The 57,671-nt window shown below is 37.5% G+C and carries 45 protein-coding genes (2 of these 45 cut by a window edge); 36 read left to right on the top strand and 9 right to left on the bottom strand.

The genetic code is table 11. The features are described from left to right. A protein-coding gene (locus WC623_RS00435; RefSeq protein WP_372847575.1) for a UbiA-like polyprenyltransferase crosses the window boundary here: on the bottom strand, positions 1 to 195 show its 5' portion. The gene continues 672 nt to the left of window position 1, outside the view; only the first 195 of its 867 coding nucleotides appear in the window; the start codon lies at positions 193 to 195; its stop codon lies off the left edge, out of view. A gap of 12 nt (positions 196 to 207) precedes the next feature. Then, positions 208 to 837, bottom strand: a complete 630-nt coding sequence (yihA, locus tag WC623_RS00430) for a ribosome biogenesis GTP-binding protein YihA/YsxC (protein ID WP_372847574.1) — start codon at positions 835 to 837, stop codon at positions 208 to 210. Positions 838 to 889: 52 nt separating this feature from the next. On the opposite strand from yihA, the gene ubiE reads away from it, so the two are divergent. From ubiE to WC623_RS00360, 14 genes are all read left to right on the top strand, one after another. Further along, on the top strand, positions 890 to 1,621 hold the full coding sequence (ubiE, locus tag WC623_RS00425; protein ID WP_372847573.1) for a bifunctional demethylmenaquinone methyltransferase/2-methoxy-6-polyprenyl-1,4-benzoquinol methylase UbiE: 732 nt from the start codon (positions 890 to 892) through the stop codon (positions 1,619 to 1,621). A 35-nt stretch (positions 1,622 to 1,656) separates the two neighbouring features. Then, complete coding sequence (locus tag WC623_RS00420; protein WP_372847572.1) at positions 1,657 to 2,394, top strand: outer membrane beta-barrel protein; 738 nt, start codon at positions 1,657 to 1,659, stop codon at positions 2,392 to 2,394. A 108-nt stretch (positions 2,395 to 2,502) separates the two neighbouring features. Further along, positions 2,503 to 3,258, top strand: a complete 756-nt coding sequence (locus WC623_RS00415; RefSeq protein ID WP_372847571.1) for an SDR family NAD(P)-dependent oxidoreductase — start codon at positions 2,503 to 2,505, stop codon at positions 3,256 to 3,258. A 10-nt stretch (positions 3,259 to 3,268) separates the two neighbouring features. Further along, a complete protein-coding gene (locus WC623_RS00410) occupies positions 3,269 to 3,715 on the top strand; it encodes a GatB/YqeY domain-containing protein (protein WP_372847570.1) in 447 nt (148 codons plus the stop codon). A gap of 118 nt (positions 3,716 to 3,833) precedes the next feature. Beyond that, positions 3,834 to 4,598: an alpha/beta fold hydrolase gene (locus WC623_RS00405; RefSeq protein WP_372847569.1), complete on the top strand. Its 765-nt coding sequence runs from the start codon at positions 3,834 to 3,836 to the stop codon at positions 4,596 to 4,598. Positions 4,599 to 4,600: 2 nt separating this feature from the next. After that, positions 4,601 to 5,263 (top strand): CBS domain-containing protein, encoded by a 663-nt coding sequence (locus tag WC623_RS00400; protein ID WP_372847568.1) that lies wholly within the window; start codon positions 4,601 to 4,603, stop codon positions 5,261 to 5,263. Between the two features lie 35 nt (positions 5,264 to 5,298). Beyond that, positions 5,299 to 6,180, top strand: a complete 882-nt coding sequence (locus tag WC623_RS00395; protein ID WP_372847567.1) for an NAD kinase — start codon at positions 5,299 to 5,301, stop codon at positions 6,178 to 6,180. Between the two features lies 1 nt (position 6,181). Beyond that, positions 6,182 to 6,994, top strand: a complete 813-nt coding sequence (locus WC623_RS00390) for a DUF6089 family protein (RefSeq protein WP_372847566.1) — start codon at positions 6,182 to 6,184, stop codon at positions 6,992 to 6,994. 18 nt (positions 6,995 to 7,012) lie between these two features. Next, the gene (locus tag WC623_RS00385) at positions 7,013 to 7,753 is read left to right on the top strand and encodes an isoprenyl transferase (RefSeq protein WP_372847565.1); all 741 of its coding nucleotides are present in this window, start codon (positions 7,013 to 7,015) and stop codon (positions 7,751 to 7,753) included. A 63-nt stretch (positions 7,754 to 7,816) separates the two neighbouring features. Further along, positions 7,817 to 10,384, top strand: a complete 2,568-nt coding sequence (locus tag WC623_RS00380) for an outer membrane protein assembly factor (protein ID WP_372847564.1) — start codon at positions 7,817 to 7,819, stop codon at positions 10,382 to 10,384. 25 nt (positions 10,385 to 10,409) lie between these two features. Next, the gene (locus tag WC623_RS00375; RefSeq protein ID WP_372847563.1) at positions 10,410 to 10,940 is read left to right on the top strand and encodes an OmpH family outer membrane protein; all 531 of its coding nucleotides are present in this window, start codon (positions 10,410 to 10,412) and stop codon (positions 10,938 to 10,940) included. 43 nt (positions 10,941 to 10,983) lie between these two features. Next, complete coding sequence (locus WC623_RS00370) at positions 10,984 to 11,541, top strand: OmpH family outer membrane protein (protein WP_372847562.1); 558 nt, start codon at positions 10,984 to 10,986, stop codon at positions 11,539 to 11,541. A gap of 60 nt (positions 11,542 to 11,601) precedes the next feature. Then, a complete protein-coding gene (gene murI / locus WC623_RS00365) occupies positions 11,602 to 12,432 on the top strand; it encodes a glutamate racemase (RefSeq protein WP_372847561.1) in 831 nt (276 codons plus the stop codon). Between the two features lie 249 nt (positions 12,433 to 12,681). Then, positions 12,682 to 14,586, top strand: a complete 1,905-nt coding sequence (locus WC623_RS00360; protein ID WP_372847560.1) for a class II glutamine amidotransferase — start codon at positions 12,682 to 12,684, stop codon at positions 14,584 to 14,586. Positions 14,587 to 14,804: 218 nt separating this feature from the next. On the opposite strand, the gene WC623_RS00355 is transcribed toward WC623_RS00360, so the two are convergent. After that, a complete protein-coding gene (locus WC623_RS00355) occupies positions 14,805 to 15,431 on the bottom strand; it encodes a LysE family translocator (protein WP_372847559.1) in 627 nt (208 codons plus the stop codon). Between the two features lie 168 nt (positions 15,432 to 15,599). Between WC623_RS00355 and WC623_RS00350 the strand changes: the two genes are divergently transcribed. From WC623_RS00350 to WC623_RS00335, 4 genes are read left to right on the top strand one after another with little or no spacing between them, the layout of a single operon-like run. Beyond that, positions 15,600 to 16,022, top strand: coding sequence for a cytidine/deoxycytidylate deaminase family protein (locus WC623_RS00350; protein ID WP_372847558.1), 423 nt, complete (start codon positions 15,600 to 15,602; stop codon positions 16,020 to 16,022). A gap of 8 nt (positions 16,023 to 16,030) precedes the next feature. Then, the gene (gene guaA / locus WC623_RS00345) at positions 16,031 to 17,560 is read left to right on the top strand and encodes a glutamine-hydrolyzing GMP synthase (protein ID WP_372847557.1); all 1,530 of its coding nucleotides are present in this window, start codon (positions 16,031 to 16,033) and stop codon (positions 17,558 to 17,560) included. Further along, positions 17,517 to 18,743: an ABC transporter substrate-binding protein gene (locus WC623_RS00340; protein WP_372847556.1), complete on the top strand. Its 1,227-nt coding sequence runs from the start codon at positions 17,517 to 17,519 to the stop codon at positions 18,741 to 18,743. Before guaA ends, WC623_RS00340 begins: the two co-directional genes overlap by 44 nt. Beyond that, the gene (locus WC623_RS00335; protein WP_372847555.1) at positions 18,740 to 19,906 is read left to right on the top strand and encodes an RsmB/NOP family class I SAM-dependent RNA methyltransferase; all 1,167 of its coding nucleotides are present in this window, start codon (positions 18,740 to 18,742) and stop codon (positions 19,904 to 19,906) included. Before WC623_RS00340 ends, WC623_RS00335 begins: the two co-directional genes overlap by 4 nt. A gap of 49 nt (positions 19,907 to 19,955) precedes the next feature. Here the strand turns inward: WC623_RS00335 and WC623_RS00330 are convergent, their stop codons facing one another. Continuing rightward, positions 19,956 to 20,525 (bottom strand): MarC family protein, encoded by a 570-nt coding sequence (locus tag WC623_RS00330; RefSeq protein WP_372847554.1) that lies wholly within the window; start codon positions 20,523 to 20,525, stop codon positions 19,956 to 19,958. A 261-nt stretch (positions 20,526 to 20,786) separates the two neighbouring features. Here WC623_RS00330 and WC623_RS00325 point away from each other — a divergent pair, with 261 nt between their 5' ends. The 5 genes from WC623_RS00325 (at position 20,787) to WC623_RS00305 (ending at position 27,724) form a co-directional block, all read left to right on the top strand. Next, a complete protein-coding gene (locus tag WC623_RS00325; RefSeq protein ID WP_372847553.1) occupies positions 20,787 to 21,002 on the top strand; it encodes a hypothetical protein in 216 nt (71 codons plus the stop codon). Between the two features lie 157 nt (positions 21,003 to 21,159). Further along, the gene (locus WC623_RS00320; protein ID WP_372847552.1) at positions 21,160 to 21,696 is read left to right on the top strand and encodes an RNA polymerase sigma-70 factor; all 537 of its coding nucleotides are present in this window, start codon (positions 21,160 to 21,162) and stop codon (positions 21,694 to 21,696) included. 66 nt (positions 21,697 to 21,762) lie between these two features. Next, complete coding sequence (locus WC623_RS00315; RefSeq protein WP_372847551.1) at positions 21,763 to 22,836, top strand: FecR family protein; 1,074 nt, start codon at positions 21,763 to 21,765, stop codon at positions 22,834 to 22,836. 32 nt (positions 22,837 to 22,868) lie between these two features. Then, entirely contained in the window at positions 22,869 to 26,183 is a 3,315-nt protein-coding gene (locus tag WC623_RS00310) for a SusC/RagA family TonB-linked outer membrane protein (protein WP_372847550.1), read from the top strand. A 23-nt stretch (positions 26,184 to 26,206) separates the two neighbouring features. Next, positions 26,207 to 27,724, top strand: a complete 1,518-nt coding sequence (locus WC623_RS00305; RefSeq protein WP_372847549.1) for a SusD/RagB family nutrient-binding outer membrane lipoprotein — start codon at positions 26,207 to 26,209, stop codon at positions 27,722 to 27,724. Between the two features lie 93 nt (positions 27,725 to 27,817). Here the strand turns inward: WC623_RS00305 and WC623_RS00300 are convergent, their stop codons facing one another. Next, positions 27,818 to 29,524, bottom strand: coding sequence for an amino acid permease (locus WC623_RS00300; protein WP_372847548.1), 1,707 nt, complete (start codon positions 29,522 to 29,524; stop codon positions 27,818 to 27,820). A 125-nt stretch (positions 29,525 to 29,649) separates the two neighbouring features. Continuing rightward, positions 29,650 to 31,884, bottom strand: coding sequence for a sodium-translocating pyrophosphatase (locus WC623_RS00295; protein WP_372847547.1), 2,235 nt, complete (start codon positions 31,882 to 31,884; stop codon positions 29,650 to 29,652). A gap of 533 nt (positions 31,885 to 32,417) precedes the next feature. Here WC623_RS00295 and WC623_RS00290 point away from each other — a divergent pair. Next, positions 32,418 to 33,884, top strand: a complete 1,467-nt coding sequence (locus tag WC623_RS00290; protein WP_372847546.1) for an APC family permease — start codon at positions 32,418 to 32,420, stop codon at positions 33,882 to 33,884. An 11-nt stretch (positions 33,885 to 33,895) separates the two neighbouring features. Here WC623_RS00290 and WC623_RS00285 read toward each other — a convergent pair whose 3' ends face one another. Then, on the bottom strand, positions 33,896 to 35,809 hold the full coding sequence (locus WC623_RS00285; protein ID WP_372847545.1) for an ATP-dependent RecD-like DNA helicase: 1,914 nt from the start codon (positions 35,807 to 35,809) through the stop codon (positions 33,896 to 33,898). A gap of 166 nt (positions 35,810 to 35,975) precedes the next feature. Between WC623_RS00285 and WC623_RS00280 the strand changes: the two genes are divergently transcribed. The 3 genes from WC623_RS00280 to WC623_RS00270 all read left to right on the top strand — a co-directional run bounded on the left by WC623_RS00280 (position 35,976) and on the right by WC623_RS00270 (position 37,771). Beyond that, positions 35,976 to 36,287: a hypothetical protein gene (locus tag WC623_RS00280; RefSeq protein ID WP_349784641.1), complete on the top strand. Its 312-nt coding sequence runs from the start codon at positions 35,976 to 35,978 to the stop codon at positions 36,285 to 36,287. A 151-nt stretch (positions 36,288 to 36,438) separates the two neighbouring features. Continuing rightward, positions 36,439 to 36,963, top strand: a complete 525-nt coding sequence (locus tag WC623_RS00275) for an OmpA family protein (RefSeq protein WP_372847544.1) — start codon at positions 36,439 to 36,441, stop codon at positions 36,961 to 36,963. A 262-nt stretch (positions 36,964 to 37,225) separates the two neighbouring features. Beyond that, positions 37,226 to 37,771, top strand: coding sequence for a hypothetical protein (locus tag WC623_RS00270; RefSeq protein ID WP_372847543.1), 546 nt, complete (start codon positions 37,226 to 37,228; stop codon positions 37,769 to 37,771). Positions 37,772 to 37,776: 5 nt separating this feature from the next. Here the strand turns inward: WC623_RS00270 and WC623_RS00265 are convergent, their stop codons facing one another. Beyond that, on the bottom strand, positions 37,777 to 38,367 hold the full coding sequence (locus WC623_RS00265) for an RNA polymerase sigma factor (RefSeq protein ID WP_372847542.1): 591 nt from the start codon (positions 38,365 to 38,367) through the stop codon (positions 37,777 to 37,779). 114 nt (positions 38,368 to 38,481) lie between these two features. Here WC623_RS00265 and WC623_RS00260 point away from each other — a divergent pair, with 114 nt between their 5' ends. The 5 genes from WC623_RS00260 (at position 38,482) to WC623_RS00240 (ending at position 47,827) form a co-directional block, all read left to right on the top strand. Further along, positions 38,482 to 39,687, top strand: coding sequence for a FecR family protein (locus WC623_RS00260; protein WP_372847541.1), 1,206 nt, complete (start codon positions 38,482 to 38,484; stop codon positions 39,685 to 39,687). 208 nt (positions 39,688 to 39,895) lie between these two features. Next, a complete protein-coding gene (locus tag WC623_RS00255; RefSeq protein ID WP_372847540.1) occupies positions 39,896 to 43,426 on the top strand; it encodes a SusC/RagA family TonB-linked outer membrane protein in 3,531 nt (1,176 codons plus the stop codon). Positions 43,427 to 43,438: 12 nt separating this feature from the next. Continuing rightward, complete coding sequence (locus WC623_RS00250) at positions 43,439 to 44,920, top strand: RagB/SusD family nutrient uptake outer membrane protein (protein ID WP_372847539.1); 1,482 nt, start codon at positions 43,439 to 43,441, stop codon at positions 44,918 to 44,920. Positions 44,921 to 44,929: 9 nt separating this feature from the next. Then, complete coding sequence (locus WC623_RS00245) at positions 44,930 to 46,450, top strand: redoxin family protein (protein ID WP_372847538.1); 1,521 nt, start codon at positions 44,930 to 44,932, stop codon at positions 46,448 to 46,450. A gap of 33 nt (positions 46,451 to 46,483) precedes the next feature. After that, a complete protein-coding gene (locus WC623_RS00240; protein ID WP_372847537.1) occupies positions 46,484 to 47,827 on the top strand; it encodes a TlpA family protein disulfide reductase in 1,344 nt (447 codons plus the stop codon). A gap of 76 nt (positions 47,828 to 47,903) precedes the next feature. Here WC623_RS00240 and WC623_RS00235 read toward each other — a convergent pair whose 3' ends face one another. After that, on the bottom strand, positions 47,904 to 50,792 hold the full coding sequence (locus WC623_RS00235; protein WP_372847536.1) for a triple tyrosine motif-containing protein: 2,889 nt from the start codon (positions 50,790 to 50,792) through the stop codon (positions 47,904 to 47,906). Positions 50,793 to 51,058: 266 nt separating this feature from the next. Here WC623_RS00235 and WC623_RS00230 point away from each other — a divergent pair, with 266 nt between their 5' ends. The 4 genes from WC623_RS00230 to WC623_RS00215 all read left to right on the top strand — a co-directional run. Beyond that, the gene (locus WC623_RS00230) at positions 51,059 to 54,061 is read left to right on the top strand and encodes a SusC/RagA family TonB-linked outer membrane protein (RefSeq protein ID WP_372847535.1); all 3,003 of its coding nucleotides are present in this window, start codon (positions 51,059 to 51,061) and stop codon (positions 54,059 to 54,061) included. A gap of 22 nt (positions 54,062 to 54,083) precedes the next feature. Continuing rightward, positions 54,084 to 55,739 (top strand): RagB/SusD family nutrient uptake outer membrane protein, encoded by a 1,656-nt coding sequence (locus tag WC623_RS00225; protein ID WP_372847534.1) that lies wholly within the window; start codon positions 54,084 to 54,086, stop codon positions 55,737 to 55,739. 154 nt (positions 55,740 to 55,893) lie between these two features. Then, positions 55,894 to 56,670, top strand: coding sequence for a family 16 glycosylhydrolase (locus WC623_RS00220; RefSeq protein WP_372847533.1), 777 nt, complete (start codon positions 55,894 to 55,896; stop codon positions 56,668 to 56,670). A 64-nt stretch (positions 56,671 to 56,734) separates the two neighbouring features. Further along, positions 56,735 to 57,671, top strand: the 5' portion of a protein-coding gene (locus WC623_RS00215; protein ID WP_349784732.1) for a TIGR01212 family radical SAM protein. Its footprint extends 14 nt past the window's final position; only the first 937 of its 951 coding nucleotides appear in the window; it begins with the start codon at positions 56,735 to 56,737; its stop codon lies beyond the right edge, outside the window.

The following is a 57,671-nucleotide window of genomic DNA, read 5'->3' as shown; positions in this document are numbered from 1 at the left end:
TATATCTCTATCCAGGTACCTGTTAAAAGCCATAGCTGCATTACGGGCAAAGACCATACATAACAGCACAAGTACTAATTTCAGCCAGTTAAAGGGATTGTCAGTAGTTGTTACACCCAGAAAAAAACCAATCATAGCAAATGGTAATGCAAAGATTGAATGTGCAAACAGTACCAACGAAAAATACTTCTTCATGTAAAATTTTAATTAAAAACCTGGAGATGATGATAAGTCAGGCATAACGAAATCCTTGTTTACCTCTTCAATAAACTCGAGTACTTTATCTTTACCCTGACCTTTTTCTGCTGAGGTTACAAAATAAGGAGGGATTTCTTCGAACCATCCTGAAAGCTCTTTTTTGAAAAGTGCCACATTTTTATCTGTCTTAACAGCAGATTGTTTATCGGCTTTCGTAAAAATCAATGCGAAAGGGACTTGAATTTCTCCCATCCAGCAGCAAAACTCAAGATCAATCTTTTGTGGTTCTAACCTGCTATCGATCAATACAAATACACACTGCAGACTTTCACGTTTGGTGATGTAATTACGGATAAATTTCTCCCAGCTTTCTCTGCTGGTTTTGGAAACTTTGGCATAGCCATATCCAGGTAAATCTACAATATACCATTTCTCATTAATCAAAAAGTGATTAATAAGTTGGGTTTTACCTGGTCTTTGCGATGTTTTAGCAAGTCCATGCTGGTTTACCAGCATATTGATCAATGAGGATTTTCCTACATTTGAACGTCCGATAAAAGCATATTCGGGCATGTTTGCGGTAGGTAGTGCCGAAACCTTTGTATTACTACAAATAAATGTTGCTGATTTTATAATCATTTGACAAAGGTAGAAAATTAGTTTTCAACAATACTTATCTTTGCGGCTTACTATGAACGAAAACATTACACCCTACCAATCTCAAAATGCTACCAAGAAAGAACAGGTGGCTACAATGTTCAATAATATATCTGGAACTTATGATTTTTTAAATCATTTTCTTTCTTTAGGTATTGATGTTTTATGGAGGAAAAAGGCAATTAAGGAACTTAAATCCATTAAACCCAGGGTTATGTTGGATGTAGCGACAGGTACTGGTGATTTTGCTTTTGAAGCCATTAATATATTAGAACCCGAAAAAATTATCGGGGTAGATATTTCCGAAGGGATGCTTGATGTAGCAAGAAAAAAAATCACTGATCGTAATTTGCAGCATATTTTTTCTGTTCAGATGGGTGACTCTGAAGGATTGCAGTTCTCTGATGATCATTTTGATGCCATAATTGTAGCTTTTGGGGTAAGAAATTATCAGAATCTTGAAAAGGGACTGGCGGATATGTACCGTGTATTAAAACCTGAAGGTAAAATTGTTATTCTAGAATTTTCCAAGCCAAGGGCATTCCCGGTTAAACAAGGATATAATTTTTATTCAAACAAGGTGCTTCCTTTTTTTGGAAGAATGTTCTCTAAAGATAAAAGTGCTTATACTTATTTGCCTGAATCTGTTGCCGCTTTTCCTGATGGGGATGATTTTATTAAGCTGATGGATAAGGTAGGTTTTAAAAAGAGTAAAGACATTCGACTTACCTTTGGTATATGTGCAATTTACACGGGAATAAAATAAGCTGATTAACTAAAAAGAAGGCTTAATTGAAATAAATGCTGAGCAAAAAAAACTTTTATCTGCTATTTGTAGGTCTAATGGCTATGCAAACTGCCAATGCCCAGAATTGGGGTGGGGGGGTAGATGATGATAATCTGCATTTTGGTTTTACTTTTCAATATGTCTCTTCAGAATTTAAGTTTTTAAAAAAGAGGGACTGGCAGGAGCCTTTTCAATCCGTTGATGAAGGTATACCTTTTACAGGTACACGACTGAGGTCCCTTTCTTCCAAACCCTCTCCGGGCTTTGGAATTGGGTTTGTAGTGAACAAACGTTTAGGAGAGAATGCTGACTTAAGACTTACACCAACACTTGTTTTTAATGACCGTTTGGCTTATTATGAATTTGAGGGGGAGGAAGCCATTATTGAAAAGAAAGTGCAGTCGACAATGGTTGAATTTCCCTTAGGTATCAAATTAAAATCTGACAGGAGGAATAATTTTAGAGCTTACATTATCGGGGGTGCAAAATATTCAATAGACATTGGATCGAAAAAGAGAACCAATGATGCTTCTTTTGGCGCTATGGAGAAATTTCTAAAGAACAAAAAGAACTTCCTGTCTTATGAAGCCGGATTCGGCTTCGATCTTTATTTTGAGTACTTTAAAATGTCTCCCGAACTAAAACTGTCCTACGCCCTGAACGATATCTTGAAGAATGACGCTAGTCCCTATTCAAAGCCTATTGATAAGTTAATGTTACGTCATGTTACCTTCAGTTTATTTTTTGAGTAAGGTGTTGGTGTTAAAAAACAATAGATTCTGGTGAAAAAATTATAGATTTGCTTGTCAGAGATGCCTCGAAGAGGTAAGCGAGGATGACAATGCAAAAATATATACCACATGAAAACGGTACTAATTACAGGAGCAACTTCGGGCATAGGAGCGGCATGTGCACATTTGTTTGCAGCACAGGGATATAATCTAATACTTGTAGCACGAAGAGAAGAATTACTAAAGGAAAATGCTAGACACCTGGCTGATAAGTATGCCGTTGAGGTAAAAAGTATTGTTGCTGATGTAAGAGATTTCGAAAACCTTTCATACGCTTTAGAAACCCTGCCGGCACAATGGAAGAAAGTTAATGTACTGATCAATAATGCCGGACTAAGTCAGGGACTAGACCCTATTCATAAGGGCGAAATTGGTGATTGGGATACCATGATTGATACCAATATTAAAGGATTGCTTTATTCTACTAAAATTGTATCAAACTGGATGGTTGCAGAGCAGACAGGGCATATCATCAATATAGGTTCTATAGCCGGGAAGGAAATTTATCCTAATGGAAATGTATATTGTGCTACCAAACATGCCGTTGATGCTTTGAGTAGAAGTATGCGGATAGATCTACTTACTTATGGCATTAAAGTAACGGCAATACATCCTGGAATGGTTGAAACGGAGTTTTCTAAAGTTCGTTTTAAAGGAGATGAAAGTAGAGCCAAAAAGGTTTATGATGGTGTAGAGCCATTAATAGCAGATGACATTGCAGAGGCGATTTGGTTTGTAGTGAGCAGACCTGCACATGTAAACATTAATGATATGCTGATTATGCCTACTGCACAGGCAACAGGTACGATAATAGATAGAAAATAAATAGAAAACAATGATATCAAATACAATAGATCAAGAAATAAAACAGGCAATGCTGGCTAAAGATCAGGCAAGGTTAAGAGGTTTGAGGGCTATTAAAGCCGCATTGTTATTGGCAAAAACAGAAAAAGGATCTGCTGAAGAAATTACAGAAGAGACTGAGCTGAAATTGTTGCAAAAATTAATAAAGCAAAGAAAAGAATCTGCGGATATTTATAAGCAGCAGGGGAGAGAAGATCTTAGTGTAATCGAAGACGAAGAAATTGCAGTAATCAGCACTTTCCTTCCTAAACAGCTTGATGCAGCAGAAATTGAAGCCATTATTGTAAAATTGATCCAGGATTCAGGTGCTTCATCTGTAAAGGATATGGGTAAAGTAATGGGAATGGCTAATAAAGAGCTGGCAGGTAAGGCAGATGGCAAATTAATTGCTGAATTTGTTAAGAAACACTTGGCATAAAATATGCTAACATAAATTGCAGGAATTCAGTTATTTCATTAAATTAATATATTAAATTACATTAAATTAATTTTACTCTACTAACTTAGTAGCAATAATTATTACACAAAATACATATATGACATACGAAGTAATAGACGAAGGCGGGTTTAAATATATAGAAGCCGGAAAAGGTGAAACCCTGGTATTACTTCATGGATTAATGGGTGAATTGAGCAATTGGGAGCCTGTAATCGATTATTTTAAAGACAGGTATCATATACTTGTACCAATTTTACCAATTTATGAATTGCCTATCCTCACACTTGGGGTAAGGAGTTTATCTAAATACGTTAACAAATTTTTAAAACATAAAAAGCTAAATCAGGCAGTTTTAGTAGGAAACTCACTGGGAGGGCATGTTGGATTGGTATTTACATTGGCACACCAGGAAATGGTGAAAGCTCTTGTACTTACAGGTAGTTCTGGATTATACGAAAATGCTTTTGGGGGATCTTTCCCGAAAAGAGAAAGCTATGACTATATCCGTGAAAAAGTAGAGTTTACTTTTTATGATCCTGCAACTGCTACCAAATCACTGGTAGATGAAGTTTATAAAACAGTAAATGAACGATCAAGAGTAATCAGGATACTGGCTCTGGCAAAGTCGGCAATCAGACATAATATGTCTAAAGATCTTTCCAGAATTACCATTCCTGTATCTTTAATCTGGGGACAACAGGATAAAGTTACACCACCAGAGGTTGCTGAAGAGTTTCATGAACTGTTACCAAATTCAGAGTTAAACTGGGTTGATAAATGCGGACATGCACCGATGATGGAGCGTCCGGAGATTTTTAATGATTATCTGGATAGATTTTTAAATAGAATTTTACTTAAATAATAATGCTGGCAACTGAACTCATATCTAATTCAATCCCTCCATTAAGGACATCAGACACCGTTCAGAAGTCGATGGAAAGGATGACTGAGTTCAAAATTTCTCATTTACCCATTGTGAATGAGAGTCAGTTTCTTGGCCTGCTTGCAGAAGATGAATTAATAGAGGTTAAGGAAGTGGATACACCTATTGGAGATCTGTCATTGGCTCTTTTAAATCCATTTGTATACGAAGATGCACACATTTATGATGTGATCAGATTATTTACCCTGCTAAATTTGTCTGTTGTACCAGTGCTCGATTATAAGAAAAATTATATCGGATTAATTTCCATAAACACTATATTAAGCTACACAGCGGATATTTTTGCAGTGAAAGAACCGGGAGGAATTATTGTCCTTGAAATCAGTAACAGAAATAATTCTCTCGCCCATATGGCGCAAATCGTTGAAGCCGATAATGCCCAAATCCTCTCTTCCTATGTACAGTCATTTCCAGATTCAACAAAACTGGAAGTAACACTGAAAATTAATAAAACAGAACTTTCAGGTATTATCTCTTCTTTTGAACGATATAATTACCAGGTGCAAGCTGTATTTAATAGTACTAAGACAGATGACGGAACTGAAGATAGATTCAATTCTTTTATGAACTATCTGAATATCTAAATAAATAATTATCTACTGATAAAACTAAACATTAAATGAGGATTGCAATTTACGGTAGGGAATTCAATAATAGTGTATTGCCTTATGTTCAGGAAGTTTTTAATGTCCTTGATCAATATAAAACCCCCATACTTGTTTATCAAAAATATCTGGATTTTATAAAAGATAAAATTAAACTTCCAGCACATATAACGGTTTTTACCCAACATGCAGAACTGATTGATCAGACAGATGTGCTGATTAGTTTGGGTGGTGATGGAACTTTGTTAGATACCTTGTCTTTGGTTAGGGATTCAGGAATTCCTGTGATCGGAATTAACTTCGGCAGGTTAGGCTTCCTGGCAAGTATCAATAAAAATGAAATCACAAAGGCAATTGAAGCCTTAAAGAATAAAGAATATTCACTTGATAAACGGACTCTTTTAAGTTTAGAATCTACTTACGGACTGTTTGGAGAAGAGAATTTTGCATTGAATGACATCACAATTCACCGGAGAGACAATTCGGCCATGATGATTATTCACGCTTATATGAATGAAGAGTTTGTCAATTCTTATTGGGCTGATGGTTTGATTATTGCGACTCCAACAGGCTCCACAGCATACTCCTTAAGTTGTGGGGGACCAATTATCTATCCCAGTTCTCAGAACTTTGTCATTACGCCAATTGCACCTCATAATTTAAATGTCAGACCTTTAATTGTGCCTGATGATGTATCTTTGACATTTGAAGTAGAGGCCAGAAGTGCTAAGTTCCTGGTGTCTTGCGATTCAAGAACTGAAACGGTAGACCGATCGGTAAAGGTTACACTTAACAAAGCTAAATTTCACGTGAATTTGATCAGGTTAAACAATGAAGGGTACCTGACAACGTTAAGGAATAAACTACTTTGGGGTATAGATACCCGTAATTATTAACATGCAATATATACGGCATTTCCTTTGGTTAATCACTTTTATGTCTGGAGTTTCAACGGTTTGCGCACAAACTTTTGAGCTCGGAATAGGAGGAGGTGGTGCAGGTTATATTGGCGATCTTAATCAGGATAAGCTTTTAAAAATAAGTGGTTTGTCATTAGGAGGTTATGCAAAGTTAAATATTGATCCATATTGGGCAGTAGGGTTTCATTATACCTACGGGAAGATAAAAGCGAATGATGCTGAATCAGATAACAGCCAGTTCAGAGATCGGAATCTCAATTTTAAAACTCCTTTAAATGAACTGAGTTTACAGGTTGATTTTAATTTTCTGAATTATTTTGCCGGAGGAGGTACCAAGAGGTTTACACCATATATTTTTACAGGAATAGGAGCTGTTTTTTTTAATCCGAAAGGAGTTTATAAAGATGGATCAAACAATGATGTTGAGTATAACCTGAGGTTTTACAATACAGAAGGCCAGGAGCAGGCATACAGAAATTTTGCCTTGACCGTCCCTTATGGAGTTGGGGTTAAGCTGAGGTTAAAAGAGAAATGGGGGCTGTTTTCGCAGATTGGTTATCGGACAGTCTATACGGATTATCTTGACGATGTGAGTGGTAAATATCAAGATCCAATTGTCTGGGATGGTAAGTCTTATCCAGAAATCCGAGAATTTCTTTCAGATCCAACTGATCCCAAAATAGGTGCCCCAGGCATACAAAGAGGCGATTTTAGAAAAAGAGATACATATATGTTTGTAGGTATTGGCATATCTTATACCTTTGTGTCCCAAAAATGTTATACATTTTAAGCATATTTGCGGAAATAAATGGGATTTAAAGAACAAATAGATACTACACGCTTGCCAGAGCATATTGCGATCATCATGGATGGGAATGGCAGATGGGCTAAAAATCAAGGTAAATTCAGGGTGTTTGGCCACGAAAGTGGAGTCTTATCCGTAAAAGATATAGTTGAAGGTTGTGTAGATATAGGTATCAGATATCTTACAGTTTATACTTTTTCAACAGAAAACTGGAACAGGCCTGTTGATGAGGTAAATGCCTTAATGGAATTATTAATTTCAACCATCAATCAGGAAACTGAAACCCTTACTAAAAATAATATCCGGCTTAATGCCATTGGAGATATAGCATCCCTGCCTCAGAAATGTATTGACGATCTGAAAAGTGCTATGGACAAAACTGCAAATAATACCCGTTGTACTTTGACACTGGCTTTAAGCTATAGTGCAAAATGGGAAATTACTCAAGCCGCAAAAAGGCTGGCACAACAGGTAAAAGATCAGAAAATGAGTATTGAAGATATTAATGAAGAGCATTTTGCGGCTCAGTTGAACACGGTAAATATGCCCGATCCGGAATTGATGATCAGAACAAGCGGTGAACATAGAATCAGTAATTTTCTGTTGTGGCAAATGGCCTATACAGAACTTTATTTTACAGAAACCCTTTGGCCAGACTTTAGGAGGGAGGATCTTTTTGAAGCTATCGTAGACTATCAGAAACGCGAACGCCGCTTCGGTAAAATTAGTGAGCAGCTTAACTAATTTTACTTTTAACACTTTTTAACATGTGTTTATAATAACTTAGCATCGATTTTTAGATTGTAAATGAAAAGAATATACCAACTTATATTATTGTTGTTGATTGGGTTACCGTCAATGGCACAAATTACGCGTCCTCAGGTAAACCCTGCAACTCCTACTTTAAAAGTTAAAGGGTTAGATCTCGATTATTTCAATCCTAGAGAGTATGTTATTGGAGGTACTACTTTAACAGGTACAAAGTATCTGGATAAAGAAGTAATTATCACCCTTTCAAAATTGATTCCGGGTGAGCGTGTAGTGCTTCCTGGTGAAGCTACAGCTAATGCAATTAAAAATCTTTGGGCGCAGGGCCTGTTTGACGATATTCAGTTGGATATTGTTAAGCTTGTAGAAGATACCGTATATTTTGATATTGAAGTTGTTGAACGCCCTCGTTTGGGTTCTTTTGAGTTTACAGGAGTTAGTAAGTCGCAGAAGACAGACATCCTTGAAAAATTAAGCGAAAAACCAGGTAAGGCAATCATTAATGATAATTTATATAGCAGTACCACTGCAACCGTTAAAAAGTTCTTATTGGGAAAAGGATATTTCTTTACCAATGTTGAGTATAAAACAAAACCAGATCCAAGTCAGGAGAATAGCGTAATCCTGGAGGTTATTGTCGACAAAGGTCGCAAGGTTAAAGTTCATGAGATTGTTTTCACTGGAAATAAGGACTTTTCATCGAAAAAATTGCGCAAGTTTTTAAAGAAAACTAAACAACAGGCATTTTATAAAGTATTTGGTTCCGGAAAATTCAATAAGGAAAAATATGATGAGGACAAAATAAAGCTGATTGCCAAGATGCACGATAAAGGTTACCGTGATGCGGTAATTTTGAAAGACAGCATTTACCAGTATAGCGACAAAGCTGTTGGAATCAAAATAGACTTATTTGAAGGGCCTAAATATTATTTTGGTAACATCACCTGGGCCGGTAATGCCAAATACACCACAGAGTATTTACAAAGAGCTTTGGGTATTGAAAAAGGAGAAGTATTCAGTGAAGAGAAACTGGAAAAGAAATTAAGAGGTAGTGCGAATGGTGATGACGTTTCTAGTATTTACCTGAATGATGGTTATTTGACTTTTAACGTTGATCCGGTTCAAACCAGGATTTATGGTGATACCGTTGAAATGGAAATGAGAATCTATGAAGGTCCTCAGTATACCAATAATCGTATTACAGTTGTTGGTAACACCATTACAAATGACCGCGTTGTTTTACGTGATATCCGTACTAAGCCAGGAGAGAAATTCTCAAAAGACCTTTTGATTCGTAGTGTGCGTGAGATCGGACAATTGGGTAACTTTGATGAGTCTAAAACAAACCCTATTCCTAAGCCTAATCCGGCAGATGGTACAGTAGATATTGAATATCATGTTGAGGAAAAACCTTCAGACCAGATTGAACTTTCAGGTGGTTTTGGTGGTGGTAACATCATCGGTACATTGGGTTTAACATTTAACAACTTCTCATTAAGAAATCTGTTTAATTTAAGTGCTTACAAACCTTTACCAAAAGGAGACGGACAGAAATTAAGTTTACGTGGACAAACAAATGGTAAGTTCTATCAGTCATATAGTTTCTCTTTCTCTGAGCCATGGTTAGGTGGTAAAAAACCAATCAGCTTTGGAATCAGTGCCTTTACTTCATTGCAGTCTAACGGCGGAAGAAGTTATTACGGTACAATTGAGGAATCAAGCAGTCAATATTCTAAAATTCGTTTAAATGGTGTTACTGTTAGTTTAGGTAGAAGATTGAACTTCCCTGATAACTACTTCCAGTTGGTACACGCTGTTAACGCACAACAGTATATCCTGAATAACTACGGTGGTTTCTTATTTAGCACTGGTACTTCATATAACTTTAACTTAACCCAGGAACTGAGCAGGGATTCAAGAGATTCCCCAATCTTCCCTACAGGTGGTTCATTCTTTAAATTTACAATTCAGGCAACACCTCCATATTCCTTGTTGAACAATGTGAATTATGAGACTGCCTCAGATAAGGAACGTTATAAATTTACTGAGTACCACAAATGGAAATTTGAATCACAATGGTTCCAAAGATTAGCTGGTAAGTTTGTCGTAAAAGCACAGGCGCAGTTTGGTTTCTTAGGATCATATAACAGTGCAGTTGGACAGTCGGCATTTGAGAGATTTAAGTTAGGTGGTGATGGTATGCAAGGCTTTGACTTCCTTCAGGGATCAGAATTGATCGCTATGCGTGGATATGCCAATAACTCTGTAATTCCAGTAGGTGCAAACCCTAATATCGCTCAGCAATCAGGTAGTCCAATCTTTACAAAATATGTAATGGAGGTAAGATATCCGGTAATTGCAAGTCAGCAGGCAACAGCGTTTTTAGTAGCCTTTGCTGAAGGTGGTAATACATGGGATAAGTTTTCGGACTTTAATCCGTTTAATGTTAGGCGTTCGGCAGGTTTTGGAGCGAAGATATTTTTACCGATATTTGGATTGTTAGGCATCGATTGGGGTTATGGATTTGATAAAATCCCTGGTTCACCGGATGCAAATAAAGGACAGTTCCACTTCAGTATTGCTCAACAGCTTGGAGGATTTAACTAACTCTATTAATTTAAAAGATTCAGATATGAAAAAGTATATTATAATTTGCATCTTGCTATTCGTAAGCATTGGTGCATCTGCTCAGAAGTTTGCTTATGTAGATACAGAGTATATCTTGAAACATTTGCCAGACTATAAGTCGTCATTAAACCAGTTAAATGTTTTGTCGCAACAATGGCAAAAACAGGTCGACAATAATTTTGTTGAGATTGATAAAATGTACAAAGCTTATCAGGCAGATCAGGTTTTGCTGACAGATGAGATGCGCAAAAGAAGAGAGAACGAGATTATAGAAAAGGAAAAACAAGCGAAAGAATTTCAGCGCAAGGTTTTTGGCCCTGAAGGGGACTTATTCCAAGCGAGGACAAAATTGCTGAATCCAATTCAGGAGAGTGTAACCAAAGCGGTAGCCGAAATTGCAAAAGCTAAAATGCTTGATTTCATTTTCGACAAAAGTAGTGAGGCTACAATGATGATTTATGCCAGTACTGGTTACGATGTGAGTAACGATGTAATTAAAAAGTTGGGATATAAGCCTGATTCAGCAATAAAATAAATATATTAAACATAAATTAGAAACAATTATTAATACAAATAGAATGAGAAAGTTAATTAGCGCATTTTTTTTAGCAGCAGGATTATTGTTTACTGCTAACATTGCAAATGCACAACAAAAACTCGCACACTTAAACTCTGCAGTAATCATTGAGGCGATGCCAGAGGTTAAAACAGCACGTGGAACATTAGAGACTATTCAGAAAGCTAAACAAGGCGAGATTGAAAAAATGATCACTGAGTACCAAAGCAAACTTAAAGCAGCTCAAGACAAAGAAAAAACAATGAGTGAGGCTAATAAAGAAGTAGTGGGTAAAGAATTACAAACTATGGGTGCTGAACTTCAGGATCTTGAAAAACGTATTACTGACGCAAGAACTAAAGCACAACAAGAATTAGAAGCTAAAAATGCTGAATTGTTTAACCCTATTCAAGTTAAAGCTGATAATGCAATTAAAGCTGTTTCTAAAGAAAAAGGTTTTGCTTATGTATTTGATACTGCAAACCAGGCTTTGATTTATTGGGATGGTGGTGAAGACATCACAAATGCTGTGAAAACTAAATTAGGTATCTCTACTACAACAGCTGCACCTAAGAAATAATAATAAATATAATTAAATTGCGGGACTGAGTCATAAAACTCAGTCCCGTTTTTTTTTACAATGAACATTCAACAATCAATAGGGGTATTCGATTCTGGCTATGGCGGATTAACCGTTTTCAAGTCTATTGCCAGGAAACTGCCTGAATACAATTATATTTATTTCGGTGATAATGCACGCACACCATACGGGGATCACTCTTTTGAAACGATTTATCAATATACACTTGAATGTGTAGAATGGTTATTTGCACAAGGTTGTCCATTGGTGATACTTGCCTGCAATACTGCGTCAGCAAAAGCACTACGTTCAATACAGCAAAATATATTGCCATTCAAATACCCTGATCATAGAGTCTTAGGTGTAATAAGGCCAACAGCAGAAATTGTGGGAGATTTTACAAATACCAAAAGTATAGGTGTAATGGGGACTCGTGGTACCGTTAATTCGGAATCTTATCTCATGGAAATCAATAAGTTTTTTCCAGATATAAAAGTAGCACAGCAAAGCTGTCCGATGTGGGTTCCGCTGATCGAAAACGATGAACACCGAAATTCTGGTGCTGACTATTTTGTAAAGAAATATGTAGATCAGCTGCTGGCTAAGGATGAGCATATTGATTGCATTGTGCTTGCTTGTACACATTACCCATTATTAGTCCCTAAGATAAAAGAAGTGCTGCCAAAGCATATCAGTTTATTGGCGCAGGATGATATTGTAGCAGATAGCCTGGCTTTGTATTTACAGCATCATCCGGAAATAGAAAGCAAAATCTCTAAACAAGGACAGCAGCATTTTTTTACTTCAGGAGATCCGAAAGCATTTGACGCGAGTGCATCTATCTTTTTTGGAAAGCAAATTGTTTCTGAACATGCATCGTTCTTAAAATAAAAGTTTCTGATGATGATCCTTTAATACCCCTTTGGGGGCTGTCGTGTAAAAATTACATAATGTTGACTTGCTAAAAGATTAAAAAGGAAAAGCTTTTTAATTATCTATAACCTATTAAATATGGCCGTAACAGGCTGTATAGCTGGTTTTTGATTTTTATCCTATTAATCTTATCAAGATTTTCTTTCCATTTCTTTCTAGGTTCTGATAATTATTAACGGTAAATTTGCGGCTCAAATAGCAACACGAATGAGTGACTCAATCAAACATGAATGCGGAATTGCCTTTATCCGCCTTTTAAAACCGCTCTCATACTACCAGGAAAAATACGGTACATCTCTTTACGGACTCAACAAGCTTTATCTTTTGATGGAGAAACAGCACAACCGGGGACAAGACGGAGCTGGGATTGCCACAATTAAACTGGATGTTAAACCAGGTCACCGTTACATCAGCAGGTACAGGTCTATGGCTCAAAATGCTGTGGCTGATATTTTTGGATATGTGCAGAGTAAATTTGTAGATATTCAAGAAGAAACTCCTGAATTGATGCAAGATGCGGAGTGGTTGAAACAAAATGTAAGTTTTATAGGTGAGGTTTTACTAGGCCACTTAAGGTATGGTACACACGGTAAAAACAGTATTGAAAATTGCCACCCTTTCTTACGTCAGAATAACTGGATGACAAGAAACCTTGTGCTTGCTGGTAACTTCAACATGACCAACGTTGATGAGTTATTGGAGCAATTGTACGAGCTTGGGCAGCATCCAAAAGAAAAAGCCGATACTGTAACAGTTCTGGAAAAGATAGGTCACTTCCTGGATGATGAAAATCAGGAGTTATTTGATACATATAAAAAAGAAGGTCTGGATAATGTTGAAATCACACATAAGATTTCTGAACACCTGGACATTGCTAAAATACTGCGTCGTTCGGCTAAAAACTGGGATGGTGGATATGCCATATCAGGGATAGTAGGTAACGGTGATGCCTTTGTACTTCGTGACCCTTCAGGTATACGTCCGGCATATTACTATGCTGATGATGAAATCGTCGTTGCAGCATCAGAAAGACCAGCTATACAAACAGCCTTTAACATACAGTTTAAGAATGTTAAAGAAATTGAACCTGGACATGCGTTAATCGTGAAAAAAGATGGAACAGTTACTCAGGAAATATTCAGAGAGCCTGAAGAAAAAAGAGCCTGTTCATTCGAACGCATTTACTTCTCAAGAGGAAGTGATGCTGAAATATATAAAGAGAGAAAGCATTTAGGAGCTTTGCTTTGTGATCAGATACTGAACGCAGTAAATAGCGACCTGAAAAATACAGTATTCTCTTTCATCCCTAATACTGCGGAGGTATCATTTTACGGAATGGTAGATGGTTTACATAGCTATATCAGAAAAGTACAGAAAGATGCCTTACTTCACCGTAAAGAGGTACTAGATGATACTGCTCTTGATGAGTTGCTTTCTATGCGTCCACGCGTTGAAAAGCTTGCTATTAAAGACGTGAAACTACGTACTTTCATTACTCAGGATGCTGATCGTGGTGATATGGTAGCTCACGTTTATGATACAACTTATGGCGTTATTAAGAACCATGTTGATACTTTAGTTGCTGTAGACGATTCAATTGTAAGAGGTACAACCTTAAAACAAAGTATCATTAAAATTATCGACAGGCTGCACCCTAAGAAAATCATTATTGTTTCTTCTGCACCTCAGATTCGCTATCCGGATTGCTATGGTATTGACATGTCAAGAATGGGACAATTTGTCGCCTTTGAAGCTGCGATACAATTGCTGAAAGAAAGAGGAATGGAAAACGTTATCGATGAAGTTTATGAGAAATGTAAAGCTTCTTTATTGTTGCCGAAGGGAGAAATTGTAAATCACGTTAAAGATATCTACAGACCATTTAAACAGGAAGAGATCTCAGCTCAGATTGCTAAGATCATTACTCCGGCAGGAACTGTGGCTGAAGTAGAAGTGATTTATCAAACTTTAGATAACCTTCATGTTGCTTGCCCTAATCACAGCGGCGACTGGTATTTCTCCGGTAACTATCCAACTCCAGGTGGTAATAAGGTAGTAAACAAAGCCTTTGTAAACTGGAAAGAAGGAAACAATCAGAGAGCGTATATTTAGCAGTTAGATATAAAAACAAATACAGCTGTTTTAAATAAATCCCCTGTCTCTATCAAATGAAACAGGGGATTTTTATTTACATGAATTCCGCTTGTGCGCATCATGCTATATGAATCATGCTTGAAGCAAAATCTACCTTCTATGAGGAGGCCTGAGGCGCTTTTGCTTTTTCAGCAAAAGATGCCAGACTCCGAATAGAATGGTTAATTTTGCCCCCTCTACTGATAATACTTAATAACCACATCAATTAACAATCTGATCGCAAATAACAATATCACTGCTCCTGCAATCCTGTTCAGGTTCCTTATAGTCTTCTCCCTGATTTTATGCCTTAATTTGGCTGCATAATAAGTCTTAAAGCCATCAACAGTAAGTTGAGTGGCCATGGCCATAACAAAGAAGACAATCTTTTCCTGCATATTATAATGCAATTGAACAGATATGATTCCACCAACCATGACCCAAAACATCAAAGTTGTAGGTGATAGCAGGCACATTAGAAAACCCTTAAGCACATAACCTCTTTTTTTTACCTTTGCGATTTCGGCAATATCATAATTAACCTTAACCTTATGGAGTAAATAGTATAAGCCTATACCAAATAAAAACAGTCCTCCAATAATTCCCACATATTCAAAATACTCAGTTTTATAACTTACATACTGGGTACTGAATATCGTTAAGGTAATAAAAATGATGTCACTTAAAATAACGCCTATAGCCAATGAAAAACCGGCTTTGAATCCTTTTTCAATGCTTGTTTTGATCATTGAAAAGAATACCGGCCCTGTCAAAAACGAAAATAAAACCCCTGCACCAATCCCTTGTAATATAGCTTCAAACATTCACCTAACGTTATATTTTGTGCTAATATGCAATTTTAAACATAAATTAGCTTCATAAAATTCCATCCTTTTATTATAAATATAGAAATACAACGCTTGTGATATTTTAAAAGTATCATGAGTTTATTGAAGAACATGACAGTAAAACCGAGTTTTAACAATATTTTTATGAATTTAGCTGGCGACCTGGCATTTCGTTCGCATTGCGTACGTGCACAAGTCGGAGCTGTGTTAACAAAAGACACCCGTATTATCTCCATTGGATATAATGGGCCACCCGCAGGAACGCATAATTGTGATGAAGAATGGGGAGATGCAGGCTGTGCCAGAGACTCAAAGGGAAGTTGCTCATTGGCACTTCATGCAGAAGAAAATGCAATATTATATGGAATGAAGAATGGAGCACAAATAGCAGGTGCAACATTGTATACTACATTATCGCCATGTATTGCCTGTGCCCGCTTAATTTTGTCGTCCGGTATAAAGACCGTTTACTACAGAGATTCCTATGCAGCTTATAAAGGATTGCCAAGTGATGAAGGCGTCGATTTTTTAACGAGATTTGGCGTGGAAGTCATTAAGTATTCTTAACTTTGGCCATGCTAGAAAAAATCATAATTCTCGATTTTGGATCCCAATATACACAGTTAATTGCACGTCGCGTACGCGAGTTAAACGTTTATTGCGAAATTCATCCTTTCAATAACATTCCTGAGATTACCTCAGACGTAAAAGGTATCATCTTATCAGGTAGTCCATACTCGGTACGCCAGGAAGATGCACCACAAATAGATTTAAAACAATTCCATGGTAACTACCCGGTATTAGCGGTATGTTATGGTGCACAATATTTTGCGCAACACATGGGCGGAGAAGTTCAGGCTTCATCGACCCGTGAATATGGACGTGCAAACCTTAACTTTGTAGCTCAGGGAAATAAGCTTTTCAATAGCATAGCATTAGATTCGCAGGTTTGGATGTCACATGGTGATACCATTACAAGCATCCCTGAGAATTTTGAGTTGATTGCGAGTACAGACAATGTAAGAGTAGCGGCTTTCCAGATCAAGGGTTCAGATACTTATGCAATTCAGTTTCACCCTGAAGTAACACATAGTATAGATGGTAAACAATTATTGGAGAACTTCCTGGTAGACATCTGCGGATGTAATCAGGAGTGGACGCCTTATGCATTTGTTGAAACCACAATTGCTGAATTGAAAGAAACATTGGGTGATGACAAGGTTGTTCTTGCACTTTCAGGTGGAGTAGATTCAAGTGTTGCTGCAATCTTATTACACAAAGCAATTGGTAAAAACCTGCACTGTATTTTTGTAGACAATGGTTTGTTGCGTAAAGATGAGTTTGAGGCTGTATTGGAACAATATAAACACCTGGGTTTAAATATTAAAGGTGTAGATGCTAAAGAACGTTTCTTAAGTCAGCTTGCCGGAGTATCAGATCCTGAATTAAAGCGTAAAGCAATAGGAAGAGTGTTCATCGAAGTATTTGATGATGAAGCTCACCAGGTACAAGATGTGAAATGGTTAGCACAGGGTACAATTTATCCTGATATCATTGAGTCTGTTTCAGTAAAAGGACCATCTGCAACAATTAAATCTCACCATAATGTAGGTGGTTTGCCAGATTTCATGAAGCTAAAAGTTGTTGAACCACTTAAAACATTGTTTAAAGACGAGGTTAGAAGAGTTGGTACGTCACTAGGATTAGAGCATTTTATCATCGGACGTCATCCTTTCCCCGGACCAGGTTTAGCGATCAGGATTCTTGGTGAAGTAACTGCAGAGAAAGTAGCTATCCTTCAGGAAGCTGATGCCATTTATATTAATAATCTAAAAGAAGCTGGTTTATACGATAAAGTATGGCAGGCCGGTGCAATATTCCTTCCTGTTCAGTCAGTAGGTGTAATGGGTGATGAACGTACTTACGAGAATGCCATAGCCTTACGTGCTGTTGAATCTGTTGATGGTATGACGGCAGATTGGTGCCACTTACCATATAACGTACTCGCTAAAATTTCTAATGAAATAATTAACAAAGTAAAAGGAATTAACCGCGTTGTATATGATATTAGTTCAAAACCACCAGCCACAATTGAGTGGGAATAAATATTGGATCATTATAATTTCGGCTTTATTGTTTTCAGCTTGTTCTCCAAAAATAAGACCTGAAACAAAGAAGCCGGAAACACCAAAACAAGTCGAGAAAAAAGATAAGCCTGCTGAGAAATTCAAGCAGGCTAATATTTCCTTACTTGTCCCTTTCAGGCTAAATGAAATTAACCTGAAAACTGCGACAAAATCTGAAGTTGAAAAGGCTGCCATGGCAATTGATTTTTATCAGGGCTTTAAGCTTGGGGTAGATTCAGCAGCAGCAAATGGCCAGAATTTTAAGCTTAAGGTTTACGATACGCAGGACAATAATAAACAAATTGCAGATCTGATCAGTAATGATAGGATAGCAGGCAGCAACCTGATTGTAGGCCCTGTATTTCCTGATGGGATTAAGTATATTGCTAATTACTCCATATCCAGAGGTATTCCAGTGGTAAATCCATTGGCTGCATCCCAGCCATCTGATTTTGCAAATCCTAACCTTATTTCGATTGTCAACAACATTAATCTGCATGCCGAAAAGGTTGGTAGTTATATCACTAAAACTTTTAATCCTGCCAATACAATCATTGTACTCATCAATCCGAAAGGATTAAGTGATGAAGTGTTTGGTAAGCCTTTAAGAGCTTATTTTGCCAATTCTAAAAAAGCTTTTACTTTTCAGGAATATGCTTCGGTATTTACCATGGAGACTAAAATCGTAAAAGGTAAGCAATATGTGATTTTGCTTAGTTCATCTGATAAAAAGTTTGTTGTACCTACATTGGATAAACTGATGAAGTTAAAAAGGACAGGCTTGAATGTGTCGTTATTCGGGCATCCTGATTGGGTTAAACAAGATTACAATACCGATCAGTTACAGGCTTTAAATACCATGATTTCTGCTTCTTATAAGATAGATTACACCAGACCTGAAGTAGTAACTTTTATAAAAAAATACAGAGCTTTATTTACCTTCGAACCCGGAGAGTTTGCTTTCAAAGGATTTGATATTGGGTATTATTTCGGAAAATTACTATCTTCTTATGGGGAAGATTATATCAAATATCTGACTAAAGAAAACTATAAAGGACTACATAACTCTTTTCATTTTAAATACGATCATGAGTTTGGATACATCAATACCAGTCTGATGTTGTTACGATATAAGAATTTTGCTCTAAACATTGTTGAATGAAAGTAGAACACCAGATCAGAGCATTTGATCAGATCTTTAATAGTTATGATGGCATGTCGCCATTGCATCGCTTTTTATTTGCTTATTTTAAGCGTAATAAGCAGATGGGATCCTCAGACCGTCGCTGGGCATCACGCTATATCTATAGCTTTTTTAGATTGGGAAAAGCACTGATAGCTGAAGAAAGAACCTTAAGACTTGCTATTGCTGATTTCCTTTGTAATCAAAGTTCAAGCCTGGTTATCGAAGCTTATTTACCTGCTTTAAAGGATAATCTTAATCTTCAGGTTCAGGAAAAGATCAAATTAATTCAGGGTGCTTATCCAGAATTTAAACTTTCTGATGTGTTTAGTTTTCATGAAGCACTTTCGGAAAGTATTGTAAAACAGGAATTTTTTGAATCTTTCTTTACTCAGCCTGATTTATTTATCAGGACTGCTAAGGGGCAGCAAGATTATATAGCGACTAAATTGGACAGTGAAGGGATTGTTGCGGAAAAAATCGGCACACATACCATTGCAGTTCCAAACGGGACTAAATTGGATAAAGTCTTGACGGATGACAGCTTATACGAGGTGCAGGATCTTTCTTCTCAGCAAACAGGTACTTTCTTCCTGCCTCAGCCATGGGATCAATGGTGGGACTGCTGTGCTGCCTCAGGTGGGAAATCTCTGTTGTTACATGATATTGAGCCTAAAGTAGAATTGCTGGTTAGTGATGTAAGGGAAAATAGTTTAAATAATCTGGATGAACGTTTCAGGGCTGCAGGGTTAAAAAAATACCAGAAAAAGGTGCTGGACTTGCTTCAGAATAATGATCAGATACTGCATCATTATGAGTTTGATGGCATTATCCTGGATGCTCCATGCTCAGGATCCGGAACCTGGGGAAGAACTCCTGAAATGTTATATTACTTTGAGGAACATAGAATAGGTTATTTTTCAAAATTACAAAAAGCAATTGCCACTAACATTGTAAAGTATCTTAAAGCTGATAAGCCATTGATTTATATTACCTGCTCGGTATTTAAGGAAGAAAATGAGGATGTAATTGATTATTTGCTTAAGAACTTTCCTTTAAAACTCGAAAAGATGGAGCTTATTAAAGGATATAATCATAAAGCAGATACGATGTTTGTCGCGCGCCTGATAAAAACAGCGTAAGGGCTTAATCGTGTATAATTTGTATTAATTTATAATTCGTAACCTAAGGTTATAAACCAGTATTGTTTCTGAATAATTTAATGGCAATTGCCAGCAAAATGATTCCGAAAGCTTTACGTAGTACATTCAGTCCTGATTTGCCAAAAAGCTTCTCTAAACGTTCGGTATTCTTTAGAACGAAATAGACAAACATCATATTGACCAGAATGCCTATAATGATGTTTTGTGTGGCATACTCGGTCTTTAATGACAATAAGGTTGTCATAGTACCTGCGCCTGCAATAAGCGGAAATGCAAGGGGAACAATGGATACCGTCTCAGGTGCGTCTCCTTCTTTAAATATAGTTAAGCCAAGTATCATCTCCATAGCAATGAAAAAGATAACCATGGAGCCTGCAATCGCAAATGAGGCTACGTCTAAACCGATGACTTTTAGTAAAGTCTCGCCGGCAAAGAGAAAAATAATCATCAATACTGTTGCTACTATGGTTGCTTTTTCTGATTGGATATGTCCGGCCTTTTTTCTAAGCTCGATCACAATAGGGATGGCGCCTAAGATATCAATGATAGCAAAAAGAATCATTGAAGTAGAGAGGATTTGACTGAGGTTAAATTCCATGGCGTAGATTTATTTTACAAATGTAAGCGAAAAAATAACCATTCTCCTCTTGGACTGGAATCTTTGCCTGAAAAAGGCAAAGTTCCTATGTCCTTTCATAGCAGGTAATTTTTTCTTTAAGCATGATGCAGAGCTGGGTGGACAGTTTTATTTTACCGACTATTTTTCTCGTTTTACCGAGGGTTTTAGTGCCTCGGCCAGTTATGGGTTTTTGCGGGGCTATATAAGGTGCATATTTGAGGTGTAATTGAAAACATAGTTATGAATACGGTCATCTTTAAAACATCAGTACAGAGTAGAATTGAAATGATTGCGGTAAAACCCGTTTTGAATCTTCTATTTGGTAAAAAGAACTGGTTGTTTTCTTATGAAGATAAGTTGTTAAAGGTGATGACGACGGTGCCTTGTACGGATATGATAAAAGCAATCTTGAAAGAGAATGGTTTAGTGGGAGAGGAATTGAGATTGGCGTATTAATTATCGCAATACAAGTCGTTAAAAAGCAATGAACTGGAGGGTATACCTGATGGTTTGTTGCTTTTTTTGTTGATTTTGGATATAAATTAAAAACAAATTTCTTTATTGAAAGAATAAGTTGCATTTTAAGGTTTGTACATGTATTTATTTCAATTTAATGAACGAACTCCTTTCTATCAAGAATGGCAGCGTAAAATCCTTTGAAGAGGCCTACCACTTGTGGAGTGAAAAGATCTATACGTTCATATTCCGGCAATGTGGATCTGAAGAAATAGCAGACGAGGTTGTACAACAGGTCTTTGTTCGTTTGTGGGAAAAAAGAATGAACCTTTCATTGGATTATCCATTAAATGTTCAGCTTTTCAGGATGTCCAGAACCATATTTATTGATGAATTGAGAAATGCAGCGCGTGCACGCCGATATCTTGACAATCTACAACAAAAAAAAATCAGAGATTTTACAGAAGATAATTTTGAGGATAAGGAAGTTCTGCAATTGGTTAATAAGGCTATTGAAAGTATGCCACCCGTTAGGAAGCAAGTGTTTTTGATGAGCCGGACTGAATATCTGTCACATCAGCAAATTGCAGAAAGATTGGGTATTTCTTCTAAAACTGTAGAGAACCATATTGGTCTTGCTTTAAAATATTTACGTCGTTTCACATTAGTAATGACCTTGTTAGCTCTTCTGTAGCATTCTGCTTATAAAAAAATAATTTACTATTAGGGGATAGGCTTCTCTCAATCGTATTGTTAATATATGATGATTGATAATACACTTGTGCGTAAGTTTTTCAGGAACGAATGTTCTGTGGAAGAGGCTTTAGTGGTAGCGAAGTATCTTGAAGAAAATCCTCAAATATTGGATGAGTTGATTCCTCAAGAACTATGGGATGAAATGGACGAAACATCTTTGATGTCTGCTTCCAAGAAGAAGAATTTGTTAAAGACAGTCTCTGAGCAAATACAGGTTAAAAGAAAGAGACCTGACCTGATCCGAAGCCTTTCAATTGCAGCATCCTTACTATTGATATTGGGATTAGGATGGTGGATAGGTCTTGATACCAACAATAATTTGCTTAAACAGACAAAGCAAAGCGGGCCGACTACAGCCTACACTTTGGTTAAAATCAACTATGGCAAAGAGGATATGGTTTTGAAAATTGCTGATGGTTCTGTTATTTATTTAAAACCTGGTGGGGAGATTCGCTATTTGGAGCAGCTTAGCAAACAGAGAAGAGATTTTAACCTGAAAGGAGCTGCAAGATTCAAAGTTGCTGCAGACAAAACACGTCCATTTAATGTATATGCTGGTGGAACAGTAACTACCGCATTGGGTACAGACTTTACAATTTCATCCGAAGAGGACGAAGATAATATTATTGTATTGCTGTATAGCGGTAAAATTGTGGTCGGCCCCGATAGTAGTATGAACACCAAAAACATGAAAAGAACCTATATGTTCCCTGGTAATAAACTGCTTGTTAAAAAGGGAGACTTTAGCTTGTCGCTGATTAAGGATATGGATCAGCAGATGAAAAAGCAAATTGTAATGCCAAATGGCCAAACTGAGCTTACATCTACGGAAGTATCATTCCGTAACCAATCCCTGGATAAAATTTTCGGCGTATTACAAAGCGACTTTTCTGCAATTATTCAGTTCGAAAAAGTCCAGGTAAAAGGCATGTATTTTACAGGATCATTTAAACGAGATCCCCAAACTGTAGAGCGCATCTTAAATGAAATCGCCTTGTTAAACCACTTAAATATAGAAAGAAAAGACAGCACCTACATTCTACTAAGCCCACAACCAGCAAAACAACCCAAAAACTAATCAATAAAATTAAATCATGTAAACTAAATTCTATGAGACAATTTTTATTAAAAAACAGAAATGTTTTCCACCACATCGTTCTCAGCTACTGTTTCTTGCTTTTATGCAATGTTACAGCGCTTGCACAGACCGGTGCAACAGCAACAGGAATTGTAAAGGATGCTACGGGCAACCTACTTCCAGGAGTTTCTGTGAGGATAGAAAACAAAACAACAAATTTTAGAGCAGGAGCCAGCACCAATGGCCAGGGAATGTTTTCTATCGGCAATATCCCTGCCGGAAAGGATTATACCATCACCTTTACCTCGGTTGGCTTTAAGCCAAAAGTAATGGATGGCTACACCATTAATCTGACCGATAAAATTTCCATCGCAGTAGTATTGGATGAAGATGCTGCTGCCTTAGGGGAGGTAGTAGTGACCGCTTTGGGTATAAAACGTGATAAAAAAGCACTCGGATATACCATTGCCGAATTAAAAGGTAATGAGCTGACACAAGGGGCGGAAGCCAATGTCGCTAATTCATTATCAGGAAAAGTATCCGGAGTACAGGTGAGCAGGGCTGCTTCAGGCTCAGGAGGGTCATCCAAAGTAATTATCAGGGGGAACAACTCATTGATCGGAAACAGTCAGCCCCTATACGTGGTAGATGGTGTTCCTATTGATAATCAGAATATTGGTTCTGCTTCGAGTACAGGAGGTACCGATTATGGTGATGGTATTTCTAATATTAATCCTGATGATATTCAGAGTATTTCAATATTGAAAGGGCCAAATGCTTCTGCCTTATATGGACAAAGGGGAAGTAATGGTGTAGTTTTAATTACGACCAAGTCTGGAACAGCTGGAAAAGGAATGAACATCCAGTTCAATAGTGATTTGTCATTGGGCAATGCACTGGTTGCTCCCGATTTTCAGAATGAATATGCACAAGGTTTAAACGGAAATTTTACACACCTGAGAAAGGCAGATGGAAGTGTTATAACCATGGCCGCCGCAATTGCAGGAGGAATTTCAGGAACACCAAAAATGAGTTCAGGAAGAGATCGCTTAACGCGTTCCAGCTGGGGACCAAAAATGGAAGGCCAAAGCTATGAAGATCAATGGGGAAACCTTCTTTCACTTACGCCACAACCGGATACCTACACCGCATTTTTTCAAACTGAAAAACAATACACCAATAATATAAGTGTAGAGGGAGGTAATGAAAAGGTAAACTATAGGTTGTCTTATGCCAATACCTATATTGATGGATATGTACCTACAAATGTGATCAACAGGAATAATTTTAACCTGCGTACACAAGCTAAGATTACAGATAAATTTAGTCTGGATGCCAAGGTTAATTACATCATGCAGGACGCAACAAACAGACCGACTTTATCAGATGCCTCAGATAACCCGGCTTATCTGCTGATCAGTCAGCCAAGGAGTATCCCTATGGATATCATGTCGCAATACAAATGGACGGCCAATGACGTAGCAAAGCAACTGGGTTACACTAATATTTTTGCAGGTTTGGAAAAAACTTATGCTACTAATAGTTCCACTGCAAACCCATACTGGACAATTAATGAGACGAAAAACACTGATCGTAGAGACCGCGTAATTGGCTTTCTTAGGTTGTCTTACGACTTTGCACCCTGGTTAAAGCTAACTGCTACAGGAGGTACAGACTTTTATACTGACCAGCGATTACGTTATCGTGCGGTGAATACTTATCAGAGTTTGAACCGTAAGGGAGATATGAGTGAAACTGTTATCAGGGTTCGGGAAGATAATTATGACGCCCTGTTAAATAGTAATTTTAAACTTGACAATGGACTAGGTTTTACGATTAACGTTGGGGCCAGTCACCTGAGCCGTTATTTACGCCAAACTGGTAACTCTGGAAGTCAGTTTGTAGTGCCAAACCTGTATGTCATTAACAATACACTAACCAATTCTTATATTTTCGGCTTAACGGAGTCTGAAATCAATTCAGTGTATAGCTCTGGACAGGTTTCCTATAAGGATTACTTATATCTGGATCTTTCCGCCCGTAATGATTGGTCTTCTACCTTATCAAAAGATAATAACTCATTTTTCTATCCTTCTGTAAGTGCCAGCTTTATCGCTTCTGAAGCATTCAAATTTAGTGGGGATGTTGTCCGCTACTTAAAACTAAGAGGGTCATGGGCGCAAGCAGGAAGTTCGGGGAACCCATATCAGTTAACAGGTACCTATAGTTTAGATCAGTTTAATCATGGTGGCATTCCCTTGGCGTCATTCACAACTGTACTTCCAGATAAGAATTTAACCAATGAGTTGACCACATCAATTGAGTTTGGAGCAGACTTAGAGTTGTGGTCAGGCCGGGTAGGCTTTGGTTTTACTGCTTACCAGGCCTCTACAAAAGATCAGATTCTTGATGTACCGATTTCACCATCCAGCTTGTATACTATTATGAGGATTAATGCTGGCGAGATTCGTAATCGTGGTATTGAGCTTTCCCTAAACGCTACGCCGATTAAAACCGAATCTGGATTGACCTGGAAAACAACATTTAACTTCAATAAAAACTCCAATAAAGTAATGTCGCTTTACCCTGGGGTTGAAACATTTTTGCTAGGTTCAGACAGAGGGATAAATGTTGTTGCTGAAGTAGGTAAACCTTTCGGACAATTGATAGGTACCCAGTTTGCATGGTTAAAAGATGAGAACGGAAACCGTTTGATTGATCCAGTTACTGGTTTGCCTTTAACAACAACAAGCAGAGTACAGGAAACTATAGGTAATGCGCAACCAGACTGGTTGGGTGGATTTTTTAACACCTTTTCGTATAAAGGCTTTACTTTAAATGCATTGGTAGACATTCGTCAGGGTGGTATGATCTTCTCTCAAAGTAATCGTGAGGAAATCATTTACGGAACAACAAATAAAACTGTAGCAGGCAGGGACGGTTCTTATCTGGCAACTGGAGTAGTGGCCAAAAAGAATCCTGATGGCAGTTGGAGTGGTACTGGAGTAGCCAATACCAAAACGGTAAAAGCCCAGGACTATTGGAATGTTGTAGCTAGTGATAAGGAAGTTATGGTATCCGAAGAGATGTTAAATGATGGAAGTTATATTGCTATGAGGGAATTGAGTCTGCGTTACCAGATACCTGCGAAGTTTTTACCAACTACTAAAATCCGCAATGCCGCAATTGGTGTATATGGGCGTAACTTGTTTTATTTTCAACGTAAAACTGATGGATTCTCACCAGAATCAGCATCCTTTAATACTTCCAACTCTTCCATCGGTATTGAGTCTACATCATTACCTATGCTTAGAAACATTGGATTTAACCTGAGTATTGGATTTTAACTTGACCATTAGCATTAGAAATTATGAAAACGAAAAATATCATCAAAATATCTTTGTATAGCTTATCAATTGCCATTGGTTTTACTGCGTGTACTAAAGATTTTGAAAGACTGAATACGCCACCTACTTCTATTACCACAATTGACCCGGCATTGGTGTTTTCTAAAGTATTGAAAGACGGTACTTTTGCTGAAGGCGGGGAGTTACCTAATAATAAATTTGGTTCATGGGTGCAACACTGGGCCGGTGGAGCTGTAGTACCTGTATCGAGGTATATAGAATCATCAGAAGATGCAATATGGGAGCAACATTATGCTTTGATCCGCGACCTGAGACAAATCCGTTTAGAATTGGCTGGTAAGGAAAATGATGCAACAGGAAGAACAAAACTGGCTATTGCCAAGATTTATGAGATTAGTATATGGCAACGTCTCACAGATCTTTTTGGTGACGTTCCTTATTCGCAGGTTTCGAAGGATGCAAGTTCTATTAATGTTACACCTGCATTTGATACACAAGAAAGTATATATAAATCCTTAATTGCAGAGCTAGATGCTGCTCTAGATAATCTGAATGATGCAGATGAGAACTATGGTACAGCAGATTTCTTTTATAAAGGAGCAACAGCTACCAATTCATGGCGTAAATATGCCAATTCATTAAAATTAAGATTAGGTTTAAGATTACGCTATGCAAACCCAACACTAGCCAGAGCTACTGTTGAATCAGCCATGGCTAAGCCGGCTTTACTGTTCAGTTCAAATACAGATAATGCTGCTGTACCAACGTTTAACAATGCGCAGCCAGTAAATACCAATCCTATGCTACGCCAGTTTCTTACCGGAAGTTCCGATTTAAGGTATCTTGCCTCTGCATTGGTTGATAAACTGAAAGCCTATAATGATCCGAGGTTGCCATTATTGGCGCAGTTAACGGTAAATAATGTTAATGGGGGACAACCAGATTATGTTGGGCTAGGAGCAGCTTTAAATGATGCACAATTGTCTCAGGTAATTAGAAATAACTATTCAACAGCTTCGTTGAGTACATGGTTCAGTTCCAGTTTTGCACCTATCCCAGTTTATTCATTAACCTATTCTGAAGTATGTTTTTTCAAAGCAGAAGTGGCGTTATTGGGTTGGGGTGCACTATCTACGGATGCCGAAGGTTTCTTTAAAGCAGGAACTGCTGCTGCACTTCAATTACCTCCATATAATATTACTACTGTTCCTCCAACATATAATACTAATGTGTTGTCATTTACCGGACTTACTGATGAACAGAAGCTGGAAAGAATAATGACCCAAAAATGGATTCATCTTTTCGGAAGAAATTATGAGGCTTTTGCAGAATGGAGAAGAAATGGCTTGCCAGTATTAACTCCGGGAAGTAATCTGGGATCTACTAATGGTCAGATTCCACGCAGAGCCATTTATTCTACTAAAGAGTCCCAGTTAAATACCACCAATTACAATGCTGCGGTAGGTCGTTTAACTAATGGAGATTCGTTCCTTTCTAAAGTTTGGTGGGATAAACGATAGTGCAAAAAAGGTTTTCTTATAAACAAAATGCCCCCAAAAAGTTTGCTTTAAGGGGGCATTTTTATTTTGAAGCTTTTTACCTGATCCTATTAATTATTTGATCTCTTTGATGGTTACCTTATCTGAATTAGCTGCTTTATAAGCGTAAAGAATAAAGTGTAAAGCTGCAAATATCAATGAGAAGTAATATAAGTTCGTGTCCTTACCATCAGTAATATAATGGTGAATAATGGCTACTACGACTAATAGAACTGTTAAAGCCAGACCGATGTAAGAAACAGTTTTAGTACTCTTAGCTAATGTAGCCTGGTTGTTGTCTGATAAAAGGCTGTTTTTCATACCATAGAACAAGTACACGTTTACACCGATAATCATCCAAACCAATAAACGTACCCAGGTATCAAGAGGTAAAAATACCATCATCGATAAACAAACCAATACCCCTAAGATCGGGATTAATGGAACCAATGGTACTTTAAATGCTCTTGGCAAGTCAGGCATACGTTTTCTTAAAATCATTACACCAATACAAACCAGGATAAAGGCAAGTAATGTACCAATACTGGTCATTTCTCCAACCACTGTTGCAGGTACAAACGCAGCAAACAGGCTGACAAACATCATGAACAATAAGTTACTTTTTGCAGGAGTACTGTATTTTGGATGAACTTTAGAAAAAACTTTAGGTAATAAGCCATCTCTACTCATCGAAAAGAATACTCTGGATTGTCCCAGTAACATCACCAGGATTACAGAAGCATAACCGCCCAGAATAGCAAGGATGATCAGTTTGTTTAACCATGGATAAGCAGGCTGAACGATTCCGGCAGCATTTTTAAGACCCATATTGTCAATAGCTACCGCAACAGGCGCAATACCATCCTGACCTTTAAACAGGTTGTAGTTGGCAACACCGGTCATTACATGAGCAAAAAGAATATACAGAACAGTACAAATAAACAATGAAACCAGGATACCAATTGGCATATCTTTCTTAGGGTTCTTAGCTTCTTGTGCAGCAGTAGAAACTGCATCGAAACCGATATAAGCAAAGAATACAATTCCCGCAGCGCGAATTACGCCGCCCCAGCCGTGGGTAAAGAAGCTACTGTGAACACCTTCATCTTCAGGAATAAAATATGGAGTATAGTTAGCTGTGTCGATATATTTCCATCCAAGGAAAATAAAGATAAATACAATAACTACTTTAATTGCAACAATTAAACCATTAACAAAAGCAGATTCACTTGTCCCTCTGATCAAAACAAAAGACATGAGTACAATGATAAATACAGCAGGTAAATTAAACATACCATAAACAACTGCTCCATCCAAAGTTGTTACATGTTCAAAGGGGGACATTGTGATCTCCGGGGGGAGATGAAGGTCATAGTAGCCTAAAAATTTGACCAGGTATCTGCTCCAGCTAATAGATACTGTTGCAGCTCCTAAGGCATATTCAAGAACTAAATCCCAACCGATAACCCAGGCTACAAATTCGCCCATAGTAGCATATGAATACGTGTAAGCACTACCTGCTACTGGAATCATGGATGCAAACTCTGCATAACACAATCCAGCAAAACCACATCCTAATGCTGCGATGACAAATGAAATGGTAATAGCAGGGCCAGCATTGTTGGCCGCTGCGGAGCCGGTAATAGAGAAAAGCCCTGCGCCAATAATAGCTCCAATGCCCAAGGCTACCAGGTTTACCGGTCCTAGTGTTCTTTTTAGTGTTCCCTCACCGCTTTCAGCTGCTTCCCTGGTGAGTAAGTCAATTGACTTTCTAAAATTCATAAATTATGGTTTAGGTTTATAAGTTAGTAGTGAATAAGATTTATCATATTAATGTCAAACCTAAATAAAATATATCTAAAAATAAAAGGGATTCTTTCTAGAAATCCCTTTTATTGTTTTTAAAACTATTGGTATTTGATGATTGCAGGTTTAACATTTGCCACAACGATCTTTTTAACCGGTTCTTTAATTTTTGCTTTATCTGATGAAACACCTACAGCAATGTATGGCGCGATGACCAATGAAACAATAGACATTAGTTTGATCAGGATGTTCATAGATGGGCCTGAAGTATCTTTAAAAGGATCTCCAACAGTATCACCTGTTACAGAAGCTTTGTGTGGTTCTGATTTTTTATAATGCATTTCACCATTAATCTCTACACCTTTTTCAAATGATTTTTTTGCATTGTCCCATGCCCCGCCAGCATTAGATTGAAATATACCCATTAAAACTCCTGATACCGTAACTCCTGCAAGTAAACCTCCAAGAATTTCAGCAGAGCTTACAAGAGGGAAAACACCTTTAAAGCCAAAGCCAACAATGATCGGTACCAGTAAAGCAATTGCACCTGGTAACATCATCTCACGGATAGATGCTTTAGTAGATATGGCAACACATTTTTCGTATTCAGGTTTTGCTTTATATTCCATAATTCCTGGAATTTCGCGGAACTGGCGACGAACTTCCTGAACCATATCCATTGCTGCTTTACCAACTGCGGCAATACATAATGCAGAAAAGATGAAAGGAATCATTGCACCAACAAATAAGCCTGCCAATACAGGTGCTTTATAAATGTCAATTGCTGAAATACCTGCAACACCAACAAATGCCGCAAATAAGGCTAATGAGGTCAATGCAGCCGAAGCAATAGCAAATCCTTTTCCTGTCGCAGCAGTAGTGTTTCCTACAGCATCTAAATTATCTGTACGCTCACGTACTTCGGGAGGGAGCTGACTCATTTCGGCAATACCACCTGCGTTATCTGCAATTGGTCCGAAGGCATCAATAGCTAGTTGCATTGCAGTTGTAGCCATCATACCAGCCGCCGCAATCGCTACCCCATATAAACCAGCAAAAGCATAAGAGAAAATAATACCTCCGGCTAAAACCAGGATAGGTGCTACAGTAGATTTCATCCCTACAGATAAACCACCAATAATATTGGTAGCATGACCCGTACCCGATTGCTGAATGATGGAATTAACTGGGCCCTTACCCATTGCAGTGTAATACTCAGTAATCACACTCATTAAGGTGCCCACTATTAAACCAACAATAATGGCATAAAACACATCAATATTAGAGAAATCAACACCACGTAAATGAAGTTGTGCAGGCAACATCCACATCACTATAAAATAAGAAGCGATAGCTGTGATGACAATAGAACCCCAGTTTCCAAGGTTTAATGCGGTTTGAACATTTGAATCTTCGCCTTTAATACGTACAAACCAGGTTCCAACAATAGAAAATAAAATGCCAAGTCCGCAAATAACCATTGGAAGTAAAATCGGAGCCATACCACCAAAACTATCCAATGACACTATTTCCTGACCTAATACCATTGTTGCAAGAATTGTTGCCACATAAGAACCGAATAAATCGGCCCCCATACCAGCTACGTCGCCCACGTTATCACCTACGTTATCGGCAATTGTTGCAGGGTTACGTACATCATCCTCAGGGATACCAGCTTCAACCTTTCCAACTAAATCGGCACCCACATCTGCAGCTTTGGTATAAATACCACCCCCAACACGAGCAAAAAGAGCGATAGACTCAGCACCAAGTGAGAATCCTGTCAGCACTTCAATTGCAGTTTTCAATTCCGTGCTATTAGCACTAACAACATTAAATATCTGAAGAAAAACAATAAACAGTCCACCTAAACCTAAAATGGCCAAACCAGCAACACCAAGGCCCATTACAGTACCTCCGGTAAAAGAAACTTTTAATGCTTGTTTTAAACTAGTTCTTGCAGCTTGTGTAGTACGGACATTCGCTTTGGTTGCTACTTTCATTCCGATATATCCTGCGGTAGCAGAAAATACAGCACCAATAATAAAAGCAATAGAAATGATCCAGCTTGAGTGTAAAGCTATCCCATTTACTTCATGAATAGTTCCTGAGTAAGCCAGTAAAGCTGCGGTAAATACCACAAAAATGCTCAATACCCGCCATTCAGCTTTTAAAAAGGCCATAGCCCCATCTGCAATATAGCCCGCAAGCTCTTGCATATTTTTGTCGCCCGCATCCTGCTTATTTATCCATGCACTTTTAATGGCCATTACCAGAATGCCAATTAAGCCCATTAAAGGGATCAGATAAATTAAATTGTCTTGTAGAAACTCCATACTTTAATTCTTCTAGTTTTAGGTGGTTAATTTATATTTGGTTAAATTTTTTATAACAAGTGGTGGCTCAATTTTGTGTTTGTCTCAATCGGAGCTTATAACAAAAATAACGGTGTAAACGTAATTAACAAATTTTTAATCAATTGATTGCAACCTTTTTTAAAAATATAATTCAACACTCATTTTTTTGTATTTCAGAAGGTTTTTTGTTTTATCTTAATCCGTATATAGTTATACATTTTTTTCGCTTTGTTAAGGACATGACTCCAACTATACTCCAACTATATTCCAAGTTGATACCGACTTTTCCGCGAAATAGTTGGAGTCTAGTTGGAATATAGTCACTTTGAATCTCCTGTTTTTCTGATAACTGATCTATTACTGATTGCCGGGAATTAAAATGTACTTTATTGATAAAAAAATATTTTGCTATAGTGTATGGTGTTGATTTTTAAATATATTAGCTGTAGAAAAGGCTGAGCTTGTTGAGCGTAGCATATAGTATCAACCTAGACCAAACCAACCAACAAATAATGGAAAAAGAAAATCAGGATGGCTCTTTTAAGCGGGAGCTGGGCCTTTTAGATGGTACAATGCTGGTCGTAGGATCAATGATCGGCTCAGGTATATTTATTGTTAGTGCAGATATTGTACGGAATGTAGGCAGCGCCGGATGGCTAATAGCAGTTTGGGTAATTACCGGCTTAATGACCATGACTGCTGCTATAAGTTATGGTGAAATGAGCGGAATGTATCCCAAAGCCGGTGGTCAATATGTTTATCTTAAAGAATCTTATAACAAACTGATTGCCTTTTTATATGGTTGGAGCTTTTTTGCAGTGATACAAACAGGTACTATTGCAGCAGTGGGTGTCGCTTTCTCCAAATTTGCAGCTTATCTGATTCCTGCATTGAGTGAAGACAATAAACTACTTAAGATCCAGACAGGTCTTGATGCTTGTAATGTTCCAACTTATTTCTCTATAAGTTCCGCTCAGATCATGTCTATAGCCATTATAGCTTTACTTACCTATTCCAATACCCGTGGTGTAAAAGGAGGGAAATGGATTCAGAACATTTTTACTTCCACTAAATTACTTGCACTTTTTGGATTGATCATAGCAGGGTTTGTCATGTTTAAGCCTGAAGTATGGAGTGCTAACTGGACCAATGCCTGGATGGCTACGAAGGCCTCATTAGTAGATAGCTGTAATGTTGCTGCTGGGTTCAGTGTAACGCCAATTGCAGGAACAGCTTTGTTAGGAGGTATTGCTGCTGCTATGGTGGGTTCTGTTTTTAGTAGTGATGCCTGGAATAATGTGACATTTATTGCAGGTGAAATGAAAAACCCGAAAAGGAATATAGGGCTTAGTCTGTTTCTTGGGACACTTATTGTGACCATTATTTATGTCTGCGCCAACCTGGTTTATCTTGCGGTATTACCTATGGATGAAATAGCACATGCTACAAAAGATAGGGTGGCAGTAACTGCTTCTACAGTCATATTCGGTAGTATTGGTACGGGATTAATAGCAGTGATGATCATGATTTCAACTTTTGGTTGTAACAATGGGCTTATCCTTGCGGGATCAAGAGTATATTATACTATGGCAAAAGACGGTTTGTTCTTTAAAAATGCAGGGAAATTAAACAAGCATGGTGTACCAGAATGGGCACTTTGGGCACAATGCCTGGTCGCCGCTATTCTTTGTCTTAGTGGTAAATATGGCGACTTGCTGGATATGATCTCTTTTGTAGTAGTGATATTTTATGTACTTACTATCGGTGGAATTTTTATTCTCAGAAAAAGATTGCCCGATGCCGAACGCCCATATAGAGCATTTGGATACCCATTATTGCCAGCCTTATATATTATTCTGGGTATTACTTTCTGTCTTTTGTTAATTTGGTTTAAACCACAATTTACATGGCCTGGGCTAATTATTGTGCTAGTTGGAATCCCTATTTATTATTTAACCAGGCAAAAAGAAACAAGCTAAGTGCTATTTAATTAAAACAGTTGCAGATTCACAGCTTGCTGATCATTAGTGGCGGCATTAGGTTTTGAACTTTTAGGAGCCTTATGCTTATTGATCCAGGAAATATAATCGGCTGCAGCAATAGGTTCTCTAAGTAGCCCTGCTCCATATTGCATTAATGCCATTCGGTTCTCTATCACCGCTCTGTACTTTTGCATGAGGTGCTGCAGTTGCTGCTGAATTTTGTTTTTAGGTTTTACCCTGATGTTCTTATTGAGCTGATTGATCAGTTGCAGGTTAAGCTCTTTACTGAAATAGGTTAATGCCGACTCAATTCTAGCTTGCAATGCCTCTTGATCTTTAAAGCCATGTTGCTGATGAAGCTGCTTTACCTGATTCTGGAAACGGTCAGACAGTCCGATTAAATCGTTAACCGATTTGTTTAATTGCGCCAATAAAGACTTAAATTCAGGAAGAATAGATTTTACTACCTCTGGATGAGAAGCCATGACTTCCAGTCCGGTATAAATCCGAGAAAATGAGAAGTGGTTCAACACCAATTGCAGAATAAAGCTTTCCTGTTCCTTAATCAAAATGCTGTCCAGCTCTTCTTCTTTAACTGGCTTCATGTAATTGATGACTTCCGTATTGGACCTTAAACTGTCAGTACTGATCTTTGATTTTAGGATCAGACCATTTAGCGTTCTTACACGACTTAAAGCCACATATACCTGTCCTGCTACAAAGGACTTTCCAGCGTCTATAATGGCGCTGTCGAACGTTAAACCCTGACTTTTATGAATGGTTACCGCCCATGCCAGTTTAATCGGGTATTGCGAAAACTCGCCGACCTGTTGCTGAACAATAGCTTCTTCATTATCAGTTTTATATTCAAAAGATTGCCATGAAGTTTTTTCAAGTAGCAAATCATCCTCATTAGGGAAGGAGATATAGATGTCATCGCCTTTAATAGATTTAACCTTTCCAATTTTGCCATTATAAAACTTGCGGTTTTCGCCCGTGTCGTTTTTAATGAACATAATCTGTGCACCTTCTTTAAGCTTTAAAGTTTGTTCAGCTTGTAGACCAAGATCCCTGAACTCCCCGCTGATTTCACCTTCAAATGTGTATTCCTCCCCTGCAAGTTCATCCAGCTTTCCCTTATTGATTGCATTGGCTTCCGCATTATGCGATGTGATGATGATCGGACTTACTTCATCGGCAACATTAAACTCAGGAAGATATCTTTTATTCAGCAATTCAAGTCCGGTTTCATTAATCTGATTGTTCCTGATGTCATTTAATATATTGATAAACTCAGGTTCCGTTTGCCGGAATACAGTGGTCAGCTCTATTTGTAAAACAGGATATCTCCTGATCACCAAGGCATCAAAAAAGTATGGAGAAGGATATGCTCTGCTTAAAAAGCTCCAGTCTTCCCTTTTAGTAACGGGAGGAAGCTGGTAAAGATCACCAATCAATAAGAGTTGCACACCTCCAAAAGGAGCATTGTTTTTTCTTACCGAGCGGAGGATAGCATCAATAACGTCCAGCAAATCGCAACGTACCATTGATACCTCATCAATAATCAAGAGTTCCAGTTCATTAAACAAACTTAGTTTCTCCCTGGTATAACTGAGGTCAGATACCATTGATTGAATAGAGATAAAGCCCGATTGCAGGTTCTCTAAACTGATATCACCAGGAAAAAAAGAACCTGGAGGAAGTTGGAAAAATGAATTGATGGTAGTGCCTTTAGCATTCATGGCAGCCACACCAGTAGGAGCAATGACGGCCATTTTCTTAGTACTGGTTTCCTTAATCCTTTTCAGCAAAGTGGTTTTCCCTGTACCCGCTTTTCCTGTAAGAAATATAGGCTGATTGGTATAATCAATGAAAGATAAGATTTTGTCGAAAATAGAATTGGAAGAAGCAGCATTACTCATACAGCAAATTTAATTGATTTTTTCGGCTGTTACATGATATGTTGAAATGTATCTGATTGTTGGGGACCCGAATATGAATTTTTATACTAATGACCTTTTAATGGTAATTATTTCACGAATAATAATTAGCTTTGCTAAAAAAAGTAGTATTACCGATATTTAGCCGATGACCGTAACTGTCCTTGCGATTATAGAACCAGATGTTAAGCCAGCACCTCCGTTGGCAAAAGTGATGAACGAAAGATTAGTGCGTTTTGCCAAAGAATTGCAGGATACACACCTTAAAGGTCTTGAAAACGTTGAGCCATTGTTTGATGATGTAGTCGTTTACATTGGTTACAATAGTAAGTACAGCATACGTTGGAAAATTGTGAACGATGTACCCTCTAATATAGAATACGAAGTTGCAGAGCAATGTGCGAAATTGGGCTATATAAAATGGAAGACTACAGTTTTTGGTACTATAGAAAAGCCTTAATTAGTATTTCAGCAATTAGCAGATTAGCGGTTTATTAAAACTCTTTAACCTCATCGATACTACTTGTGTCATAACTTCGTTTTAAATAGGTATTCATTTTAAGATGTGAAACTTAATTTTTATTATTACGAACACAAACACAAAAAAACAAATGAAATATTTAAGAACCAGTTTATTATTGGCGGCTATTGCCTTGCTATCGTTCTCTTTACAGTCTTGCAAAACTAAAAAAGCTATTGCTAAACCTGTACCAGTAGAAAAGCCTGCACCGGTAGTAGAAGAGAAAAAGCCTGAGCCTGCTCCAGAACCAGCACCAGCACCTGCGCCGGTAGTTGAAAAACCTAATTACAACTTTAGTAACGTACAATTTGAGTTTAACTCAGGTGTGTTGAAAACAGAGTCGTTTGCTATTTTAGACAAAATTGCAGCTGAAATGAAAAAAGATGCATCTGTGAAGTTTGTGCTAAATGGCCACTCATCAATTGAGGGGTCAGCATCACATAATATGTCGCTTTCTGTAGATAGAGCTAATTCTGTAAAACAATATTTGCAAAATGCAGGTGTGAGTTCTGCGAACCTTACTATAAAAGGCTTTGGTGCAACACAACCAGTTGCTTCTAATGATAACGAAGAAGGTAGAGTATTGAACAGAAGGGTTGAAGTTAAACGCAACTAAATAAAAAAGAAATGAGCGAGTCCGTGTTTTATAAAACACGGACTTTTTTTGCGTTTTTTTTACAAATCAAAAAGTATAACTTGTTGATTTGTAATTTGTTGCTTGCTCTTTGTCTATGGCTTGTATGAGTCTTGTATGACTCTCCTATGAGTATGGTATGACTCTATATGACCTGTAGTCATTTAAAATGCATTTTAATTGCATTTTTTAGCCTGGTGAATGGATGACAACAAAGCTTATCTTTGTAACTTATTGATGAATTATGCCTGTAATATACCTGATTCTTTCTGTGCTCCTCTTTTCTTGCTCCACAGTTTATTCACAGCAGAAAATTGATTGTGAGAAGGTGTTGGACAAAGAGCCTTATTTTGTAAAACATAAAACCGCAGATACTGATAGCTTGTTAAAACGGGATATTGAAATCCTCAAGCATTGTGGCAATTTTGAGGGTATAGATACTGTCTTTCTAAAAGGGCCGATGCTGGGTAGTTTAATGCTTGATCAGGTAAGGATAGGGAAGCCTGCCACTTATAGAACTCTGATCGATTATTTTGCAGCGTTTAAAAAAACGATTTCCTATCAGGATTTTGTAAAGGGGCTGGTTTTGTATCAGGAGATGGCTTCTAAGAAAGTAAATCTTGATAATTGGGAAAGCGATAAAGAGTTGTTTGTAAGGATGGGCTTTACAGTAGGTGACCTGAACGATCTTAAAGATTTTTTGTCTGGCTTAAAAGCAGAGAATCTGACTTATAAAGCTGCTATGACCCGGTACCTTGCTGAGATTGAAGCCATGCGGGTCGATAAATAATTACATTATTTCAAGAAGAACCAGCCGATTAATAGGCTATAAGATATTCCAGAGTCCTGGAATTGTTTTCGAAGTGTTTTAAGTGCTTCTACCAAATGGTTGTTTACGGTGTGTTTAGAGATGTTCAATGATTCAGCAATCTGATCATGAGTAAGGCCTTCATAGCGACTTAATTTAAAAATTAATTGCTGACGAGCCGGTAATTTAGCAATACTTTGCTCAGTAAAAGCCTCTAAATCGGCCAATAGAATGGCATCTTCTGTCTCATTATGTGCCTGTTTAAGTTCTGTCCAAAGTTTTTCTCTGGCAGCATCTGCAGTGGCAGCATTTCTTAATGCATTTAAGGTTAATCTGCGCGCAATAGTAAACAAGAAAGAACCTAAAGGGTATTTAACATCAAGTGTAAGTCGGTTGGTCCACAAAAGAATTAAGGTCTCCTGTACAATTTCCTCACTCAATTCACGGTTTTTTAAAAACCGAAAGGCGAAGCTATAAAGCTTGGCTTTATAAATGTTGAACACAAGGGCAAAAGCAGCTTCATCGCTATTTAGCAAATCCGCAATAAGCTGATCTTCATCATATGTTTTTACATTCATTTTATGAATTTACATGTAATTTGAAAAAATAATTACAATTCGACTAGTTATATGCTTGCTTTGCCGTGTATTACTATTATATCCTGCGTAAAGATCAGGATTTATAAAGAGAAAATGGACAAAAGGCGACTGCAAAAAATATTGATTGCATACTCAACTAATGAGATTCAGCTGAAAGATTATAATGAACTGATGGATTTGGTCTCAGAATCAAGTTATAATGAGGAACTATATGCTTTTATGAAAGAGGTATGGAATAGCAGTCCGATCGAGAAATCTTTCACTGATTTACAGTCTGATATGCTATTTCAACGAATCGTTGGAGATAGTCGTTTTAAACAATTGCCAATTCAAAAGCAAAACAAAATGATTAAGCTGTGGCGTAGTGTTGCTGCAGCTGCAGTAGTGCTGATCACTTTGTCGGTCGCTCTTTTCTTTTATACCAATAAAAATATATTTATAGGATCAGGGAAATCGGATTTTACGAAATACGATCTGAAGCCTGGAGGTAACCATGCAGTATTAACCCTTGCGGATGGACGTAAGATTGAATTAACAGATGCGGCCACCGGAAAAATTGCAGAGCAAGCGGGTGTGTCTATTCAGAAAACGGCAGATGGACAAATTGTTTATGAGGTAGCTTCTCAAACTAAAGGAAAAAATGGTGTTGAGCAAGGATTTAACATAGTGTCGACCCCAAAGGGTGGACAATATCAGGTGAATTTGCCTGATGGTACAAAAGTTTGGTTAAATGCAAATTCATCATTGAAATTTTTAGCGGCCTTTACAAGTCATAAAAAGCGGGTTGTAGAGCTGACTGGAGAAGGATACTTCGAAGTGGCAAAAGCAAATAAACCTTTTATAGTAGAAACAAAAGAACAAGAGGTTGAAGTTCTGGGTACACACTTTAACATCAGTAGTTATTCTAATGATGGAGAAACAAAAACCACTTTATTAGAAGGACGGGTAAAAGTTAGCACCGGTAATGTGAAAAATAATGCAGAAGATGTTATACTTAAACCTGGGCAACAAGCCTTATTAAACGCAGGGCAATTAAACGTTAAAGCTGTAGATGCAGGAGCTGAAGTAGATTGGAAAAGTGGTTATTTTATATTCAAAAATGAAGATATGCGCAGTATCATGCGCAAAATAGAACGCTGGTATGATGTGGAAATCGTTTTTGCGAAGGACTTTAACAACCGCTCTTACGAGGGCTCAATATCCCGCTTTAAAAATATATCAGAAGTATTAAGGAAATTCGAACTCACAGGAAATATTCACTTTAAAATGGAAGGAAGGAGAATTACCGTTATGCCATAGATCTTTACGTATAACTGGGTAATATATAAGAACCAGGAGTGATTCGAGCCACTCCCGGTAGTTTTATAGGGTTACCCTTCAAATTGCAGTTAACAACCATATCAACTAACCCCATCAAATCAAAAGTATGAAATTTTACCTACAATTTTTGCAGGTTTATAGTGCCTATATATGGCAAAAAATACCAGTACCGTCAAAACGAACCATCATGCGAATTAATTTAACTTGCATCGTTCTCCTGATTAGTTTACTTCAGGTTAGTGCATCAACATTTGCACAGAAAATCAATCTGTCGAGAAATAATATCACCTTACAGCAACTATTTCAAGAAATTAAAGGCCAGAGTGGCTATGATTTTCTGTATGAGCCTAATGAATTAAAGATTGCAAAGCGAGTAAATGTAAATGCTAGCAATACAGATCTTAAAGTATTGCTGGATGATGTGTTTGCAAATCAACCTTTAACCTATGCAATTGACCAGAATACCATTGTGGTGAGAAAAAAGGGAGTAAGTGTTTTAGAAAAGATCGCTTATCTTTTTAAATCTATAAATGTAAAAGGCGTTGTAGTAGATGAAAATGGTGGTGCACTACCTGGTGCTACGGTTAAAGTAAAGAATGGAACAAAAGCTGTTATAACCAATAGCAACGGACAGTTTGAGTTATCTGGTGTAGAGGAAAATACAACTGTTGTTGTGTCTTATATAGGATATAAAAACAAAGAAGTCAATGTAGGTAATGGACAGGCTTTAAAAATACAGATGGAACCAGAATCATCAAGTCTGGAGGGTGTGATGGTAACGGGTTATCAGAAAATATCAAAAGAACGCGCTACAGGTTCATTTAGCCAGGTAGGTAGAGAAGCTTTAGACCGTCGACCGGTATCAAACTTATCCACAGCATTACAAGGTACAGTTGCAGGTATGCAGGCTAAAGAAAATGCGGATGGTAGTGTGGATTTCTTAATCCGTGGTAATACTACCTTATATGCAGACAGAAAGCCTTTGGTTGTAGTTGACGGTTTCCCGATTTCAAATAGTGATTTCTCTGACATAAATCCTAATGACGTTGAATCAATTACGGTCTTAAAAGATGCTGCGGCAGCTTCAATATGGGGTGCACGTGCTGCAAATGGGGTAATTGTTATAGTTACCAAAAAGACAAAAGCTGATACGAAGCTTAAAATTGAAGCTAATGTGTTTTCAAGAATATCAAATAGGGTAGACCTTGACCAGGTGCTGATGCAAGCTAATTCGGCTGATCATATCGCTTATGAACGTAAAGCTTTTGAAAACAATTGGGTCTTTGATCAATTTGCTGGATCTTTTGGAGATATTGATAAGTCGCTTACCCTGGCGCAAGAGTTGATGTATGCCAATGATGCAGGTACCATAAGTAAAGCGGAAATGGATGCTGGACTTGATCGTTTAAGTAAAATCAGTAACAGGTCGCAACTTCAGGATTTACTGATGCGTAAAGCAATTTTAAGCCAGTATAACGTAAATCTGCAGTCGGGCACTGAACGATCTAAAACGTATGTGTCTTTAATGTATGAGAATAATAAAGGTTCTTATATTAAAAATGGCTATGATCGTGTGAACCTTAATTTTAACAATGATTATAAGATTTCTAAGATTCTGAATTTTAACCTTTCTGCTAATTTACAGTATAAAGACCAGGAAAATGGTGGAGCAACAATAGCTGAAATGCAAGAGCTTTCTCCGTATGAAATCTTGTTAAATTCTGACGGGAGTTATGGAACGAATTTAAAGGACTATAACCGCCAGCAACTTTCACTTATTCCGTATGATAAATTTACATATTCTGACTGGTCATATAACTTATTACGTGAGGTGAAAGGCCGCAATTTGAAAAGTGAGACACTGAATGCAAGAATTCAGGCGGGACTGAACTTAAAAGTCATGAAAGGATTAACTTTTGATACTAAGTTTCAATATGAAAGAGCAAAGACTGATTATAATGATTTTTATGATGAAAGTACCTTCTATGTTAGAAAGTTGGCGAACAGCATGACGGAATATAATGATAATACTAAAACTTTAGGGAAAGCTTATATTCCAAAAGGTGGTATTTTAAAGGGGCGTGAGTTTACCAGATCTAACGGAGCCAAATATGATGTTAATCATATGGACGTGGAAAGTTATTTGTTAAGAAATCAGCTCAATTTCGATAAAAACTTTGGAACCAAACATAGTATTTCTGCAATTGCAGGTATGGAAATTGCACAATATACCACAAATCAACGTGCCAATCCATATGTTTACGGTTATTATTCGGATAAGCTTCAGGCTGCCACGCCTCCATATGGTTATGGCAGTTCTGTTGATCAGTTTAAGGATTTTGAAGGTAAGAATGCTACTGTTCCAGGTGGAAATACTGTCTTTGATTGGGGACGTACTAAGTATGTTTCTTTCTATAGTAATGCATCCTATACATATGATGATAAGTATACTCTTACAGGAAGTGTGAGAAGTGATGCTTCTAACTTTATTACTGATGATCCAAAACTGCGCTGGTCGCCATTGTGGTCTGTTGGTGCAAAATGGAATGCGAAGAATGAAGCATTTATGGATAAACTGAATTTTATAGATAGGTTAGATTTTCGTTTAACTTATGGTAAAAATGGCAATGTAGATGGTAGTACATCTACAAAGGCACTTTTAAGTATTGGTTCAGCACTGAACGGAAGTACGGGAACAATTACAGGTACTGTTGCTGATAATGGGAATCCATTTTTACGTTGGGAACAAACAACGAGCACAAACTTTGGGGTTGATTTCGCTTTATTAAACAACAAGTTGTTTGGATCAATAGACCTTTATAACAAAAAGGGAGAGGGAATTATTGGTATAGTAGCTTTACCATCTGCAACAGGAACAACAAGTCAGAAATTTAACAATGCCGGGATTACAAACAGAGGTATTGAAATTTCATTGGGGACCAATATTGCAATTCCAAATACGCCGATTCAATATAGTACCTCATTTAACTATGCCTATAATTATAACAACATCAATAGCTTGTATAATCCATCATTATACGTTTATCAGATGATGGATGGAGCCTTTGTAGAAGGAAGACCAGTAAATTCGGTTTACTCGTTTGATTATCTGGGAATGAGGGATGGAGTACCTTATGTTGCCGGACCTGATGGTACTTCGCAGTCGTTTAATGATGTGAGTTTATATAACAGGGGATTGGGCTTGCCTTTCCTGAATTATGAAGGTACAGAAACACCACCACATACCTTAGGTTGGGTAAATAACATCAAGGTGCAGAATTTTAACCTTACGGCCATATTTGTGGGGAAAATGGGGGGTGTATACCGCAACCCTACTTTCAATTATTCTACAACGGTAGGTTATGATAAAACTTTTGTAAATAAATATATCAGCGATGTATTGGCTGGTGATCCAAATATTCCAGGTTTTGGTAATCCTGATGAAACTAATCTTTATCTGTGGGATCGTTATACTCCAGTTTTGAGTGGTTTGGTAGAAAGCTCTTCTTATATAGAACTTAAAGAACTGACATTGGAATATAAGCTGTCGAAAAAACTGGCAAAAGTGATACAGATGAACAATGTTAAAGTTTTTGCTCAAACTCGTGATCTGGGTATGATATGGCATGCCAATAGTAAAGGGTATAACCCTGATTGGTTACCTGGTACAAACAGACCTGTTCAATCCTATACTTTTGGTGTAAACCTTCAATTCTAAGACCTATACATTATGAAATTAATAAAATCGATATTGATAATAACTGGGATCATTCTATTAGGAGGGTGTAAAAAATACCTTTCAGAAGAGCCTAAAAAACAAGCTAGTATTAAGACAATTGATCAACTGGAAGCCTTGGTAGACAATGCGACAGCTTTTGCTTTAGTTTATAGTGCAACTGCCGTTTATTCGACGGATGATACAGGGATTCCCAGGGATCTATATAAAAATAACGTAGTTGCTTTTACTATGGATGAAATTCAATACTATGTAAATAGTGTTGATGGAGTAGTTGCGCTTGCTTCAGATCTTTTATGGACGGGTGAATATAAAAAGATATTTACTGCCAATCTTATTCTTGCAAATGTTGATGAAGTGGCTGGAGATGAATCACGTAAGCAACGTGTAAAAGCTGATGCACATTTTATAAGAGCATATGCTTATTGGGTATTAGCCAATTATTATTGCGCACCTTATAATAATGCAAATTTAAATAGTTTAGGTTTACCACTTAAGAAAACGGTAGATTATAATGAGTCCTTAAAACGGTCCACATTAAAGGAAACTTATGATTTCATATTAGCAGATCTTTCTGAGGCGCAAAAAGTAGCAAATGATGAGGTTGATCCATTACGTGCCTGGAGAGTGAGTAAGAAAGCAATAGCTGCGTTTATGAGTCGTGTGTTCTTGTTTACCGGTGAGTATGACAAGAGTATAGCACAAGCAGATATTGCACTGACAAGTACTGTAGCTAAATTGGTAGACTACAATACTTTAAAGCAGGGGCTGTCAAAGTCATACACCAGTCCGGAAGCTAAATTGGAATATGTTGAGCAGAATGATTGGGGGGCATCTAAATATTTATACTGGTCCGAGTTTTTTTATACACGTTATGTTGCTACTCGTGGTCAATGGTATTTGCCAAGTGAAGATTTGCTGTCTGTTTATCATGATAAACAAAATGATCTGCGTTATAAGAGTTTTATGATCTCTAACGGAGGAAGAAGATTTGCTGTAATAACCCCGTCAGCATTCAGATATACAGTATTCTCTGATGGACAGTATATTCCTGAGGGACCCACTTTTTCGGAGGTTTTGTTAAACAAAGCTGAAGTGTTGGCGCGTAAAGGAAATATATCAGGTGCTATGGAAGCGGTAAATATTCTTAGAGGAAAGAGAATGAGAAAAGACATGCCTTTAACAGATATTTCTTTGACCGCCACAGATAAAGACGATGCTATCAAAAAGGTTCTGGAAGAAAGGAGAAGAGAAATGCCTTTTTCAATGAGGTGGTATGATATCCGCCGTTTCAGCGTAAATGAATATCCAGCAGATGATGTTACTGTTACTCGTGATTTCTTTGACGTAAGCCTCAGTGGGGTAAATGTAAATGCACCTAAGACTTATACTTTAAGTGCAAAACGCTTTTCGGTACCTATTAATGGTGTTGAAATGGATGCTGGTAAAGGTCAGATTGTACAAAATCCTTATTAATAAGAGTTTATGAAAAGATTTATAAAAATAGCCATGCTTTGCGGTATGGCTATACCAAGTCTGGCTATAGCTCAGCATAAAAAGACAGAAGTAGTTGCCAGTAAAAGCGAAATTTCAAAGTTGGCTAAGGCTGTAGAGGCTGCTCCAGATAGTTTAAGTTTCCATAATGCTTATCTGAAGGCAGTTGATGTAAATAATGCTAGTGTAGTTGCGCAGTACGACAAATGGATGAAGAAATTTCCTAAGTCGGCCATAGTACCTTATGCCATAGCCGAAGCTTATTTAAATGATGAAAGTCCTAAAGCAAAACCATATTTGTTAAAAGCAGTCGCTATTGATCCCAAATTTGCAGAAGCCTGGGATGGGCTATGGATAGATGCACAACGCTGGGGCGATTTTAAGAGTGGAGATGAGTACTTGAAAAAGGCAGCAGAGAGCGATCCTCAAAATGCAGCTTATGCATTTTATTATTCAAGTAGTTTTGAGGATAAAGATCCGCAAATGTATCATGATTTAACAATGGATGTTGTAAAACGTTTCCCTGAAAGTGATCGCGGAGCTCAGGCTTTATACTGGTATGCTACTCGTTCTAAGGCTATTGCTGATAAGTTGAAATATTTTGAGTTGTTGCGCAAAAGCTATTCGCCAGCAAAGTTTAACTGGTCTTCAAGTGGTATGACTTCCTATTTTGATCTATTGCTGATGGAGGATGCAAAAAAGGCTTTAGCCCTGGCTGAGGATATGGCTAAGATTGAAAAACATGAAAAGGAGTGGGCTAATTTAAAGCTGCAAGCGCAACGTGTTAATGATGCCGGTGATTTAGCAAAAAATAACAAGCTTTCGGAAGCTATGTCTCAATTAGATCAGGTAAAGGTTCCGAGGTACTTTAAATTTAACAAAGAGCTTATTTTTTTAAAAGCAGAAATGGAAAGCTCAGCGGGTAAAACCAATACTGCATATACGTCATTGATTACTTCATTTGCTAAGCAACCGAACACGAAGTTAATCTGGGCAATCATGGGTATGGGGGCAAAATTAGGTAAGGATCCACATCAGGTAGATGCTGATATTATGAAGTATATCAATGATAACGCTAAACCTGCAACACCTTTTTCGTTGAAAAATTACTTTACGTCCAGCCAGACATCATTGTCCGATTATAAAGGCAAAGTAGTATTACTAACCTATTGGTTTCCCGGTTGTGGTCCATGTAGGGGTGAATTCCCACATTTCGAAAATGTTGTCAGTAAGTTTAAAGGACAGGATTTTGATTATGTGGGTATTAATATTGTCTCAGAACAAAATGATTACGTAGTTCCGTTTATGAAAGGAAGTGGTTACAGTTTTACGCCCTTAGAAGATGTTAAAGGAAGAGTAAAAGGTAATCTGGATAACAGAGGGGCTGCACCTGTAAACTTCTTAATAGACAAGCAAGGTCGTGTTGTCTTCTCAAATTTCAGAACTGATGGAGATAATGAAGATGAATTAGAATTGATGATTAAAATGTTGTTAGCTGATAAAAAGCTATAATTTAAAATGTTGTAATTGAATTATTAAATAGAAATGTTAAAAAAACTGATCGTAATTTCCTGCCTGGGTTTATTTATAATGGGTGGTGCATCTGGACAGCAGAAATCGGGTTTAATTACCATAAAAGGTCAATTGAAAGGCTTTAGTAATCAAACTGAGATCGCGGATTTGTCAGAATTTCAATACTTACTCCCTCCTTCAGCAGAAAGAGTAATTGTGCCTGATGCAGATGGGAATTTTAGTATTAAATTTAAAGCAGCTCATGCCAGTTACTATCGTTTGGGTCGTAATACGCTTTATCTTTCTCCAGGCGACAATTTAGAAGTGTATATTGATCAAAGCAATCCTGGATTAGCTAGGTTTAATGGGCAGGGTGCCTCAGCAAATATTTATATGAAGAATACGCCTTTTCCTAAAGGAGGGTCATTTCTTGAAGCAGGTAAGAATCTAAAGGAAAGCCCGGAAGCTACCATAGCTATAGTTGAGGAGAAAGCTAATTTGCGTACTAAGGAGTTAGCAGGAATAAAAAATGTAAGTAAGGAGTTTATCCGCCTGGAAAATGCTCGTATTAAAGCAGATCTGATCAATAGTATCTATAGTGGAGAAGTGTATGGCCGTTACGTATTTAAATTAAAGGATTCAGCAGCTAAAGTTTATGCTGAGAATTATGTAAAAGCAATTGCTTCAACAGTGGCTAAGTATAGTAAGGGTTTTATTGATCCTTCTTTGATGAAATTGGTGGTATATCGGGATATTGCTGAAGAGGTGATAAAACAGGAAGGCAAAACGAACGACATTCGAACTATTAGTGAATGGTATGCGATAAGTACGTTGGTTGAAGATATGCAAAAAGTAAGCGACAAAAAAGTGCTGGCTACTTTTGAGCCAAAAATTGCTCAGTTTAAAACGGAAAGTTATAAAGCTGCTGCACGAAAAATGTTGCAGAAATTAATGTCTTTCGGAAAAGGCGATATGGCAGTGGATTTTATATCCGTTGACCTGAACGGGAATCAGGTATCATTGAGTAGCCTAAAAGGTAAAGTGATTTATGTTGACCTTTGGGCAACCTGGTGTGGGCCTTGTATGAAAGAAATGCCATATTACGAAAAGCTTAAACTACAGTATAAAGATAACCCGAATGTGGTTTTTGTCTCGCTTTCAATTGACGACAATGAAAAGCCATGGAAAAAAAGTGTAGAAGAGCGTAAAGCAGATGGATACCAGTGGTTAATCAACAGGTCAAAACTTCAGGCTTATAATATTGTAGGTATTCCTAGAAGCCTGTTGATTGATAAAGATTTTAAAATGGTAGATATGGATGCACCAATGCCTTCACAACCAGAAGTGATAACAGCTATTGATAGCTTGTTAAAGTAATTTTCTCAGTAGAGTTTATTAAAACACAAAGGCTGCCCCATTAATTTGAGGTAGCCTTTGTGTTTTAATGATTCTGTTATTTCAAGTTCGTTACCTGCAATAAATAGTCAAAAAGGTTGACTTCTGAAGAAAGATTCAGTTTCTTTCTTAATCTGTAGCGACCAACTTCAACACCTCTGATCGTAATACCCAATAGCTGGGCAATTTCTTTTGATGATAAGTTCATTTTCAGGTAAGCAGACATTTTAAGGTCATTCTGACTAAGATGTGGAAACTTCTGTTTTAGCGTGGCCAGAAAGTTATTGTGAACCTGATCAAAATGTAAGGAGAACTGGCTCCAGTCGTTATCACTTTTTTCTGTTTCATCCAGCAATTTTAACAGGCCTTTTATCTTTTCTGTATTCTTTTCATCTCCTTCAGGTTTCTGTAAGGCATATAAATCTTCTTTTATTCTGAGTAGTAACTTCCCTCTCTGTGCAAGGTGCATAGTTGTAATGGCCAGCTCTTTATTTTTGAAATTAACTTCGCTTTCTAACTTCTCATTCTTCAATTGTATAATTTCACTCTCAGATTTTTCAATATCCAGTTGATGTATTTTTTTAAGTTGCTGTTGAGCCTTAATATGCTTTTTTGCTTGCCATTTGATAAGTAGGTAAAGGAAAATGACAATAAGTAAGAAATAGACTAGGAACGCAATATTCGTTTGATACCAGGCAGGTAGAATCGTAAAAGTATAGGTAACTGGGGCAGTTTCGCTACCTAAGTTATTTCTGGATTTTACTTTAAAACTAAAAGTGCCATAAGGCAGATTGGTATAGTCTTTTTCACTTTTGGCCGACCAGTCTGACCAGTTTTTATCGAATCCTTCCAATTGGTAACTGAATTCGATGTTATTTTGTTGTTCAAACAATGTTGATGAGAACTCAAAACGAAGAGAGTTTAAGCTGTTTTTAATCTGTACAGGAGTTGCATCAATAGTAGCTGGAGTATGCCCTCCGTAAATAATACTGTCCTTTTTACCGAAAAGTGCCACTTCGGTTAGTAGAACATTGAGCTTTTTAACATTATGCGTGTATTTTAGATAATTGATATGGTAAATTCCCTTGTTGGCCCCTACAAAAATATTCTCTTTATCATAGGGATAGATGCTTTCAAAACCTGCCACTAGCTTTGAGTTTAGTTCAGGGAAATGAACAATAGTAAATGGGCCTTTTTTTGAGTTTTTTTGATAATCGACTACTCCAATTTCATTGTTGCTTACAAACCAGATATTGCCATCATTATCTTCTTTAAGGTATTGAAGCGGATTGTTGTTAAAAATGGGTTTAAAAAAGTCAGAAGGTACAAATCTGTTTTTCTGGGATATATATTCATAAACACCTTTTTCTGTCGCAATAACAATTCTGTTTTTAATATGGAATACAAAATTGTTTAGGGTTGATGGTAAGCCCTCTTTTTGGGTGAACAGATATTGTTTTATGATGTTTTTCCTATCGCTACTCAATTCCAGTTTATATACACCACGATAAGGATGTGAAGCCCATACTGTATTACTGCTTTGGTCATAGTGAACAAAACGTAAGGGTTCGGTAAGTCCGCCTATTGTGCCTTTATCTGTGAATTTTGAATTAGAAAACTCAATGTTATGCAAGCCATTATAGGTGCCGGAAATAATTCCAGAAGAAGGATAAAGGGAGGAGACTGCCTCAAACAGCCAGGTGCCTATATTGCTATAAATAGGCATGGCATTGTTTTTCTCAATGATGAAGGCACCGTCTTCATGTCCAAGTAATAGCTTCTGATTGATTTCATTTAAACTCCAGACCTGACCTTTGGTGTTTTTTACCTCCTGGAAATAGTTTTTGGAATAACTGATGTCTTTTATGCCAGGACTAAGCGGACTATAGAAAAGACCATTGGAGGTGCCCAGGTATAGTGTTTTGTCGAAAATTCTTGTAGAATAGCCCGTTACTTGTTTGTTTTTATCCGGGAATATCTGTTTAACCGGACTGTTATAGGCTACAAAGTCAATTCCATCGTCGAGGCCTAACCATAGATTTTGATCATAATCGATAAAAAGACTTCTGATATTATTTTTCTGCAGGCCTTCATCATAGGAGAACTTTTGAAGTACGTTTCCATTTTTATCGATGATAATGCAGGCGGCAGAAGTTGTGCCTAATGCAAATTGTTCATTATTGAGCTGGATAGCACAAAAAATCCTGTCGTTTTTGAAGATATTATCGGCATTTGTTATTTTTTTGGTAAGTACATGGTCCTTAAGGAGGAAGATTCCATTCTTTAATGTTGTAATCAGCGTGGTTTCTGCATCATAATTCAGAATTGCTGTTATGGTGTTATATTTCAGGTTAGCGTCTTCATTGATGATTTGCCATGCTCCATTCTTAAACCAGAATAAGCCTTTTCCTCTAATCTGTGCGTAAAGCTGATCATTGACTTTACCTATAAAGTCCCAAATTTCATTTGAGGGATAAACTTTGATTGCCTTGTCTTTTAGTTGGAAGATTTTTTCTACGGTTCTGAAGAAGACCTGGTCTTTTAGTATGACAATGTCCCAGATATCAGAAAATTGTCTATAATTTGATGGGATAAGTTGCTTTAAGGAAGTGTATTTTAATACTCCGTTTTGATCTGGGTAAAAATAACCGAACTCATCCTGGCCTCCAACATATATTCTTCCACTGGTATCTATTTTTAAGGAGCGAATGATAGTTTTGTTTGGAAGCGGATAAAGTTTCCAATATCTTCCGTTAAAAGTCAGGAGGCCTTCATTGTTTGCAAAGTACATGATGCCACTTTTATCCTGCTGGATATCCCAGTTCTGAATGCCTCCTTTATAGGTCGTATTGCTGTAATTTACAATCTGTGGTAAGCCGATTGGATTTTGAGCCCTTAAGATGGATACCGAGAGATTTATTAAAACAATTAACAACAGATTCTTCATGAAATGGTATTAAGAGCGGTTTTTTTAGTTTGTGTAGTATTAATGTAGTAGGGCTGAGCAGGCTAAGTTATAAATTAAAATACATTGTATTGTTTTTATAGTAGGCAGATTTTCGAGGTTTAAAAAGCTTCTGAATAAATTTGAATTACATATGTGTTCATAGGACAACTAAACTAAACTACTATTGAACTGCTAACCAAAATAAACCAATTAAATTAAAAACAAGCAAATTTATGAGAGAGAACTACAAAAAAGTGCTCGGGTTAATGACATTAATTATTCTCCTGTTTTCTTCCGTCAGTTCTTTTGCACAGCAAAAGATGATTAGTGGAAGGGTTGTAGATGGTTCGGACAATTCTACTTTACCAAGTGTAAGTATTAAAGTAAAGGGAACGCAAAAAACAACATCTACAGATGTAAATGGTAAATACGAAATATCAGTGGCTGATAATGATGTATTAATATTTACTTATATAGGTTTCCAGGTGCAGGAAGTGCCTGTCGCCGGCAAAACAGTTTTAAATATTGTTTTACAATCATCAAATCAGCAAATGCAGGAAGTGGTTGTAGTTGGTTATGGTAGCCAAAAGAAATCTGATATAACAGGCGCTGTTTCTACGGTAAGTATGGAAAAGGCAACAGCAATTCCGACAACCAACGTAGCAGAGATGCTTAGAGGACAGGCTGCAGGAGTGCAGGTGACTTTAGGTTCGGCCAGGCCTGGTGGTACTTCCAATATTCAGATCCGGGGAAGAAACTCTATCCGTGGAGGAAATGATCCTTTAGTTGTACTCGATGGATTTCCGATAGAAAATATCAACGATGTGAATCCCGAAGATATAGCTTCAATAGAGGTTTTAAAAGACGCTTCGGCGCAAGCTATTTATGGAGCAAGGGCATCAAATGGTGTGATTCTGATTACTACAAGAAAAGGTGCTACTGGTAAAATGACGGTAGGTATAAGTTCTTATTTCACTGCGCAAAGACTGACGAAGAACTTTGACCTGTATAATGCAGAAGAGTTTGCTCAATTTAGAAGAGAAGCAAAAAGAACAAATAATCCAGATGGCTCGTACAGTACAGATGAAGTTAACTTTGGTGGTTCAGCGCAAGCGCCGGAGTATATCAACTTTAAAGCTGGTAATTATGTGAACTGGGAGGATGCAGTTTTAAGGGATACCTGGTTAAGCAGTAATACGGTAAGTTTAAGTGGAGGTACAGACAATACAAAAATATTTACCAGTGCTACTTATTTTAATCAATCGGGTTTAATACCATCTTCTGCTTATAAAAGAGGTTCATTCAGATTCAACATAGATCAGAAAATCAATGACAGGGCAAGTATTGAAGCTAACATCAATATTGCAACAGATAAGCAAAGAAGGGAATCGGCCAACCTGGACTTTATAACTATTTCTCCATTCACAGGTCCTTATGACCTGAACGGAAACCTGGTGAGAAATGTGGCTGGAGCAAATGCAAGTAGCAGCACAATAAATCCTTTGTGGAATATTCGTGAGTCTGATAACGAGATTAAAAACAATTTTTATAACCTTAATCTTGTTGGAAACTATAAATTCAGTGAAAATTTCAGTTATAAACTGAATACTTTATTTAGCAGGAAGTTTGCAGATGAAGGTACTTATCTTTCTAAACTACATTCGGCAGGTGTTACTCCCAATGGAAGTGCTACACTTGCAAATGTGCTGAGAGAAGAGTTTTTGGTAGAAAATATTCTTAATTATAAAACAGAGATCAATGAAATTCACAAGCTGGACTTCACCTTTGTACAATCAATAAATCAACGCAATACTTCCAGGACGTTAATGACGGGAACAGGGTTTGGGAATGATTTGTTGGGTTTTGATGGGATTACCAATGCCTTGAATTTTAAAACAACACGTGCAGAAGAACAATATAGATTGTCTTCCTTTTTAGGTAGGGCACGATATAACCTAATGGATAAATATTTATTAACCTTAACGGCTCGTCGTGATGGTGCATCGGTATTCGCAGAGAACAAGAAATGGGGGTTCTTTCCTGCGGCTTCCGTTGCATGGCAAATGCATAGGGAGAACTTCCTGAAAGATGTTAAGGTTATTGATCAGTTGAAATTCAGAGCCAGTTATGGTGCTGTTGGAAACCAGTCTTTAAATCCATATACCACCTTAGGTGTAGTAGATGCAAACCCGTATATATTTGGTGGGGTGATTGTAGGAGGGAATCTTCCGGGGACTGTGCTACCTAATCCCAATTTAACCTGGGAAACATCGACCACTTTTAATGCAGGCTTTGATTTCGGATTGTTTGGAAACCGAATTACTGGATCAATGGAGTATTATAATACACAAACTACAGACTTACTAGCTGATATCTCATTAGGTGGGACATCGGGATTTAGTTCTACAATTACCAATGGAGCAGCATCTAAGAATAAAGGGATAGAATTGTTATTAACCGGCCAACTGATTAGAAATTCTAAAATGAACTGGTCAGTAACAGGTACATTCGCTAGAAATACCAATGAAATTGTTAAAACGGGAATTGTTGATGTCAATGGAAAGCCCAAGGATGATTTAGGTAGAAGCAGATATGTCGGTCGTCCAATAAATATAATACGTACCATGGTTTTTGATGGTATTTTCCAGACTGATGCAGAAGCGTTGGCTTCGGCACAAGGTTCAAAAGGAGGTACGGTAACACCATTCCAAAGTTTAGCGACTTTATATGCAGGAGCGATCCGACTTAAAGATGTAAACGGTGATGGCATCATCAATGATCAGGATAATGTGATTATTGGTACAGATCCAAAATGGTTCGGTTCAATCTCTACTAATTTTGAATACAAAGGTTTTGAATTGCTGGCAGATTTATATATTGTAGAGGGTGCAACCCGTTACAATCCATATCTGGCAAGTTTTAATGAGGGTGGAACTTTCCAATCTGTAAGGAATGGTATCAAAGTAGATTACTGGACACCGGAACGTCCATCAAATAAATATCCACGTCCTAATTATAACAATGCTCCGTCGAACATTACGGCTTTGGGTATTGCAGATGCATCATATGTAAGGTTAAGAACACTTTCATTGGGTTACAGCTTGCCATCATCATTGATCAATAAGGCAGGTGTAAGCAATGCTAAAATTTATTTAACAGGAACAAACCTGTTTACCATTACAGATTATAAATCCTATAGTCCGGAGAATAATCCAAATGATTTTCCAGATACAAAGGCATTTACATTGGGTCTGAAAGTTGGATTTTAATTAACCCTAAAAGAAATTAGAAATGAAAAAGCATTATATAAATATCAGGATAGCAATTGTAGTCTTAGTTGCTGTGATGAGTTTCTCTTCTTGTAAGAAGTTCCTGACAGAGGAGCCTACTTCTCAATTTACAGCAAATTTTGTTTACAATACTCCGGAAGGGTTAGAGTCTGGAGTGGTAGGCTTGTATAACATACAACGTGCCTTTTATGAGAACCAGGCTAATAATGGCTCAAATCCAATAGTGATTGATTCCAGAGATGATCTGACAGTTCCACGTGGTGGAGAGATTTCCAATTATGGCTTGATGAAATCGGGTACTCATGCTGATAATAGCGGTGTTTATTCAGATTATTGGAGGACTTATTACCGTATTGTGGATCGTTCTAATGCGCTGATACAGGCGGCAGAGAAGATTCAGGTTATGGATGAAAAGCGTAAAAATAAAGTACTGGCTGAGGCTAAATTTTTTAGAGCAAACTCTGTGTTTATTTTGTTTAAACTGTTTAATAATATTTATGTGACTACGGAGCCGACTACGCCAGAGAATGCATTAAATATTATTCAGGATAAAACTCCGGAGGCTGATATCTATAAGTTGATTAAGGATGACTTGACCTTTGCTATTGCCAATCTGGAATGGACAACAACGGAAACAGGACGGATTACGCAGGGGACTGCCCGTCATGTGAAAGCAGAAGTTGCACTTTGGCAGAAAGACTGGTTGGAGGCAAAATTGCAGTCGGAAGCTGTAATAAATTCTGGTCGTCATAACTTGGTTGCTCAGACTGGATTGGTTTTTAAAGGTGATTTAAACCATTCAGAAGCATTGTGGGCATTACAGTGGAAACGTCAGGTAAATGGCTCTGCTTATAAAATAAACTTTAACCTGATGCCAAATTATGCTGAGCTTATTCCGGGTTCGAAGTATAGTATTGAACAAGGGGGGAGAGGCTTTGGATGGTTAACGTTGAATAACTATTTACGTGATCTGTTAAAAGAAGATCCAAATGATACCAGGATGAAGGGTTCATATTATATACAAGATTATGTATATAATGATGCCGCAACTTTACCGGCGGGAAAAGTATTGGGACAGAAAATTGTCCATGCAACGTGGCAGGAGTTTGCTCCTGTGGCAGCAGACAGGAATGCTTTCTTTATTCGCTTAAATGCAGGTTGTAAAAAGTATTTCCCGGATGATGGCATTCCAACAGAAGATTCGCAGACAAAAAACCTGATGGTATACAGATCTGCTGAAACCTATCTTTATGCTGCGGAAGCCAATATGATGCTTGATGATAATGATAAGGCCTTGTTCTATCTGAATGAAGTACGCTTCAGAGCCAATACGGCTAGGTTAACAGGGATTGTAACTATTGAAGATATATTAGATGAGGGGGCCAGGGAGCTGGCATTTGAAGGCCGTAGATTTTATATGTTGAAAAGAACCGGGAAGCTTTATAACTATGTTGTAGATCATGCTGGTTATGGAAAGGCAGGTGACTTGACGGTCGAGAATGCTCCGGGTCATGCCAATACTCCTTCAGATCCATTCCCATATCGTTCGGATGCCAGAAGAGTAATGAGACCTTATATGGTAAATTGGGTTATACCAAGGTCAGAGTTGAATTTGCTTGGACCAAATTATCCACAGAACGACGGATATCCGAAATAAATTTAAGGGGCTGCCAGGAAAATACAATTTTTGGGTAGCCCTTAATACGCCCTCATTTTTTAAAAAAAAACAATTAAATTCTGGAAATGTCTGGAATGATTAATCTTTATTAATTTTAGTAATGTTGAGATATACTTTAATAATCGTTTTAAGCATGCTTGTTATTACCTCTTGTCAGGTAAAGAATTCGAAAAAATCTATAGATAACTATACGCTGGTATGGTCTGATGAGTTTGATTATACCGGCCTGCCTGATAGTACCAAATGGGGATATGAAGTTGGTGGAAGCGGTTGGGGTAATAATGAATTGCAGTATTATACAAAAGCCGATACTTTAAATGCGGTAGTGAGAAATGGAAAACTATTCATAACAGCGAGAAAAGCTGATATTGAAGGGAAAAAGTATTCGTCGGCACGTTTAAGTACTAAAGGTAAGGCAGAATGGACTTACGGTAAGATAGAAATTAATGCGAAATTGCCTGCAGGGAGAGGTTTATGGCCTGCGTCATGGATGCTTGGGGCTAATATCAATGAAGTAGGATGGCCCGAAAGTGGAGAAATTGATATTATGGAGCACGTAGGTTTTAGCAGGGATTCCATCTTTGGTACAATTCATACATCTGCATATAACCATATTAAAGGAACGCAGAAAGGTACTACCGCTTTTATAAAGAATCCATATACAGAATTTCATACCTATTCTGTTGAATGGACACCTGAAAAAATGGATTTTATGTTAGATCATAAAGTATATTATACGGTAATTAATGAGCATAAAACGAATGCTGAATGGCCATTTGATCATCCGTTTTATCTTTTATTGAATATTGCAATAGGTGGGAACCTGGGTGGAAAAGAAGGAGTTGATGAAAATGTGTTTCCAGCAGTAATGGAGGTTGATTATGTAAGGATTTATCAAGCAAATAAGTAGTAATGATCATCATCCTTATTTGAATAAATTAAAAAGCCGTACTTTTGCAGAAAATAAAAGCAAATTGGGAACTCTGTTAGATTTAGGTATTAAGGGATATAATAATTACGGTACGCATCTTAAACAAAAGTATAAGGGGCAGCGTGTGTTTAAAGTAATTGTTGATGGAGGATTTACATGTCCTAATCGCGATGGCAGTAAAGGCTATGGTGGTTGTACCTATTGCAACGTTGATTCATTTACACCGGAGCTTTCCCGAAAGTTACCTACTATCCGCGAACAATTAGAACAGGGGATGGAAAGAGGGAAAGGCTTTTATAAAGCTGATAAGTTTATTGTTTACTTCCAGCCTAATACGAATACCTATGCGCCTGTGCATTATTTGAAAATGATGTACGATGAGGCCTTATCTATAAATACTGATGATGTTGTAGGCTTTTCTGTAGGAACAAGACCTGATTGTATTGATGCGGAAAAGGTAGCCTTGCTGGAAAGTTACACCGATCGGTTTGATGTAGATCTGGAGATGGGTATGGAGTCTATATATGACGAAACCCTGAATCAGATCAATAGAGGCTGTAGTCATGGGGAGTTTGTAGAAGCTGTAAAGTTGCTTGAAAATACAAAGCTAGACCTTTGTGTACATACTATTTTTGGTTTTCCCTGGGAAACTGAAGAAATGATGCTGGAGTATATTCATGAAATTAACCGATTCCCGCAAATTAAATTCGTTAAATTCCACCATCTTCATATTGTTGAAGGTTCTATAATGGGTGTGAAATATAAGAAAGAACCTTTCAAGCTATTCAGTCTTGAAGAATATACTGATCTGTTATGCAAATTGATTCCATTATTAAGGCCTGATATCGTTATTCAGCGCTTATTTGGAATTTCTGATTGGGATTTACTTATTGCACCCAACTGGGGATTGAATAAATCTGCTATCCAAACTTATATTGATAAGGAAATTGAACGCAGAGGAGTAGTTCAAGGCTCCGAAT

The organism is Pedobacter sp., from assembly GCF_041645105.1.
Classification (GTDB): domain Bacteria; phylum Bacteroidota; class Bacteroidia; order Sphingobacteriales; family Sphingobacteriaceae; genus Pedobacter.
The sequence above is the reverse complement of the archived record's forward strand: the minus strand, read 5'-3'. Positions and strand labels throughout refer to the sequence as shown.

Coding starts and splice junctions, on each gene's coding strand:
- yihA (WP_372847574.1), bottom strand. CDS start 837: ATGATTATAAAATCAGCAACATTTATTTGTAGTAATACAAAGGTTTCG.
- ubiE (WP_372847573.1), top strand. CDS start 890: ATGAACGAAAACATTACACCCTACCAATCTCAAAATGCTACCAAGAAA.
- WC623_RS00420 (WP_372847572.1), top strand. CDS start 1,657: ATGCTGAGCAAAAAAAACTTTTATCTGCTATTTGTAGGTCTAATGGCT.
- WC623_RS00415 (WP_372847571.1), top strand. CDS start 2,503: ATGAAAACGGTACTAATTACAGGAGCAACTTCGGGCATAGGAGCGGCA.
- WC623_RS00410 (WP_372847570.1), top strand. CDS start 3,269: ATGATATCAAATACAATAGATCAAGAAATAAAACAGGCAATGCTGGCT.
- WC623_RS00405 (WP_372847569.1), top strand. CDS start 3,834: ATGACATACGAAGTAATAGACGAAGGCGGGTTTAAATATATAGAAGCC.
- WC623_RS00400 (WP_372847568.1), top strand. CDS start 4,601: ATGCTGGCAACTGAACTCATATCTAATTCAATCCCTCCATTAAGGACA.
- WC623_RS00395 (WP_372847567.1), top strand. CDS start 5,299: ATGAGGATTGCAATTTACGGTAGGGAATTCAATAATAGTGTATTGCCT.
- WC623_RS00390 (WP_372847566.1), top strand. CDS start 6,182: ATGCAATATATACGGCATTTCCTTTGGTTAATCACTTTTATGTCTGGA.
- WC623_RS00385 (WP_372847565.1), top strand. CDS start 7,013: ATGGGATTTAAAGAACAAATAGATACTACACGCTTGCCAGAGCATATT.
- WC623_RS00380 (WP_372847564.1), top strand. CDS start 7,817: ATGAAAAGAATATACCAACTTATATTATTGTTGTTGATTGGGTTACCG.
- WC623_RS00375 (WP_372847563.1), top strand. CDS start 10,410: ATGAAAAAGTATATTATAATTTGCATCTTGCTATTCGTAAGCATTGGT.
- WC623_RS00370 (WP_372847562.1), top strand. CDS start 10,984: ATGAGAAAGTTAATTAGCGCATTTTTTTTAGCAGCAGGATTATTGTTT.
- murI (WP_372847561.1), top strand. CDS start 11,602: ATGAACATTCAACAATCAATAGGGGTATTCGATTCTGGCTATGGCGGA.
- WC623_RS00360 (WP_372847560.1), top strand. CDS start 12,682: ATGAGTGACTCAATCAAACATGAATGCGGAATTGCCTTTATCCGCCTT.
- WC623_RS00355 (WP_372847559.1), bottom strand. CDS start 15,431: ATGTTTGAAGCTATATTACAAGGGATTGGTGCAGGGGTTTTATTTTCG.
- WC623_RS00350 (WP_372847558.1), top strand. CDS start 15,600: ATGAATTTAGCTGGCGACCTGGCATTTCGTTCGCATTGCGTACGTGCA.
- guaA (WP_372847557.1), top strand. CDS start 16,031: ATGCTAGAAAAAATCATAATTCTCGATTTTGGATCCCAATATACACAG.
- WC623_RS00340 (WP_372847556.1), top strand. CDS start 17,517: ATGATATTAGTTCAAAACCACCAGCCACAATTGAGTGGGAATAAATAT.
- WC623_RS00335 (WP_372847555.1), top strand. CDS start 18,740: ATGAAAGTAGAACACCAGATCAGAGCATTTGATCAGATCTTTAATAGT.
- WC623_RS00330 (WP_372847554.1), bottom strand. CDS start 20,525: ATGGAATTTAACCTCAGTCAAATCCTCTCTACTTCAATGATTCTTTTT.
- WC623_RS00325 (WP_372847553.1), top strand. CDS start 20,787: ATGAATACGGTCATCTTTAAAACATCAGTACAGAGTAGAATTGAAATG.
- WC623_RS00320 (WP_372847552.1), top strand. CDS start 21,160: ATGAACGAACTCCTTTCTATCAAGAATGGCAGCGTAAAATCCTTTGAA.
- WC623_RS00315 (WP_372847551.1), top strand. CDS start 21,763: ATGATGATTGATAATACACTTGTGCGTAAGTTTTTCAGGAACGAATGT.
- WC623_RS00310 (WP_372847550.1), top strand. CDS start 22,869: ATGAGACAATTTTTATTAAAAAACAGAAATGTTTTCCACCACATCGTT.
- WC623_RS00305 (WP_372847549.1), top strand. CDS start 26,207: ATGAAAACGAAAAATATCATCAAAATATCTTTGTATAGCTTATCAATT.
- WC623_RS00300 (WP_372847548.1), bottom strand. CDS start 29,524: ATGAATTTTAGAAAGTCAATTGACTTACTCACCAGGGAAGCAGCTGAA.
- WC623_RS00295 (WP_372847547.1), bottom strand. CDS start 31,884: ATGGAGTTTCTACAAGACAATTTAATTTATCTGATCCCTTTAATGGGC.
- WC623_RS00290 (WP_372847546.1), top strand. CDS start 32,418: ATGGAAAAAGAAAATCAGGATGGCTCTTTTAAGCGGGAGCTGGGCCTT.
- WC623_RS00285 (WP_372847545.1), bottom strand. CDS start 35,809: ATGAGTAATGCTGCTTCTTCCAATTCTATTTTCGACAAAATCTTATCT.
- WC623_RS00280 (WP_349784641.1), top strand. CDS start 35,976: ATGACCGTAACTGTCCTTGCGATTATAGAACCAGATGTTAAGCCAGCA.
- WC623_RS00275 (WP_372847544.1), top strand. CDS start 36,439: ATGAAATATTTAAGAACCAGTTTATTATTGGCGGCTATTGCCTTGCTA.
- WC623_RS00270 (WP_372847543.1), top strand. CDS start 37,226: ATGCCTGTAATATACCTGATTCTTTCTGTGCTCCTCTTTTCTTGCTCC.
- WC623_RS00265 (WP_372847542.1), bottom strand. CDS start 38,367: ATGAATGTAAAAACATATGATGAAGATCAGCTTATTGCGGATTTGCTA.
- WC623_RS00260 (WP_372847541.1), top strand. CDS start 38,482: ATGGACAAAAGGCGACTGCAAAAAATATTGATTGCATACTCAACTAAT.
- WC623_RS00255 (WP_372847540.1), top strand. CDS start 39,896: ATGCGAATTAATTTAACTTGCATCGTTCTCCTGATTAGTTTACTTCAG.
- WC623_RS00250 (WP_372847539.1), top strand. CDS start 43,439: ATGAAATTAATAAAATCGATATTGATAATAACTGGGATCATTCTATTA.
- WC623_RS00245 (WP_372847538.1), top strand. CDS start 44,930: ATGAAAAGATTTATAAAAATAGCCATGCTTTGCGGTATGGCTATACCA.
- WC623_RS00240 (WP_372847537.1), top strand. CDS start 46,484: ATGTTAAAAAAACTGATCGTAATTTCCTGCCTGGGTTTATTTATAATG.
- WC623_RS00235 (WP_372847536.1), bottom strand. CDS start 50,792: ATGAAGAATCTGTTGTTAATTGTTTTAATAAATCTCTCGGTATCCATC.
- WC623_RS00230 (WP_372847535.1), top strand. CDS start 51,059: ATGACATTAATTATTCTCCTGTTTTCTTCCGTCAGTTCTTTTGCACAG.
- WC623_RS00225 (WP_372847534.1), top strand. CDS start 54,084: ATGAAAAAGCATTATATAAATATCAGGATAGCAATTGTAGTCTTAGTT.
- WC623_RS00220 (WP_372847533.1), top strand. CDS start 55,894: ATGCTTGTTATTACCTCTTGTCAGGTAAAGAATTCGAAAAAATCTATA.